At 61.9% G+C, this 55,642-nt stretch carries 56 protein-coding genes, 1 tRNA gene and 1 riboswitch (1 of these 58 cut by a window edge); of the genes, 39 read left to right on the forward strand and 18 right to left on the reverse strand.

The genetic code is table 11. The features are described 5' to 3' along the window. From ABSE61_RS13380 to ABSE61_RS13400, 5 genes are all read left to right on the forward strand, one after another. Positions 1 to 140: the end of an ABC transporter substrate-binding protein gene (locus tag ABSE61_RS13380; RefSeq protein WP_423871594.1), read on the forward strand. Its footprint begins 1,033 nt before the window's first position; 140 of the gene's 1,173 nt are visible here — the last part of the coding sequence; its start codon lies off the left edge, out of view; its stop codon occupies positions 138 to 140. Between the two features lie 124 nt (positions 141 to 264). Next, positions 265 to 1,182 (forward strand): branched-chain amino acid ABC transporter permease, encoded by a 918-nt coding sequence (locus ABSE61_RS13385; RefSeq protein WP_423871657.1) that lies wholly within the window; start codon positions 265 to 267, stop codon positions 1,180 to 1,182. Continuing rightward, positions 1,179 to 2,126: a branched-chain amino acid ABC transporter permease gene (locus ABSE61_RS13390; protein ID WP_423871595.1), complete on the forward strand. Its 948-nt coding sequence runs from the start codon at positions 1,179 to 1,181 to the stop codon at positions 2,124 to 2,126. The genes ABSE61_RS13385 and ABSE61_RS13390 overlap by 4 nt, the downstream gene beginning before the upstream one ends. After that, positions 2,119 to 2,886 (forward strand): ABC transporter ATP-binding protein, encoded by a 768-nt coding sequence (locus ABSE61_RS13395; RefSeq protein ID WP_423871596.1) that lies wholly within the window; start codon positions 2,119 to 2,121, stop codon positions 2,884 to 2,886. The genes ABSE61_RS13390 and ABSE61_RS13395 overlap by 8 nt, the downstream gene beginning before the upstream one ends. After that, positions 2,879 to 3,613, forward strand: a complete 735-nt coding sequence (locus tag ABSE61_RS13400) for an ABC transporter ATP-binding protein (RefSeq protein ID WP_423871597.1) — start codon at positions 2,879 to 2,881, stop codon at positions 3,611 to 3,613. The genes ABSE61_RS13395 and ABSE61_RS13400 overlap by 8 nt, the downstream gene beginning before the upstream one ends. A 22-nt stretch (positions 3,614 to 3,635) precedes the next feature. Here the strand turns inward: ABSE61_RS13400 and ABSE61_RS13405 are convergent, their stop codons facing one another. Further along, positions 3,636 to 5,072, reverse strand: a complete 1,437-nt coding sequence (locus tag ABSE61_RS13405; protein WP_423871598.1) for a glutamine synthetase family protein — start codon at positions 5,070 to 5,072, stop codon at positions 3,636 to 3,638. Between the two features lie 167 nt (positions 5,073 to 5,239). After that, on the reverse strand, positions 5,240 to 6,595 hold the full coding sequence (locus ABSE61_RS13410) for an aromatic ring-hydroxylating dioxygenase subunit alpha (RefSeq protein ID WP_423871599.1): 1,356 nt from the start codon (positions 6,593 to 6,595) through the stop codon (positions 5,240 to 5,242). 120 nt (positions 6,596 to 6,715) lie between these two features. Between ABSE61_RS13410 and ABSE61_RS13415 the strand changes: the two genes are divergently transcribed. Next, the gene (locus tag ABSE61_RS13415) at positions 6,716 to 7,501 is read left to right on the forward strand and encodes an IclR family transcriptional regulator domain-containing protein (RefSeq protein ID WP_423871600.1); all 786 of its coding nucleotides are present in this window, start codon (positions 6,716 to 6,718) and stop codon (positions 7,499 to 7,501) included. Between the two features lie 19 nt (positions 7,502 to 7,520). Here ABSE61_RS13415 and ABSE61_RS13420 read toward each other — a convergent pair whose 3' ends face one another. Continuing rightward, positions 7,521 to 8,435 (reverse strand): helix-turn-helix transcriptional regulator, encoded by a 915-nt coding sequence (locus ABSE61_RS13420; RefSeq protein WP_423871601.1) that lies wholly within the window; start codon positions 8,433 to 8,435, stop codon positions 7,521 to 7,523. 181 nt (positions 8,436 to 8,616) lie between these two features. Here ABSE61_RS13420 and ABSE61_RS13425 point away from each other — a divergent pair, with 181 nt between their 5' ends. The 6 genes from ABSE61_RS13425 (at position 8,617) to ABSE61_RS13450 (ending at position 16,658) form a co-directional block, all read left to right on the forward strand. Next, entirely contained in the window at positions 8,617 to 10,164 is a 1,548-nt protein-coding gene (locus ABSE61_RS13425) for a benzoate-CoA ligase family protein (protein ID WP_423871602.1), read from the forward strand. 268 nt (positions 10,165 to 10,432) lie between these two features. Next, positions 10,433 to 11,233, forward strand: a complete 801-nt coding sequence (locus ABSE61_RS13430; protein ID WP_423871603.1) for an alpha/beta fold hydrolase — start codon at positions 10,433 to 10,435, stop codon at positions 11,231 to 11,233. A gap of 166 nt (positions 11,234 to 11,399) precedes the next feature. Further along, the gene (locus tag ABSE61_RS13435) at positions 11,400 to 11,822 is read left to right on the forward strand and encodes a DUF309 domain-containing protein (RefSeq protein WP_423871604.1); all 423 of its coding nucleotides are present in this window, start codon (positions 11,400 to 11,402) and stop codon (positions 11,820 to 11,822) included. A gap of 103 nt (positions 11,823 to 11,925) precedes the next feature. Beyond that, positions 11,926 to 13,614, forward strand: coding sequence for a 2,3-epoxybenzoyl-CoA dihydrolase (gene boxC, locus ABSE61_RS13440; protein ID WP_423871605.1), 1,689 nt, complete (start codon positions 11,926 to 11,928; stop codon positions 13,612 to 13,614). Positions 13,615 to 13,763: 149 nt separating this feature from the next. Next, the gene (gene boxB / locus ABSE61_RS13445; protein ID WP_423871606.1) at positions 13,764 to 15,215 is read left to right on the forward strand and encodes a benzoyl-CoA 2,3-epoxidase subunit BoxB; all 1,452 of its coding nucleotides are present in this window, start codon (positions 13,764 to 13,766) and stop codon (positions 15,213 to 15,215) included. A 300-nt stretch (positions 15,216 to 15,515) separates the two neighbouring features. Further along, positions 15,516 to 16,658 carry an alkane 1-monooxygenase gene (locus ABSE61_RS13450; RefSeq protein ID WP_423871607.1) on the forward strand — a complete coding sequence of 381 codons (1,143 nt, stop codon included), beginning with the start codon at positions 15,516 to 15,518 and terminating at the stop codon, positions 16,656 to 16,658. A gap of 173 nt (positions 16,659 to 16,831) precedes the next feature. Here the strand turns inward: ABSE61_RS13450 and ABSE61_RS13455 are convergent, their stop codons facing one another. Together ABSE61_RS13455 and ABSE61_RS13460 are read right to left on the reverse strand one after the other, a co-directional pair. Next, positions 16,832 to 17,641, reverse strand: coding sequence for an SDR family oxidoreductase (locus tag ABSE61_RS13455; RefSeq protein ID WP_423871608.1), 810 nt, complete (start codon positions 17,639 to 17,641; stop codon positions 16,832 to 16,834). 243 nt (positions 17,642 to 17,884) lie between these two features. Then, the gene (locus ABSE61_RS13460; RefSeq protein ID WP_423871609.1) at positions 17,885 to 18,943 is read right to left on the reverse strand and encodes a polysaccharide deacetylase family protein; all 1,059 of its coding nucleotides are present in this window, start codon (positions 18,941 to 18,943) and stop codon (positions 17,885 to 17,887) included. 491 nt (positions 18,944 to 19,434) lie between these two features. Here ABSE61_RS13460 and ABSE61_RS13465 point away from each other — a divergent pair, with 491 nt between their 5' ends. The 10 genes from ABSE61_RS13465 (at position 19,435) to phoB (ending at position 29,580) form a co-directional block, all read left to right on the forward strand. Further along, a complete protein-coding gene (locus ABSE61_RS13465) occupies positions 19,435 to 20,838 on the forward strand; it encodes an OmpA family protein (RefSeq protein WP_423871610.1) in 1,404 nt (467 codons plus the stop codon). Next, entirely contained in the window at positions 20,835 to 21,131 is a 297-nt protein-coding gene (locus ABSE61_RS13470) for a hypothetical protein (RefSeq protein ID WP_423871611.1), read from the forward strand. Before ABSE61_RS13465 ends, ABSE61_RS13470 begins: the two co-directional genes overlap by 4 nt. 345 nt (positions 21,132 to 21,476) lie before the next feature. Then, a complete protein-coding gene (locus tag ABSE61_RS13475; RefSeq protein ID WP_423871612.1) occupies positions 21,477 to 22,532 on the forward strand; it encodes a lysylphosphatidylglycerol synthase domain-containing protein in 1,056 nt (351 codons plus the stop codon). Between the two features lie 54 nt (positions 22,533 to 22,586). Further along, positions 22,587 to 23,885, forward strand: a complete 1,299-nt coding sequence (locus ABSE61_RS13480; protein ID WP_423871613.1) for an ATP-binding protein — start codon at positions 22,587 to 22,589, stop codon at positions 23,883 to 23,885. 122 nt (positions 23,886 to 24,007) lie between these two features. Next, on the forward strand, positions 24,008 to 25,018 hold the full coding sequence (gene pstS, locus ABSE61_RS13485; RefSeq protein ID WP_423871614.1) for a phosphate ABC transporter substrate-binding protein PstS: 1,011 nt from the start codon (positions 24,008 to 24,010) through the stop codon (positions 25,016 to 25,018). Positions 25,019 to 25,338: 320 nt separating this feature from the next. Beyond that, on the forward strand, positions 25,339 to 26,328 hold the full coding sequence (gene pstC, locus ABSE61_RS13490; RefSeq protein WP_423871658.1) for a phosphate ABC transporter permease subunit PstC: 990 nt from the start codon (positions 25,339 to 25,341) through the stop codon (positions 26,326 to 26,328). A gap of 1 nt (position 26,329) precedes the next feature. After that, complete coding sequence (gene pstA / locus ABSE61_RS13495) at positions 26,330 to 27,175, forward strand: phosphate ABC transporter permease PstA (RefSeq protein ID WP_423871615.1); 846 nt, start codon at positions 26,330 to 26,332, stop codon at positions 27,173 to 27,175. Further along, the gene (pstB, locus tag ABSE61_RS13500; protein ID WP_423871616.1) at positions 27,172 to 28,008 is read left to right on the forward strand and encodes a phosphate ABC transporter ATP-binding protein PstB; all 837 of its coding nucleotides are present in this window, start codon (positions 27,172 to 27,174) and stop codon (positions 28,006 to 28,008) included. Before pstA ends, pstB begins: the two co-directional genes overlap by 4 nt. 89 nt (positions 28,009 to 28,097) lie before the next feature. Then, positions 28,098 to 28,814: a phosphate signaling complex protein PhoU gene (phoU, locus tag ABSE61_RS13505; protein WP_423871617.1), complete on the forward strand. Its 717-nt coding sequence runs from the start codon at positions 28,098 to 28,100 to the stop codon at positions 28,812 to 28,814. A 64-nt stretch (positions 28,815 to 28,878) separates the two neighbouring features. Continuing rightward, on the forward strand, positions 28,879 to 29,580 hold the full coding sequence (gene phoB / locus ABSE61_RS13510) for a phosphate regulon transcriptional regulator PhoB (RefSeq protein ID WP_423871618.1): 702 nt from the start codon (positions 28,879 to 28,881) through the stop codon (positions 29,578 to 29,580). A gap of 153 nt (positions 29,581 to 29,733) precedes the next feature. Here the strand turns inward: phoB and ABSE61_RS13515 are convergent, their stop codons facing one another. Beyond that, positions 29,734 to 30,243, reverse strand: coding sequence for a GcrA family cell cycle regulator (locus tag ABSE61_RS13515; RefSeq protein WP_423871619.1), 510 nt, complete (start codon positions 30,241 to 30,243; stop codon positions 29,734 to 29,736). 438 nt (positions 30,244 to 30,681) lie between these two features. Here ABSE61_RS13515 and ABSE61_RS13520 point away from each other — a divergent pair, with 438 nt between their 5' ends. The 7 genes from ABSE61_RS13520 (at position 30,682) to ABSE61_RS13550 (ending at position 36,726) form a co-directional block, all read left to right on the forward strand. Next, a complete protein-coding gene (locus tag ABSE61_RS13520) occupies positions 30,682 to 31,878 on the forward strand; it encodes an aspartate aminotransferase family protein (RefSeq protein ID WP_423871620.1) in 1,197 nt (398 codons plus the stop codon). Next, positions 31,875 to 32,813 (forward strand): ornithine carbamoyltransferase, encoded by a 939-nt coding sequence (gene argF / locus ABSE61_RS13525; protein WP_423871621.1) that lies wholly within the window; start codon positions 31,875 to 31,877, stop codon positions 32,811 to 32,813. The genes ABSE61_RS13520 and argF overlap by 4 nt, the downstream gene beginning before the upstream one ends. Positions 32,814 to 33,000: 187 nt before the next feature. Further along, positions 33,001 to 34,014 carry an Hsp33 family molecular chaperone gene (locus ABSE61_RS13530; protein ID WP_423871622.1) on the forward strand — a complete coding sequence of 338 codons (1,014 nt, stop codon included), beginning with the start codon at positions 33,001 to 33,003 and terminating at the stop codon, positions 34,012 to 34,014. Between the two features lie 77 nt (positions 34,015 to 34,091). After that, the gene (locus tag ABSE61_RS13535) at positions 34,092 to 34,304 is read left to right on the forward strand and encodes a hypervirulence associated TUDOR domain-containing protein (protein WP_423871623.1); all 213 of its coding nucleotides are present in this window, start codon (positions 34,092 to 34,094) and stop codon (positions 34,302 to 34,304) included. 35 nt (positions 34,305 to 34,339) lie between these two features. Beyond that, on the forward strand, positions 34,340 to 34,873 hold the full coding sequence (locus tag ABSE61_RS13540; protein ID WP_423871624.1) for a DUF488 domain-containing protein: 534 nt from the start codon (positions 34,340 to 34,342) through the stop codon (positions 34,871 to 34,873). Positions 34,874 to 35,023: 150 nt separating this feature from the next. Continuing rightward, a complete protein-coding gene (locus tag ABSE61_RS13545; protein WP_423871625.1) occupies positions 35,024 to 35,692 on the forward strand; it encodes a caspase family protein in 669 nt (222 codons plus the stop codon). Next, positions 35,689 to 36,726 carry a hypothetical protein gene (locus ABSE61_RS13550; RefSeq protein WP_423871626.1) on the forward strand — a complete coding sequence of 346 codons (1,038 nt, stop codon included), beginning with the start codon at positions 35,689 to 35,691 and terminating at the stop codon, positions 36,724 to 36,726. Before ABSE61_RS13545 ends, ABSE61_RS13550 begins: the two co-directional genes overlap by 4 nt. A gap of 184 nt (positions 36,727 to 36,910) precedes the next feature. On the opposite strand, the gene apaG is transcribed toward ABSE61_RS13550, so the two are convergent. Beyond that, on the reverse strand, positions 36,911 to 37,303 hold the full coding sequence (gene apaG, locus ABSE61_RS13555) for a Co2+/Mg2+ efflux protein ApaG (RefSeq protein WP_423871627.1): 393 nt from the start codon (positions 37,301 to 37,303) through the stop codon (positions 36,911 to 36,913). Positions 37,304 to 37,507: 204 nt separating this feature from the next. On the opposite strand from apaG, the gene ABSE61_RS13560 reads away from it, so the two are divergent. The 3 genes from ABSE61_RS13560 to ABSE61_RS13570 are packed head-to-tail and all read left to right on the forward strand — an operon-like array spanning position 37,508 to position 40,674. Next, positions 37,508 to 38,773, forward strand: a complete 1,266-nt coding sequence (locus tag ABSE61_RS13560; RefSeq protein ID WP_423871628.1) for an OpgC family protein — start codon at positions 37,508 to 37,510, stop codon at positions 38,771 to 38,773. Beyond that, a complete protein-coding gene (locus ABSE61_RS13565) occupies positions 38,770 to 39,552 on the forward strand; it encodes an SGNH/GDSL hydrolase family protein (RefSeq protein ID WP_423871659.1) in 783 nt (260 codons plus the stop codon). Before ABSE61_RS13560 ends, ABSE61_RS13565 begins: the two co-directional genes overlap by 4 nt. An 18-nt stretch (positions 39,553 to 39,570) precedes the next feature. Beyond that, positions 39,571 to 40,674 (forward strand): SGNH/GDSL hydrolase family protein, encoded by a 1,104-nt coding sequence (locus tag ABSE61_RS13570; protein WP_423871660.1) that lies wholly within the window; start codon positions 39,571 to 39,573, stop codon positions 40,672 to 40,674. Between the two features lie 172 nt (positions 40,675 to 40,846). On the opposite strand, the gene ABSE61_RS13575 is transcribed toward ABSE61_RS13570, so the two are convergent. After that, on the reverse strand, positions 40,847 to 42,067 hold the full coding sequence (locus tag ABSE61_RS13575; RefSeq protein WP_423871629.1) for an O-succinylhomoserine sulfhydrylase: 1,221 nt from the start codon (positions 42,065 to 42,067) through the stop codon (positions 40,847 to 40,849). Positions 42,068 to 42,135: 68 nt separating this feature from the next. Then, positions 42,136 to 42,215: riboswitch (SAM riboswitch) on the reverse strand. 90 nt (positions 42,216 to 42,305) lie between these two features. Here ABSE61_RS13575 and ABSE61_RS13580 point away from each other — a divergent pair. Then, positions 42,306 to 43,412, forward strand: a complete 1,107-nt coding sequence (locus ABSE61_RS13580) for a 2'-deoxycytidine 5'-triphosphate deaminase (RefSeq protein ID WP_423871630.1) — start codon at positions 42,306 to 42,308, stop codon at positions 43,410 to 43,412. 6 nt (positions 43,413 to 43,418) lie between these two features. Here ABSE61_RS13580 and ABSE61_RS13585 read toward each other — a convergent pair whose 3' ends face one another. The 6 genes from ABSE61_RS13585 to ABSE61_RS13610 form a co-directional block, all read right to left on the reverse strand. Further along, positions 43,419 to 44,759, reverse strand: a complete 1,341-nt coding sequence (locus ABSE61_RS13585) for a PQQ-dependent sugar dehydrogenase (RefSeq protein WP_423871631.1) — start codon at positions 44,757 to 44,759, stop codon at positions 43,419 to 43,421. 130 nt (positions 44,760 to 44,889) lie between these two features. Next, positions 44,890 to 45,309, reverse strand: coding sequence for an SRPBCC family protein (locus ABSE61_RS13590; protein WP_423871632.1), 420 nt, complete (start codon positions 45,307 to 45,309; stop codon positions 44,890 to 44,892). An 11-nt stretch (positions 45,310 to 45,320) separates the two neighbouring features. Then, complete coding sequence (locus ABSE61_RS13595) at positions 45,321 to 45,680, reverse strand: VOC family protein (protein ID WP_423871633.1); 360 nt, start codon at positions 45,678 to 45,680, stop codon at positions 45,321 to 45,323. A gap of 58 nt (positions 45,681 to 45,738) precedes the next feature. Continuing rightward, the gene (locus ABSE61_RS13600; RefSeq protein ID WP_423871634.1) at positions 45,739 to 46,581 is read right to left on the reverse strand and encodes a helix-turn-helix transcriptional regulator; all 843 of its coding nucleotides are present in this window, start codon (positions 46,579 to 46,581) and stop codon (positions 45,739 to 45,741) included. Positions 46,582 to 46,754: 173 nt separating this feature from the next. Then, positions 46,755 to 47,333 carry a methylated-DNA--[protein]-cysteine S-methyltransferase gene (locus tag ABSE61_RS13605; protein ID WP_423871635.1) on the reverse strand — a complete coding sequence of 193 codons (579 nt, stop codon included), beginning with the start codon at positions 47,331 to 47,333 and terminating at the stop codon, positions 46,755 to 46,757. 364 nt (positions 47,334 to 47,697) lie between these two features. Then, the gene (locus ABSE61_RS13610; protein ID WP_423871636.1) at positions 47,698 to 48,087 is read right to left on the reverse strand and encodes a nuclear transport factor 2 family protein; all 390 of its coding nucleotides are present in this window, start codon (positions 48,085 to 48,087) and stop codon (positions 47,698 to 47,700) included. Positions 48,088 to 48,217: 130 nt separating this feature from the next. On the opposite strand from ABSE61_RS13610, the gene ABSE61_RS13615 reads away from it, so the two are divergent. Further along, entirely contained in the window at positions 48,218 to 48,808 is a 591-nt protein-coding gene (locus tag ABSE61_RS13615; RefSeq protein WP_423871637.1) for an NADPH-dependent FMN reductase, read from the forward strand. A gap of 69 nt (positions 48,809 to 48,877) precedes the next feature. Further along, positions 48,878 to 48,951, forward strand: a tRNA-Gly gene (locus tag ABSE61_RS13620). A 19-nt stretch (positions 48,952 to 48,970) separates the two neighbouring features. Here the strand turns inward: ABSE61_RS13620 and ABSE61_RS13625 are convergent. Then, a complete protein-coding gene (locus ABSE61_RS13625; RefSeq protein ID WP_423871638.1) occupies positions 48,971 to 49,408 on the reverse strand; it encodes a nuclear transport factor 2 family protein in 438 nt (145 codons plus the stop codon). Next, positions 49,405 to 50,694, reverse strand: coding sequence for an MFS transporter (locus tag ABSE61_RS13630; protein ID WP_423871639.1), 1,290 nt, complete (start codon positions 50,692 to 50,694; stop codon positions 49,405 to 49,407). Before ABSE61_RS13630 ends, ABSE61_RS13625 begins: the two co-directional genes overlap by 4 nt. A gap of 173 nt (positions 50,695 to 50,867) precedes the next feature. Between ABSE61_RS13630 and ABSE61_RS13635 the strand changes: the two genes are divergently transcribed. Continuing rightward, positions 50,868 to 51,572 carry a DUF1223 domain-containing protein gene (locus tag ABSE61_RS13635; RefSeq protein WP_423871640.1) on the forward strand — a complete coding sequence of 235 codons (705 nt, stop codon included), beginning with the start codon at positions 50,868 to 50,870 and terminating at the stop codon, positions 51,570 to 51,572. Positions 51,573 to 51,633: 61 nt separating this feature from the next. Here ABSE61_RS13635 and ABSE61_RS13640 read toward each other — a convergent pair whose 3' ends face one another. Both ABSE61_RS13640 and ABSE61_RS13645 read right to left on the reverse strand, forming a co-directional pair. Further along, a complete protein-coding gene (locus ABSE61_RS13640) occupies positions 51,634 to 51,984 on the reverse strand; it encodes a RidA family protein (protein WP_423871641.1) in 351 nt (116 codons plus the stop codon). A 106-nt stretch (positions 51,985 to 52,090) separates the two neighbouring features. Beyond that, complete coding sequence (locus ABSE61_RS13645; RefSeq protein ID WP_423871642.1) at positions 52,091 to 53,749, reverse strand: FAD-binding dehydrogenase; 1,659 nt, start codon at positions 53,747 to 53,749, stop codon at positions 52,091 to 52,093. Between the two features lie 332 nt (positions 53,750 to 54,081). Between ABSE61_RS13645 and ABSE61_RS13650 the strand changes: the two genes are divergently transcribed. The 3 genes from ABSE61_RS13650 (at position 54,082) to ABSE61_RS13660 (ending at position 55,481) form a co-directional block, all read left to right on the forward strand. Beyond that, positions 54,082 to 54,549, forward strand: coding sequence for a hypothetical protein (locus tag ABSE61_RS13650; protein WP_423871643.1), 468 nt, complete (start codon positions 54,082 to 54,084; stop codon positions 54,547 to 54,549). Between the two features lie 147 nt (positions 54,550 to 54,696). After that, positions 54,697 to 54,879 (forward strand): hypothetical protein, encoded by a 183-nt coding sequence (locus tag ABSE61_RS13655; RefSeq protein ID WP_423871644.1) that lies wholly within the window; start codon positions 54,697 to 54,699, stop codon positions 54,877 to 54,879. Positions 54,880 to 54,890: 11 nt separating this feature from the next. After that, positions 54,891 to 55,481: an SCO family protein gene (locus ABSE61_RS13660; RefSeq protein WP_423871645.1), complete on the forward strand. Its 591-nt coding sequence runs from the start codon at positions 54,891 to 54,893 to the stop codon at positions 55,479 to 55,481. The last annotated feature ends 161 nt before the right edge of the window (positions 55,482 to 55,642 follow it).

Genomic DNA, 55,642 nt, shown 5'->3' on the forward strand with positions numbered 1-55,642 from the left:
GCAACAATCACATTCCGATCCAGGATTTCTATTTGCAGGATGTGGTGAAGGACGCTGACGGCACGTTGTCGCTCAAGACGGTCGCCACCGTCGTCAAGGACGATCAGGATCGCTATCACGATAGATGTCCGATGAAATGAGCACGGATTTTGCTTGGGGAATGCGGCAGCGCTAGAACGCTGCCGCATTTACTTCGACCTTCCCGTCCGGGAGGGGTGGGGATGAGGTCGACAAGACCGAAATTGGGGGTTGTCTCGGACAAACATGCTGCTGGTCGTCGAACAATTCCTGAACGGGCTGCAATTCGGCCTCCTGCTGTTCCTGCTGGCGGCAGGCCTGACGCTCGTGTTCGGGATCATGGACCTCGTCAACCTCGCCCACGGCTCGCTCTACATGATGGGCGCCTATTTCGCGGCGACCTTCGTGGCGTGGACCGGCAGTTTCGTTCTCGGCATCGTGCTGGCGCTCGGCGCCACGCTGCTGCTTGGCATCCTGCTGGAGGTGGTCGCGTTACGGCATCTATACGGCCGAGATCATCTCGATCATGTGCTGGCGACCTTCGGGCTGATCTTGTTTTTCAACGATCTGGTGCGGCTGGTCTGGGGGCCGGCCGGCCTGGCGCTACCGTTGCCGACCTGGCTCACCGTACCCGTGCAGATCGTGCCCGGTGTGTTCTATCCCGCCTACCGGCTCGCGATCATTGCGGTGGCGCTCGCCGTCGCGTTGATGCTCTATCTCGTGGTGATGCGAACCCGCATCGGCATGCTGATCCGCGCCGGCGCGTCCAATCGCGAAATGATCGGCGCGCTCGGTATCAACATCAAGCTGCTCTATACACTGGTGTTCGGACTCGGCGCCGCGCTAGCCGGCCTTGCCGGGCTGATGCAGGCGCCGATCCTGACCGTGCAGATCGGGATGGGCGAGAACATTCTCATCCTGGCCTTTGTAGTCATTGTCATCGGCGGCATCGGTTCGATCCGCGGCGCGTTCGTCGCGGCGATTCTGGTGGGGATGATCGACACGCTCGGCCGCGCCTTCCTGCCTGACCTGCTCCGGCGTATCCTCAGTTCAGCGGCGGCGTCGACCGCGGCGCCCGCGCTGTCGTCGATGCTGATTTATCTGCTGATGGCGATTGTGCTGGTGGCAAGGCCGGAGGGGCTGTTCCCGGCCAACCGTCGATGACCTCTGCGTTCAATCTCCGCAATGCGGTGGCGGCGATCGTCGTCGTTGGTCTTTTGTTGCTGCCGCTGTTCTCGCAAGCAACCGGCAACGTGTTCGTGCTGACGTTGTTCACCCGCATCGTGATCTTCGCGCTCGCCGCGGTCAGCCTCAACCTCATCATGGGCTACGGCGGGATGATGAGTTTCGGCCACGCCGCCTATCTCGGCATCGGCGGCTACGCGGTCGGCATTCTCGCCGCCGAAGGTTTTGGTTCCGGTTTTATCCAGTGGCCGGTCGCTTTGATGGCTTCCGCGCTGTTTGCGCTCGTGATCGGCGCGTTATCCTTGCGCACGCGTGGCGTCTATTTCATCATGATCACGCTCGCCTTCGCGCAGATGGCCTATTATGTCGCCTCCGGTCTGTCGCGCTATGGCGGCGACGACGGGCTGACGATCTATAAGCGCAGCACCTTTGGCGGCCTGATCAACCTCTCGAACCGCGTGCAGTTTTATTACCTCTGCGTGTTGTGCCTTTTCGGTGGCGTTTTTCTGGTCTGGCGCATCGTCAACTCGCGCTTCGGAATCGTGGTGCAAGGCCTGCGCTCCAACGAGCAGCGCATGCAGGCGATCGGTTTTCCGGCGACCAGATACCAACTGGTTTGCTTTGTGATTGCCGGCACGATGTGCGGCCTTGCGGGTGCGCTACTGGCGAACAACACCGATTTCATCAGCCCGGCCGTGATGTACTGGACCCGCTCCGGCGATCTCATGGTGATGGTCATCCTTGGCGGCATGGGGTCGCTGTTTGGCCCGGTGGTCGGCGCCGTCGTCTATCTCGTGCTGGAGGAGTTTCTCTCGCAGGTCACCGAATACTGGGCGATGATCATGGGGCCGCTGCTGCTGCTGATCGTGCTGTTCGGTCGCGGTGGCATCATGGGGCTGATCGGGAGGTTTTCCCGTGACTGAACCCTTGCTTCGCATCGAAAATCTGGTTCGTCGGTTTGGCGGCATCGTTGCCACCGACAATCTCTCGCTCGATATCGCGCGTGGCGAACTGCACGCGATCATCGGGCCGAACGGCGCCGGCAAGACCACGCTGATCAGTCAGTTGATCGGCCAGTTGCGCCCGACCGCCGGTACCATTCGCTTTGCCGGCCAGGACGTCACGCACCTGCCTGCCTGGAAGCGCAGCCGGCTTGGGCTCGCGCGATCGTTCCAGATCACCTCGCTGCTGCCGAACTTCACGGCGGCCGACAACGTCGCGTTGGCAGCACAAGCCCGCGACGGTCATTCATTTCGCTTCTTCGGCGATGCCCGCCGGGAAAAACCGCTCCGCGCAGCCGCGCATGCGGCGCTCGATCGCGTCGGGCTTCTTGGCCGCGCCGACGTCTTGGTTTCCAGTCTGAGTCATGGTGAACAGCGCGAGCTTGAGTTGGCCGTTGCGCTCGCGACCAAACCGCAATTGCTGTTGCTCGATGAGCCGATGGCGGGCCTCGGGATAACCGAATCGGCGCGCATGGTGAAATTGCTCGCCGAACTTCGGCAGGAGGTCACGATCGTCCTCGTCGAGCACGATATGAACGCGGTGTTTGCGCTCGCCGATCGCATCACGGTGCTGGTCTACGGGCGCGTGATCGCTTCCGACGTGCCGGCGGCGATCCGCACCAATGAAGAGGTCAAGCGCGCCTATCTCGGCGACCAGCATGTGGTGACTGCCCATGACTAAGGGAACGTCGGCTGATACCGCGCCGCTGCTCGAAGTCGAGGGGCTGGAAACCTGTTACGGTCTGAGCCAGGTGTTGTTCGGCCTGTCGCTGTCGATCCATAGCGGCGAGATGGTCGCTCTGATGGGCCGCAACGGCATGGGAAAGACCACGACCGTTCGCTCGATCCTGGGGTTGACGCCGCCGCGTGCCGGCGCGGTTCGTTTCGGCGGCCGCGAGGTCCGGGGGATGGCCGCGTTCCGCATCGCGCAACTTGGCATCGGCCTTGTCCCCGAAGGCCGCCAGATTTTTCCGAACCTTAACGTCCGCGAGAATTTGGTCGCGGCGTCCGCCAATCGTCTCGGCTCCGATGATCCCTGGACGCTGGACAAAATCCACGCCCTTTTCCCGCGGCTCGCGGAGCGCGGCACTAATATGGGAAATCAGCTTTCCGGTGGTGAGCAGCAGATGCTGGCGATCGGCCGCGCGTTGATGACGAACCCGCGGCTGTTGATTCTCGATGAGGCCACCGAAGGGCTGGCGCCGCTGATCCGCGAGGAAATCTGGAACTGCCTGTCGATGCTGAAAGCGCGCGGTCAGTCGGTGCTCGTGATCGACAAGAATGTCGAGAACCTCGCCCGCATCGCCGACCGTCATTACATCATCGAGCGTGGCCGCGCGGTGTGGAGCGGCACCTCTGCGCAACTGATCGCCGAGCCGGATCTGCAGCACCGGTATCTCGGTATTTGAGTGGCGCGCGGCCGTCGCGAAATCAAAACATCTCGAAATATTCGCGCTGCTCCCAGCCCGAGACCTCGGCCTGGAAACGTTCGAGCTCCGCGTTCTTGATGTGGTGATAATAATCGACAAAGCTGGAGCCGAGTTTTTCGCGAAAGAAGCTATCGGCCTTCAGCGCGTCGAGCGCCTCGCGCAGGGTTTTCGGCAAGGCAGTCGCTTGCGTCTCGTAGGGCGTATCGGCGGGTGGCGGCGGTTCGAGGGCACGATCGATGCCGTCAAGGCCTGCCAGAACTTGCGAGGCCATATAGAGATAGGGATTGGCGGCGGGTTCGCCGATGCGGTTTTCCAGCCGCGTCGCCGTATCGTTGGCGCCGCCGAGCATGCGCACCATGACGCCTCGGTTGTCGCGGCCCCAGATCGCGCGGTCCGGCGCCAGCGAATAGGCGCGGTAGCGCTTGTAGCCATTGATCGTCGGCGTCGCGAATACCGCAGAGGCGCGCGCGTGGTGCAGGAGGCCCGCAAGATAATGACGGCCGAGCGAGCTCAACGGCGCATCGCCTTCCTTTGACATGAAGACATTCTCGCCGTTGTCGCGCGAGACGATCGACTGATGCAAATGCCAGCCCGAAGCGAAAACGTTGGGCAGTTTCGGCCGGCACATGAACGTGGCGTGATAGCCGTGACGCTGGGCGATTTGCTTCACGGCGCTGCGAAACAGCACCATGTTGTCGGCGGGCTCAAGTCCTTTTCTTGGGGCAAAGGTGAATTCGCACTGGCTCGGGCCGAACTCCACCTCGACCGAGCGCAAGGGCAGACCGAGCGCAAGAATATCGCGCCGGATGATGTCGAGCACCGGCGCCATCTGGTCGTAACGCTGTTCGGTCAGATATTGATAGCCGTGCGAAAGCAGGCTGACCTCCGGTGGCTCTCCGGGCTGGCCGGCGTCTTCGGGCGCCATCTTCGGGTCTTCGAGCTTGAAGATGTGAAACTCGACCTCAAGGCCGGCGACAAAATCGAAGCCGCGTTGACCGAGTTGGTCCAGCACCTTGCGAAACAGATGCCGCGTGGCGAACGGCACCACGCGTCCGTCGGCAAAATACACGTCGCACAACAGCCAGCCGGTTGAAGGCGCCCAGGGCAGCACGCGAAAGCTTGTCGGATCGGCCACCATCAGCACATCGGCCGCACCTTCCATTTCCGGCATGCCGAAGCCGCCGCCGGAGGTGAACACCGGAAACACCGTGCGATGCGCGGTGTCCTTGGCGAACATGGTGGTGGTGATGGTGCAGCCGCTTTCGAGCGAGGCGAGCGCCTCGCTGGCGACCAGCGTCTTGCCGCGCAGGATACCGTGCTGATCGGGAAACGACAGGCGGATGGTTTCGAGTTTCTTTTCTTCGACGATGCGGCGAAGGCGGCTCGCCGCCTCTTTCTGCTCGCTGGTCCAAAGACCGTGACGCTCAACGAAACTCAATGCACAACCTCAATCGTCATTCCGGGGCGCATCGAAGATGCGAACTCTGACGGGCAATTGCACGTCAGAGAATCGATGGCACGGCTCGAATGCTGGGAGAAATGGACTCCGGGTCTGGTGCTTGCGCACCATCCCGGAATGACGATATGGCGAACCTTGGCCGCCACTCACACCACCCTCAAATGCGGCGGCTTGTCTGCGATCTCTTCCGGCACGGGTGCGGCCCAGGGCGCGCCGCGGCGGCGCTTGACGTCGACTTCCATCCAGAAGGTTTCCCAGCCGCGCGTCGGGCCGATGCCGTCCATCGTCGCCGGCCCCTGAATGCTCCGTGCATGGGTTGCATCGAGGAACATGAACGGCCTCTCGCCATTGGCCGCCTTTTCGATCTCTTGACGCAGCAGGCGGCGATACTGCACGATCGCCTTGTCGGCGGTGCCGAGATGCTCGCGGGTGCGATCCTGGATCGGACCCATCGATTCCACCGCCCACTGGTCGTGGACGTTGATGTCGCTGCCCATGCCGGTATAGGTCGCGGTCTCCTGTTCGTGCGGATCGAAGCCGTAGTCGTTCGATTTGTTCTTGCGGGATTTGTAGTCCGGCAGTTCGTAGAGTTCGAGGCGCTGCTCGCGCATTTTTTTCTTGTCGACCGGCGCGGAGTACGACGTGAAGATCGCATACCAGTAGCAATTCTCGTCATCGACCGGCACATGCCACTGCGTGATCGTCATCTCCGTGCTCATCGGAATGACGAAGGCATGCGGAAAAAGCTGATTGGTGACGCGCACATGCGTGCGCTCCTGGTCGATCTCGCGCAACGCAATCAGCCGCAGCCCAAATTCGGTTTGTTCGACGTTGATGATCGGGCGGTCGTACTCGCGCAGGATTTTCGTCATCGGCAGCTCGGTGCCGGCGGAGGCACCGCGGAACTGGCGGCCATAAGCTGCAGAGGTGTCTTCGTCCTCGAAGAAGCGATGCAGGAACGAGGCGTGCGAAGGATCGATGCCGACTTCAAGCGCCTGCAGCCAGTTGCAGTTGATGTGGCCCTTGAAGGCGAAGGTGTGGCTGTCGGGAGCGACGAAACAGTCGATCTCCGGAAAAGCGGGTGGTTCGCCCTCGCCCAGATAAGTCCAGAGAATGCCGCCCTTCTCCACGACCGGGTAAGCGCGTTGCCTGATGCCCTGGCAGAGTTTGGAATTTGCCGGCTCGGCCGGCGTCTCCAGGCATTGGCCTGATGCGTCGAACAGCCAGCCGTGAAAAGCGCAGCGCAAGCCGCCATGTTCCAACCGGCCGAAGGCGAGATCAGCGCCGCGATGCGCGCAATGGCGTTCGATCAGGCCGTAACGTCCCGCTTCGTCGCGAAACAGCACGAGGTTTTCGCCGAGCAGTTTTACCGGTCGCACCGGCCGCGGGCCTTCGAGTTCGTCGACGAGCGCCGCCGGTTGCCAGTACATCCGCATAAGCTTTCCGCAGGGCTCTTTCGGCCCAGTGCGGGTGATCAGGTCGTTCTGTTCTTGGCTCATCATGGCGCGTTACCTCATCCTAAAAAGGCTTGCGGTGGAAGGCGGTCGCAGCTAGATTTGTTCGTTTATTGAACAAATGTTCAATAATCGTAACACGACTCCAAATCCGGGCAAGCCTCTTTGATGGTCAAACCGAAGCGGGCCGACGGCGAGACGCGCGCCACCGACTTTGTCGAAAGCCTCGATCGGGGGTTAAGGCTGTTGCAGGCGTTTGGGGCGCGGCCGGCGCCGATGACGCTGAGTGAAATCGCCGGTCTGGCCGGCCTGCCGCGCGCCACCGCGCGGCGCATTCTTTTGACGCTTCAGCACGGCGGTTACGTTTCAAGCGACGGTAAACTGTTTGCGCCGACGCCGCATGTCCTGACGCTCGCAGGTAGCTACTTGCGCTCGAACCAGATCGCGGCGGTGCTGCAACCGGTGCTGGACGAGATCGCTACGTCAGCGCAGGAAATCAGCTCGCTCGCCGTGCTAGACGGCGACGACGTGGTGTTCATTGCACGCGGCAGCCCGACCCGGATTTTCTCGGGCGGCGTCGATATCGGTTATCGCCTTCCGAGTTTCTGCACGGCGGTCGGTCGCGCCATGCTCGGGCGGCTCACTGACGCCGAGTTGAAGACACGCTTCAGCGCGGTGAAGCGCGAGGCCCTGACGCCGCAAACGTTGACCGATCCAAAACGCCTGTGTGCCGCTATAGCAGCGGATCGTGGCCGCGGTTATTCACTGGTCGATCGCGAGGCCGAGCCGCATTTTCGTTCGATTGCCGTGCCCGTGAAACGCTACGACGGCATCATTGTCGCGGCGATCAATATCGGCGCCCATGTCGACCGCATTTCAACTGATGAAATGACCAAGCGGTTTTTGCCGCTGTTGCGGGCGGGTGCGGAAGGCGTGACGGCAACGTTGCTGTGAGAGGCTGGCCCGCGGCTGATCAGCGTGCCGCGCTACGCAATCCAAACGCCTTTGATTCGCTTTGCAGCACGGGCGCGACCGCCTCAGTCAGCCTCGCGGCCGCGGCATCGACGGAAAGACCCGCGGTATCGACCACGGCGGACGCGCGCGCATAGAGCGGCTCGCGGCTAACGAGAATGTTGCGCAATTCCGCCATCGCCGAGCGGTCGTCGGCCATCGGGCGCAGATCGCCCTGCTTGCGGACGCGCGCCATGTGTTCTTCCGGTTCGGCCTTGAGCCAGATCGTGTAGAACGACGACAGGATCAGATCGAAGGTCACGGGTTCGGAGACGATGCCGCCGCCGGTCGCCAGCACCGTCAGCTCTTGCCTCGCCAGCAATTGCGTCAGCGCCGCCTGCTCCAGGCGGCGAAAACCTTCCTGGCCGTAAAGCGCGATGATCTCGGCCACCGAGAGGCCGTTCTGCGCCTCGATCTCCTTGTTGAGCTCGACGAAATTCCAGCCGATCTTTTTGGCGAGCAGTTTGCCGAGCGTCGATTTGCCGGCACCACGCAGTCCGATCAGCGCAATGCCGGCAAAGGACTTTAGCCGCTGTGTCGACGCGTTCTGACCGGCCAGAATGTCCTTGGCCTGCGAAACTTGCGAGGGCGAGGCTTTGCGCAGGAGATCCCGGATCACGGCCCAGTCCGGCGACGGCTCGGCGGCCGGAATCAAATCCTCCAGATGCGCGCCCATCGCGTTCGATACCCGCCGTAGCAGCACGATCGATACGTTGCCGCGGCCGGCTTCCAATTGCGCGATGTAGCGCTCGGAAATGCCGGAGACCTTGGCCAGCACCTTTCGCGACATGCCGCGCAGCGCACGCATGGTGCGCACCCGCTGGCCAAGCTGTTCGAGAAAAGTGGTTTCGGGATCGCTGGTCTCGGTCTGGGTCATGATCCCCGATGCGAAGCGTGCGTGCTTCGGCGCGCCTGATGCGTCGAACTGATAGGAAACATAGTGCCGTAAAGGATTGACAGCAAGCACGTGCGGTGCATTTCTATGAATTATAATGCTTATACCCAAGCGAAGCCCGTCTCCGCTTGAGGGCGCGCGAGGGAGCTTCCAGGGGATCGGCATGAGCGAGACATCGGGCGCTTACAATGCGGTGACCTATCTGCTCGACCGCAATATCGACGAGGGCCGGGCCGACAAGCTGGCCTATACCGACACCGTTTCCGAGCTGACCTATCGCGATTTGCAGCGGCAGAGCTGCCGGGTCGCCAACCTGCTGCGCCGGCTTGGCGTCCGCCGCGAAGAGCGAGTCGCGATGATCATGCTCGACACGGTGGATTTTCCGGCGGTGTTTCTTGGCGCGATGCGCGCCGGCATCGTGCCGGTACCGCTCAATACACTTTTGACATCAGATCAATATGCCTATGTGCTCGCCGATTGCCGCGCGCGGGTGCTGTTCATTTCCGAAGCGCTGTTGCCTGTCGTCAAGGACATGCTCGGACGGATGGGCGATCTCGAACACGTCGTCGTCGCGGGCAAAAATTCATTCGGGCATAAGTTACTATCCGAAGAGCTCAAAGGCGAAAGCGATGCGTTTCCGACCGCAGCGACCCATCCCGACGAGCCCGCCTTCTGGCTCTATTCGTCGGGCTCAACCGGCATGCCCAAGGGGGTGCGGCATCTACATGCTAATCTCGCCGCAACGGCTGAGACCTATGCCAGGCAGGTATTGGGAATCCGCGAGGACGATGTGTGTCTGTCGGCGGCGAAATTGTTTTTCGCTTACGGTCTCGGCAACGCGCTGACCTTTCCGATGTCGGTCGGCGCCACCACCGTGCTCAATCCCGAGCGTCCAACACCGGCTGTGATGTTTGCGCTGATGAATAAATATCACCCCAGCATTTTTTACGGTGTGCCGACATTGTTTGCCGCGATGCTGAACGATGAATCTTTGAAAGCCCACGGCGGCGGCGAGCGCCTGCGCGTCTGTACGTCGGCGGGCGAAGCGTTGCCGGAGTCGGTCGGCAATGCCTGGAAGGCGCGCTTTGGCGTCGATATTCTCGACGGCGTCGGCTCGACCGAGCTGTTGCATATCTTCCTGTCGAATGCGCCCGGCGACATCAGATACGGCTCTTCCGGCCGCCCGGTGCCGGGCTACAAGGTGCGGCTCGTCAACGAAACTGGCAGCGACGTACCCGATGGCGAAGTCGGCGAACTCCTGGTGGATGCGCCCTCGGCGGGCGAAGGCTACTGGAATCAGCGCAGCAAAAGCCGGCGGACATTCGAGGGGCATTGGACCCGTACCGGCGACAAATACATTCGCGACGCCGACGGGCGCTACACCTTCTGCGGCCGCAGCGACGACATGTTCAAGGTTTCCGGCATCTGGGTATCGCCGTTCGAGGTCGAGAGTGCGCTGATCACCCATCCGGCGGTGCTTGAGGCCGCTGTGGTGCCCGAGGCCGACAGCGAAGGTCTGCTCAAGCCCAAGGCTTTTGTCGTGCTGCGCGCTGGCGCCGAGACGGATGGACTCGACGAGGCGTTGAAAGAGCACGTCAAGCGGAAGATCGGCGTCTGGAAATATCCGCGCTGGATCGAGGCCGTCGACGCCTTGCCGAAAACCGCGACCGGCAAGATCCAGCGGTTCAAGCTGCGAGACGATACAAAGTAGTTGTTCGTCATTCCGGGGCGATGCGACAGCATCGAACCCGGAATCTCAGGCAGAGTGAAATGGGCCTGTTGAGTAAGAGCCGAAAGGTTGCCGCGAGACGTGCTCTGCTCTCTCCCCCCTTGCGGGGGAGAGGTGGAGAGGGGGGTATTGCGAATGCAAGCGACTGCGGCTCACCCCCCTCCCTAACCCTCCCCCACAAGGGGGGAGGGAACGAACGGGCAAGGGGGGAGAGGGCGCACTGCGCCGTGCGGCGAAAGCGGTGGCAAGCATGACCACACTTCCACCCGCCGGCTTTCTCCACATCGGCGAAAGCGATCTCGAATACCGCATGATCGGACCTGCGCCATCGGAGGCGCCGACCATCGTGATGCTGCATGAAGGGCTCGGCTCGGCGGCATTGTGGGGCGATTTTCCGCAATCCTTGCAGGCGGCCACCGGCATTGGCGTATTCGTCTATTCGCGCGCCGGCTATGGCGCCTCGACGCCAGTCACGCTGCCGCGACCGCTTGACTATATGAGCCGCGAGGCGCTCGAGGTGTTGCCCGCGTTGCTTGACGCCATCGGGTTTCAGCGCGGCGTGTTGCTCGGCCATTCCGACGGCGCCTCGATCGCGGCGATCTATGCCGGGGCGGCCGGTGATCATCGCGTGCGTGGCGTCGTGCTGATCGCGCCGCATTTCGTCGTAGAAGACGTATCGGTCGCCTCGATCGCCGAGATCAAAGAGACCTACGAAACGACGGACCTGCGGGCCAAACTCGCGCGCTGGCATCAGAACGTCGACAACGCATTCTATGGTTGGAATGACGCCTGGCTTGATCCCGACTTTCCTCGATGGGACATCAGCGAATATCTCGCCTACATTCGTGTGCCCCTCGCAATTCTGCAAGGTGCGGACGATCAATATGGGACAATCCGTCAGATCGAGATTGCGAACGAGGAGTGTTATTGCCCAGTCGATGTGACGGTGATAGCGGGTGCGGGACATTCACCGCATCGCGAAGTGCCTGAACTGACGCTCGCAACGATTTCGGAGTTCGCCAAACGTATTTTGATTATGCATGAAGGCTAGCGGCTCCTTGGTTCTGACATTCGCAGAACCACTGCCCGCGTAATTTTTTAGAAGTTGTGTGTTGTTCAATGAGTATGACGTCGTCAACCGCGGCTGATTTGCCGCTGCCGGGCTGGGCCTATGTGCCCGGTGAAACCGCAGATACCGAGCCCGATCACTAGGCGCTGTGGCAGGCCAAGGCGCTGGTGCCCGCGCAATTCTTTGGCTTTCGGCGCGTCACCCTGCGCTCCGCTATGGCATCGCACTGAACGACGCCGGTTACTTCTGGGAAGCGCAGGAGGTGCTGGAAGCGGTCTGGGCTGCCGCGCCGCAAGGCGGACGCGAGCGCATTCTGTTACGGGCCTGTATCCAGATCGCCAACGCCAATCTGAAACTGCGGATGCGAAGGCCGAATGCGACCGCGCGGCTGTGGGGCGAGGTGCTGGGAGAGATCAAGGGCCTGCTGTCACGCCGGTCGGCCGCTCGCGGCGATGGTTTCGCCGAGCGATTCCCGGTGGCTCACCTCGCCATATTGCTGGAAGCCCGTCTGGCCCAGGCCACTCTGTCCAAGACCGACTGGATTGCGATCGGATCGATCGGCAAAATATGAAAGAAAATGCAGATTTAGTGGCCCATCTCCTCTAGACCTGCACCATGACATGCATTATTGTGCATATATCCGTTAACGAAGAGCCGCACTCAGGGATGGGCCCATGGCCGGTGACGAACGCGTTCTCGCGGGGGGAGCGAGTTTTATCGATTTCCAGACCGATCCATCGCGCTACCGCCATTGGAAGCTCGATGTCGACGGCGAGGTCGCGACGCTGACGATGGATGTCGATGAAAATGGTGGGCTGTTTGAAGGCTATCAGCTCAAGCTGAATTCCTACGACCTCGGTGTCGATATCGAACTCGCCGACGCCGTGCAGCGGCTGCGCTTCGAACATCCCGGTGTGAAGGTCGTGATCCTGCGTTCGGGCAAGAATCGTGTGTTTTGTGCCGGCGCCAATATCCGCATGCTGGCCGGCTCAACCCACGCCCACAAGGTCAACTTCTGCAAATTCACCAACGAGACGCGCAACGGCTTTGAGGATTCCTCGGAAAATTCCGGGCAGCGCTTCATCACCGTCGTCAACGGCACTGCGGCCGGTGGCGGCTATGAACTCGCGCTCGCTACCGACCACATCATCCTGGCCGATGACGGGTCTGCGGCCGTCTCGTTGCCCGAAGTGCCGCTGCTTGCGGTGTTGCCGGGCACCGGCGGCCTGACGCGCGTCGTCGACAAGCGTAAGGTGCGCCGCGACCATGCCGACTATTTCTGCACCATCGAGGAAGGCATCAAGGGCAAGCGCGCGGTCCAGTGGCGCCTGGTCGATGAGATCGTGCCGAACAGCAAGTTAGAGGCCAAAGTCGTCGAGCGTGCCAAAGAGTTTGCGGCCGCCTCGAAGCGCAACGGCAACAGCAAAGGCATTTCGCTGACGCCGCTGTCGCGCACGATTGACGGCACCACCATTCGCTACCGCCACGTCAGCGTCGATATCGACCGCACGGCGCGTATCGCCACCATTTCGATCGCAGCGCCGGAGGCGCCGCCGCCCGCGGACATTGACGGTCTGATCGCGCAAGGCGCGGACTTCTGGCCGCTCCAGGTCGCCCGCGAACTCGACGATGCGATCCTTCACTTGCGCATCAACGAGCTTCAGATCGCGATGCTGGTGTTCAAGTCCCATGGCGAAGCTGCCAACGTGCTCGCTTACGACGGTTTTCTGGAAGCCCACAAAGCGCACTGGCTCGTCAACGAGATCAGGCAATACTGGAAGCGCGTGCTCAAGCGCATCGACGTCACCTCGCGCACGCTGGTGGCGCTGGTCGAGCCGGGCTCGTGCTTTGCCGGCACGCTTGCCGAATTGGTGCTCGCTGCCGACCGCTCCTACATGCTGATCGGCACGCGCCAGGGCGACAATCGCGCCGCGCCGTCAGTCGAGCTTTCCGCGCTGAATTTCGGCGCCTATCCGATGAGCCATGGATTGACGCGGCTTGAATCACGCTTCCAGGCGCAACCTTCCGATCTCGATCGTGCGCGCGAGCGCATCGGCGACGCGCTCGATGCCGAGGAAGCCGAGGCGCTTGGGCTTGTGACCTTTGCGCTCGACGACATCGATTGGGATGATGAAGTTCGGGTATTCCTCGAGGAGCGCGCGAGCTTCTCGCCCGATGGTCTCACCGGCATGGAAGCGAACCTGCGCTTCGTCGGACCCGAAACCATGGAATCCAAGATTTTCTCCCGTCTCACCGCCTGGCAGAACTGGATCTTCCAGCGCCCCAACGCGGTCGGCGAGGAGGGCGCGCTGCGCCGCTACGGCACCGGCCAGAAGGCGCAGTTCGATACGACGCGGGTTTGATTTCCTGTCCCGGGCGCTGCGCGGCACGTTGGTGACGCGCCGCTGAACCGGGATCCACATGGACCGTCCGATTAGGTCCCGGCTCTGCGGCGCATCGCTTCGCGCCGTACCGCATCCGGGACACAAGCACAAGCCGAAGGAGTACGCCCATGAACGTCAACATCCTGAACGTCGATTATTCGACCAAGATTCCCAACAACGTGAATCTGAGTGAAGATCGCCAGGTGCTCAAGGCGCTGGAAGGCTGGCACCCCGGTTACATGGACTGGTGGGGCGACATGGGCCCCGAGGGTTTTCAGCAGTCGCTGGTTTATTTGCGCACGGCCTACTCCGTCGATCCGCGCGGCTGGGCCAAGTTCGATTACGTCAAGATGCCGGACTATCGCTGGGGCATCCTTCTTGCGCCACAAGAGGAAAACCGCGTCATCCCCTTCGGCGAGCACTTCGGCGAACCTGCATGGCAGGAAGTGCCGGGCGAATACCGCGCGATGCTGCGGCGGCTGATCGTGATTCAGGGCGACACTGAGCCTGCTTCCGTCGAGCAGCAGCGTCATCTCGGCAAGACCGCGCCCTCGCTTTACGACCTGCGCAACCTGTTCCAGGTCAACGTCGAGGAAGGCCGTCACCTCTGGGCGATGGTTTATCTGTTGCAGAAATATTTCGGCCGCGACGGTCGCGAGGAAGCCGACGAGTTGTTGCGCCGCCGCTCCGGTGACGCGGATTCACCGCGCATGTTGGGCGCCTTCAACGAAGCGACGCCGGACTGGCTGTCGTTCTTCATGTTCACTTACTTCACCGATCGCGACGGCAAGATGCAGTTGCACAGCCTCGCGCAATCCGGCTTCGATCCGTTGTCGCGCACCTGCCGCTTCATGCTGACGGAAGAGGCACACCACATGTTTGTCGGTGAAACCGGCATCAGCCGCGTGGTGCAGCGTACCTGCGAGGCGATGCGAGAGGCCGGCATCTCCGATCCCACCGACATCGCCAAGGTCCGCGCGTTAGGGGTGATCGATCTGCCGACCATCCAGAAGAAATTGCACCTGCATTACTCGCTGTCGCTTGATCTGTTCGGGTCGGAAGTTTCGACCAATGCGGCGAACGCCTTCAACGCCGGCATCAAGGGCCGTTTCCACGAGACCCAGATCCAGGACGACCATCGCCTGCGCGACGACACCTATCCGGTGCTGAAACTCGTGAATGGTGCGATCACGCGCGTCGACGAGCCGGCGCTCACCGCGCTCAATATGCGATTGCGCGACGACTACACGCAGGACTGCGTCAAGGGGCTCTTGCGCTGGAACAAGGTGATCTCGACCGCCGGTTACGATTTCAAGCTGACGCTGCCGAACGTCGCGTTCCACCGCGCGATCGGCGAATTCAAGGACATTCACGCTACGCCTGAAGGTCTCATGATCGACGACGCAACATGGAATGCGAAAAAGAGCGCGTGGCTGCCCTCGATCGAAGACGGCGACTTCATCGCTTCGTTGATGACGCCGGTGACGAACGCGGGCGAATTCGCACCCTGGATCTCGCCGCCGAAAATCGGCATCGACAACAAGCCCGGCGACTTCGAGTACGTGAAGATCGAGACGTGAGTTCTTTATCCCTCCCCCGCCAATCGCGGGGAGGGTTGATCTGAGCGTAGCGAAGGTCGGGGTGGGGATTTTTTTGGCGACTCCGCCCGCCATGTTGTTCGCTTCGCTCTCAACATGCCACCCTCCCACGCGTTCCGCGGCGGAGGGATAAGGTCAGGTATCTTAGCGCGATTGCGCGGCCGCCGCGATGTGCCGGCAAATGCGACAAATTTGGCCGTGAACCGGCGGTGCCAAAAGCTCACGGCATGCTATAATCAAAGAAAACAAGGCCGCCCCGAAAGGAGACGTTGGAGGAACGCGATGATTTTCACAGGCACCACGGCTGCTGGCGAAACGATCACCTACCGGGACGGTAAACGCTATTTGTGGATGCTCTCGTTCATCCCGCCGCTGGTCCCTCTGCTGTCCTACTGGCTCTATCTCAGGACGCATAATCCGGCGGTGACGCTGATCCCATTCCTCTTCATTTTCGGCCTGATCCCGCTGCTCGATGCCATCATTGGCGAAGACACGCACAATCCGCCTGCGGAAGTGGTCGCTGCCATGGAAGCCGATCCTTACTATCTGCGGCTCGCGCGCATCACCGTGGTGTTTCCGTGGGTGAATTACGTTGCCTTGATTGCCTTCTGTGGCACGCAGGATCTACCGTGGTGGTCCACCATCGCGTTGCTGCTCGGCGTCGGCACCATAGACGGTGGCGCACTGCTGGTCGGGCACGAACTCGGCCACAAGCCGGATCGGCTCAACAGCTTTTTCGGTATTCTCGCCAACAATGCGGTGGGTTGTGCCCACTTCCGTATCGAGCACAATCGCGGCCATCATACCTGGGTCGCGACGCCCGAGGACCCCGCCAGCGCGCGCTTTGGCGAATCGATCTATGCTTTCGCATTACGCGAACTGCCCGGTGCGCTCAAGCGCGGCTGGCGCAATGAGGCCGAACGGCTGACCAAGCGCGGCGAGCCGGTTTGGTCGGTCAATAACGAGATACTGCAGGGCTTTGCGCTCACGCTCGTTGTCGCTGCCGCGCTGATTGCCCTGTTCGGCTGGAAGGTCGCACCGATCATCGTCGCCCATCATTTCCTCGGCTGGTATGCGCTCACTCAAGCCAACTATGTCGAGCACTATGGGCTGTTGCGCGAGAAGCTGCCGAACGGCCGCTACCAGCCGGTAGAGCCCCGCCACTCATGGAACACCAACCATATCGTCTCGAACTTGATGACCCTGCACCTGCAACGTCATTCCGACCACCACGCCAACCCGATGCGCCCGTATCAGTCGTTGCGCGATTTCGACGATATCCCGCGCCTGCCGAACGGTTACACGGGCATGTTTGGGCTTGCGGCGATCCCGCCGCTGTGGTTTCGCGTGATGGATCCGAAAACTCTGGCTTGGGCCGGCGATGATATCAGTAAGCTGAATGTGGGCGATGTTGCTTCAGCCTGATGGCGGCTCAGCGACGACGAGCGAGTGATGCCTACGCCCCGCATCAACGATGCGCGTCGTTGTTCTTTCACCCATGGAGAGGACTGAAGACGTCCCTGAAAACCCGCGGTGTACTGGATGCCCCGGTCAAGCCGGGGGCATGACAGGCGAAGTTGGCGTGCGAGGGATCAAGGTCAACTATCCCACCCTCCGCCCTTGATGCCGGGATTGGCATAGACGATGCCGCCATCGACCGCGATGGTGGCGCCCACCACATAATCGCCGGCGCGCGAGGCGAGATAGATCGCCGCTCCCGCCATGTCCTCGTCGGTGCCGATGCGCCCCGCAGGCACGCGCGTCGCCACCTCGTCGGCATTGTCGCGCGCCGCCTTGTTCATGTCGGACCTGAACGGACCGGGCGCGATCGCCGACACCACGATGTGGTCGCTGATCAGCTTGGCGGCCATCCGGCGCGTCAGGTGAATGAGCCCGGATTTGCTGGCGGCATAGGAGTAGGTTTCCAGCGGATTGACGAAAATGCCGTCGATCGAGGCGATGTTGATCACTTTCGCTGGTTTCTCGGCGCTGGCGGCAGCGCGCAAAAGTGCGGCGAGCGCCTTCGTAAGAAAGAACGGCGTCTTGAGATTTAGGTTGATCACCTTGTCCCAGCCGCTTTCCGGGAAATCGTCGAAGTCCGCGCCCCAGGCAGCGCCCGCATTGTTGACGAGGATATCGAGCTTGCCCTCTCGTTTCGTAATCTCACCTGCCAGTGTCTCGATGCCGGCGTTGGTGGAGATATCGATCGGCAACGCAATGCACTCGCCGTCATAGGCGGCGCTGAGTTCGTTTGCGGTGGCCTCGCACGCCGCCGCCTTGCGGGCCGTGATGTAGACTTTGGCCGCGCCCTGGCTGAGAAAACCCGCCGCGATCATCTTGCCGATGCCGCGCGATCCGCCGGTTACGAGTGCAATTCGGCCGCGAAGCGAAAACAGATCGGTGAACATGCGCGTCCCTCCCTTTAGCTTTTGATCCATTGGCTTTTGACCGAAGTTCTGGGCGCGGGAGCAGGGTTAGTCAAGAAAGACACCATTGTCGTCCCTGCGAAAGCGGGGACCCATAACCACCGGCCGTAATTTTGGCTAAGCTGATTGCCCCAACCATCGCAAAATAGGCAGCGGTGGTTATGGGTCCCTGTGTGTTGAAGGTCTGTCATGATGGGGTGGACGGGACGACGGCGGGTTTTTGTCTTACGCCGCGTTGACGCGGCGAAAGCCGTTCCACATCGCAGTGGCAGCGCCCGAGGTCAGCACCGGCAGGAGTCGTTCGTCCTGATAATTGCCGTTGAGCGAAACCCGCGGCAGCGCGGTCGGATATTCCGCGTTTTCGGGAAACATCATGCCCGGCCGCGTCGTCACCGCGGTCTTGAAGCCGGCCGCCTTGGCGAACGCGAATTCGCGTGGGCCGGCAGCAAGCCTGTCGCCATAAGGATAGGCGAAGTGCAGCACGGGGCGATGGATGGCGCTTTCAATCCGCGCCCGGCTTGTCGTCATCTCCTGGCTCGCGATCTCGTCGGGCTGCTGGGCCAGATTGCAATGGGTCACCGTATGCGCGCCGATGCCAACCAGCGGATCGGCGGCAAACGGGTTCAGTTCGTCCCAGGACATGCAGAGATCGCGGCAGATCGCGGCCTGATCGATGCCGTGGCGCGCGCATAGCTTGCCGATCTCGCGGGCCAGATCGTCGCGGCCCGGCAACGCCCGCAGCCAGTCATGCAGACGCTCGAAGGCTGCATTTTTGGCTGAAAGCGTCGATGTGTCGATGGGACTGGTCTTGCCGTCGATATCGGCCTCGACGCTAGTAGCCTTGGCAATCACCCTCTCCAGCAAGACCCACCACAGATTCCCGGTGTTTTGCGCAAAGTCGCTGGCGACATAGACCGTAAACGGTGCGTCAAATTCGCGCATGATCGGAAGCGCAAAATCCCGGTTGTCGCGATAGCCGTCGTCGAACGTAAAGCAGGCGAAACGCCGCGAGAAGTCTCGCCCGGTCATCCGGCGGTGCAATTCGTCCATGGTGATGATGTCGATGCCGCGCGAGCGCAGATGGACAAGGACTGCGCGCAGGAAGTTTGGCGCGACTTCGAGATGGCTGTTTGGCTGAAAAAGAGCGTCGCGCGGCGGCCGCACGTGATGCAGCATGAAAATGCTGCCGATGCCGGCGAAGACCGGTCGAAACAGACGATGCGCACCGGTGACATAAAGCGCTTCCAGGCCGGCGCGAATGACCTTGCTGCGTAACTGCTTCATCGGAAATAGCTGGCCGGTTGAAAAGGGCGTTTCAAGCTAGCTGCACACTTCTGAAGAAACGATTAGCCTTGCCCGCCGCCTCTCGTGCCCACCCCGGCTATTTCGGGTTTGACAGCCCCGCAAGGGTTTGTTTTCTCTCTCTTTCCGGTGCCTGTGCTTGGCGGTCCGGGCGCGGCCTTTTGCGAGGCCTTGCGTCGGGGGCGAAAAGCGATAACGGATCAGAGTGTTACTGGTATGGCGGATTTGACATTCGATTCGATGTCGCGGCGAGTTCTTCGAGCGAATGTCAAATCCAAAGCCACACCAAATCTAAATTTGCTAGCGGTCCAGTTGATTCTGACGTTCGCAAAAGTGGCCGTTGAAAAGGAATGCGAACGTTAGAATCGGACCGCTAGTCCCCCCTTTTCCCGGAATTCGCCCGAGGGGAAGATGCCTATAGGATTTTTGCGAATTTCGGAAAAGACGAGGCGTCCTGCCTCGCGGGATGTCGGATGCGCGGATTAGTCAGGTGGAGTAGCAAGTGGTGGCCTGGAACGATTCCGCTGGCCGTCCTTTGGGCTTTGGCCGCCTGGATCAACACTTCGCAACTTGAAACCGAACTTGCAGGCCGTTCGAACGCCGCGCTCAAGGATATTCTGCTCGACAAGAGCAGGATCACGGTGAGCGGTCGCGATGTCACATTGGCCGCTGATGCCTTTTCGGAAGAAGGCCGGCGGAACGCGGTTGCCGCGATCGACGCCGTGCCGGGCGTGCGTCTGGTCAACGATGAAACCCGTCTCGTTTCCGAGGCCAAGCCGTTCGTCTGGTCGGCCGAGCGCGATGTGGTGCGGGTGACCTTAACCGGCAGTTCCCCGGTGCCTGCGAGCAAAGGCAAATTGCTGGAGGCCGCGCGCGCCGACCTGGGCGGGGTTGAGGTGGTCGACCAGACCAACCTGTCACGCGGCGCGCCGCCGCGTTTCGACGAGGCCGCGCTGTTGCTGCTGGATCAGGTCGCCAAACTGAAGGATGGCAAAGTCACGATTTCGGACACCAAGGTCAGCCTCTCCGGTATGGCACGCGAACTCGGCGGCCGGGAGGCGATCGCGGCGGCGCTGAAAAATCTGCCCGAAGGTTTTTCGGTTGCCTCGAACGAGGTCAAGGCGCCGCCCTATATTTTCCAGGCCAACAAGGATCCGGTCGCATCGACGCTGACACTGACGGGCTATGTGCCCGACAATAACGTACACGCAGCGATCGTGGCTGCGGCGGGGCGCAAATTCTTCAACGAAAAAGTCGTCGATAATCTCAAGGCCAGCCTTGGATCGCCGCCGGGTTTCGCCGCGGCCGTGGTGCCGGCGCTTGGCGCGCTGTCACGCCTGTCGACCGGGACGCTGGTGGTGTCGGATCGCGAAGTAAAGCTGTCGGGAGATGCGCTCTACGAGACTGCGCCGGGTCAGCTTCGCGGCAATCTGGTCAAGGATTTTCCGCAAGGCTGGCAGCTCAAGGCGGATATTTCGGTCAAGCCGGCGGCCGCGCCGGTGGATGCAACCGTCTGTCAGCAGTTGTTTTCGGAAGTGCTCGCCAAAGGGACGGTCCGTTTTGAATCCGGGCGTTCCAACCTCGACCTAGATTCGGCTGGCCTGCTCGATCATCTGATCGAGATCGCGCTGCGTTGTCCGACCACCAATATCGAGGTCGCCGGACATACCGACACCGATGGCGACAGTGCCACGAACCAGGCTCTGTCCGAAAAGCGCGCCCAGGCGGTGGTGGATTATCTGGTGAAGGCCGGCTTGCCCGCGGGCCGGTTTGCCGCGACCGGCTACGGCAGCGCCCAGCCGGTGGCCGCCAACGACACCGACGATGGCAAGGCGCGCAATCGTCGCATCGAATTCCTCGTGAAGGAGCAGCCATGATCTTTCTGGCGACATTTCACTGGAGTTGGCTCCTTCTCGCGCTGCTATTGGGTTTTGCCATGGGCTGGATCGCGGTGGTTCATCGTGGTCACGGTGTGTCGAAGGGGCTGACGCTTGGGCTAGCCGCTTTGGTCGCAGCCCTTCTGGCGGCGGCGCTGGCGCACGTCGTTCCGGGCCGGCCCGGCTATTGGCTGGACCTCGGCCTGATAATCTTCGCGCTCTATCTGATCGGCTGCGGAATAGGTTCGTGGCTGCGCGACCGGGTGCTTCCCGGCCCTGCCGGCGCAGGCTGAGGCGGATCGAGATGGACGGCACCCACGCCACGTTCGGATGTCCGGCCGCCACAACAGGGCCAATGGCCGACCGTTCGCAGCCACGGGCCGCCTTTCGCTCCGGCATACCGCCGCGTCTCATCGCCGCAGGAATCCGAGCGGCGTCTGGTTGCCAAAACGGATGCCTAGATCGCGGGCAATGGGTGCTTTCCTTGGGCCAGCGCGGAGCATCTAATATGTTGAACGGGAAAGCTTATTAGCATGAAGCGAATTCCACTTCGGCGCAAAACAAGCTAACAGAGGGATCGGGGCTACCGGAGCGGGCTTAGCATTTGCTCCGGACGTGTGTGCGAGACCGAGGTCTAGATGCTGGAACCAATACGCCGGGCGATTTCGTTTCTTCGCCACAGGCAAATCTTGCACAAGTTGGGTGTCGCGGTCAGCATCACCGTCATCGGCATCGCCTGCTATGTCCTTTATCATATGCTGCGCGACATCGACACCTTCGAGGTCATCGAGGCGATCAAGAGCACCGAGCCCCGATCGATAGCGCTGGCGGCGCTGTTTGTCGCCGCGGGTTATTTCACGCTCACCTTCTACGATCTGTTCGCCGTCCGCGCGATTGGCCACAGCGACATCCCGTACCGCGTCAATGCACTCGCGGCCTTCGCCAGCTATTCGATCGGGCACAATGTCGGCGCCAGCGTTTTTACCGGCGGTGCGGTGCGCTATCGCATCTATTCGGCCTGGGGGCTCAATGCGATCGATGTCGCCAAGATCTGCTTTATCGCCGGCCTGACGTTCTGGCTCGGCAACGCGGCGGTGCTGGGGATTGGCATCGCCTATCATCCGGAAGCCGCCTCTTCGGTCGATCAACTGCCGTCCTGGCTGAACCGTGTGATTGCCATCGCCATCATCATCGGCCTTGTCGCCTATGTGGTCTGGGTCTGGGTGCGGCCCCGCAATGTCGGACGCGGACCATGGACGGTGGTGTTGCCGGGCGGACCGCTGACGCTGTTGCAGATCGCGATCGGTATCGTCGATCTCGGCTTTTGCGCGCTGGCGATGTACACGCTGGTGCCGGACGAGCCCAATCTCGGCTTCGTCGTTGTCGCGGTGATCTTTGTTTCGGCGACGCTGCTCGGCTTTGCCAGCCATTCCCCCGGCGGCCTTGGCGTCTTCGACGCCGCCATGCTGGTCGGCCTGTGGCAGATGGACAAGGAAGATCTGCTCGCTGGGATGCTGTTGTTCCGGGTGCTCTATTATATCGCCCCGTTCGTCATATCTGTAATCTTATTGACGTTTCGGGAGGTTATCATCGGAACCCGGTCGAAACGGTTGCGGCAGGCCGCGGCCGCAATGGCCGTAGAACCGCCGCATGAAGCCGTGTACGTCAGGGAGCGCAAGGACTCCGGAGCCTGACGCGACGGCCTGCAGGGATGAGATTGCGAATTTCGGAATCGGAACTTTAGCCCCATGGCAATAGACGATTCTCCCTCGTTCTTTTTCTCGCCGTGGCCGGACAGGTTGAGGCATTCCGCCATCATCCTTCTGGCGGCGGCGCTGGCGCTGTCCGCGGTGGTCGTGCTCGGCGAATTGTCGGTGCTGCGGGCCGCGGCGATTTTCGCCTGCATCGCCGCGGCGGCGCTGGTGCCATGGCGTCTGCACGATGCTACCATGTCGCGTGAGGATGTCCGCGGCGTCAATCCGGTTGAATCCGCCGCGGTCGCCGCCGTCGTTTCCGGCATGCCGGATCCGGCCGTGCTGCTCGACCGCGCCGGTCGCGTCATTCACCTCAACGCAGCCGCAGCCCAGTTGGCGCCGGCCTTGCGTAAGAACGAACTCGCGCAATTCGCACTACGCTCGCCGGAAATCATCACCGCGCTGCGTGAAGCCATCGCGACCACGGAAACGCGCCGCGCCACCTATCTCGATCACGCGCCCGTCGATCGCTGGATGGAACTCGTCATCATACCGGTGCCGGTGCCGACGCTGTTCGGCGGCACCGACAAGTGCATGCTGATGACCTTCCATGACCAGACGCCGCTGCGCCGGGTCGAGGAGATGCGCGCCGATTTCGTCGCCAATGCCAGCCACGAATTGCGCACGCCGTTGGCGGCGCTGTCGGGCTTTATCGACACGCTGCAAGGGCCGGCCCGTGAGGATACCAAGGCGCGCGAGCGCTTTCTCGGCATCATGCACAGCCAGGCGACGCGAATGGCCCGGCTGATCGACGACCTGTTGTCGCTGTCGCGGGTCGAACTGTCTGCCCATGTCCGCCCGGATACGCTGGTCGATATCGTGCCCATCATCCGCCAGGTGGTCGACGGGCTGGAGCCGCTGGCGCGCGAACGCCAGGTCGATGTCAGCGTCGACCTGCCGGAGGCGCCGGCCTGGATTGCCGGCGATCGCGAGGAACTGTTGCGGCTGTTTGAGAACCTGGTCGAGAACGCGCTGAAATACGGCGCCGCGGGCGGCAAGGTGATCGTTTCTTTGATCGCGGCGATGTCCGGCGAAGGCCAGCCGGAGGTGCGGGTTCTGGTGCGCGATTTCGGCCCGGGTATTGCCCCGGAGCACCTGCCGCGGCTGACCGAGCGGTTCTACCGGGTAGATGTCGGCGACAGCCGCGCCCAGGGGGGAACCGGGCTCGGACTATCGTTGGTGAAACATATTGTTAACCGCCATCGCGGCCGGCTTTTGATCGAAAGTGTGCTCAAAAACGGCGCCACTTTTACCACCTGTTTTCCCCAGGCCCGAGGGCCGGCATCGACTTGAAGTCAAGCAACTTCAATGGCTTGGTCCTGTCATCCAGACGTCATCAAACCTTCGTAAAAGCGGCATTGACGGGTCCTAAACGGACCGCGTGAGCGCATTCGCTTACGAGATGGAGACCAGCAATGAATTTCATGAAAACAATCGTCGCTGTCGGCCTGGTCGCCGCATCGACGTCGGCCTTTGCCGCCGACATCACCGGAGCGGGTGCGACGTTCCCGTTCCCGATCTATTCCAAATGGGCCGACGCCTACAAGAAAGAGACCGGCAACGGACTGAACTATCAGTCGATCGGCTCCGGCGGCGGCATCAAGCAGATCGAAGCCAAAACCGTGACGTTCGGCGCGACCGACATGCCGCTGAAGGTCGATCAGCTCACCAAGGACGGCCTGGTTCAATGGCCGATGGTGATGGGCGCGATCGTTCCGGTCATCAACCTCGAAGGCGTCAAGCCGGGTGAGGTGGTGTTCGATGGTGAGACGCTCGCCGACATCTATCTCGGCAAGATCACCAAATGGGACGATCCGGCGATCAAGAAGCTCAATCCGAACGTGAAGCTGCCGACTGATGCGATTACCGTCGTCCGCCGTTCCGACGGATCGGGCACGACCTTCAACTTCACCGACTATCTCTCCAAGGCAAGTGCGGACTGGAAGAGCAAGGTTGGCTCCGGCACCGCGGTTGAATGGCCGGTTGGCGTCGGCGCCAAGGGCAACGAAGGCGTTTCCGGCAACATTGGCCAGACCAAGAACTCGATCGGCTATGTCGAATATGCCTACGCCAAGCAGAACAAGCTGACTTATACGGCGCTGGTCAACAAGGCCGGCAAGGCCGTGCAGCCGACGAGCGCCTCGTTCCAGGCGGCAGCCTCCAATGCCGATTGGGCCAATGCTCCCGGCTACTACGTGATCCTCACCGACCAGCCGGGTGAACAGTCATGGCCGATCACGGCTTCGACCTTCATCCTCATGCACAGGGAGCCGGCCGATAAGGCTGCCTCCGCGGAAGCCGTCAAGTTCTTCAAGTGGGCGTTCGCCAATGGCGGCAAGATGGCCGAAGAACTCGACTACATTCCGATGCCGGACGCCGTGGTCAAGATGATCGAGAAGACCTGGTCGGCAGACATCAAGAGCTGATTGCGTCTTGCTTAAACGTCTGACCCGCCCGGATGCGCCGTGTCCGGGCGGGTACGACCTTCGGCCGGTCGTTGGAGCTGTAGCGGAAGAATCTGGAGCGGAAGAATCTGGAGCCGAAGACTTGGAGCCGAAGACTTGGAGCCGAAGACTTGGAGCGAACGTCGCGGTAAAACGTCCTGGTCCGGGGATTTAGATTTGGCCTTCTGGACGTGTTTTCACGAAGAGTCAGCTTCAAGGCAAAGACCGCTGTCGGCAAGGCGGCTTCTGGCAAAGCGACGAGTAGAACTTTGAACCAGATTGAAGGAATTGGCGTGGCTGATATGGCGGTTCAAAGCGGAGCAGTCGACGTCGCTGGACCTTACGACCGCGCCAAGGCGCTGAGCGCATTCAAGGCCGGGGACGTCACCTTCTACTGGATCACCCGTATCTGCGCGATCTCGGTCCTGCTCATCCTTGGCGGCATCATTCTGTCGCTGATCGTGGGCGCATGGCCGGCGATGAAGGAATACGGCTTCGCTTTTCTCTGGACGCAGCGCTGGGCGCCGTCGGCCGATCCCCCCGTACTCGGTGCGCTCGGCCCGATGTACGGCACGCTGGTCACCTCTTTTATCGCGATGCTGATCGCGATCCCGGTGGGTCTCGGCATCGCGATTTTCCTCACCGAGCTTTGTCCGCAATGGCTGCGCCGGCCGATCGGAATTGCGATCGAATTGCTCGCCGGCATTCCATCCATCATCTACGGCATGTGGGGCTTCTTCGTGCTGGGGCCGTTCCTGGCCTACACGTTCCAGCCGTTCATGATCAGCCTGTTCGACGGCATTCCGGTGCTTGGTTCGATCTTCGCAGGCCCTCCCTCTTATTTGAGCCTGTTCAACGCCGCCCTCATTCTCGCGATCATGGTCTTGCCATTCATCACCGCGATTTCCGTCGACGTCTTCAAGACGGTGCCGCCGGTCCTGAAGGAAGCCGCCTACGGCGTCGGCTGCACGACCTGGGAAGTGGTCCGCAACGTCGTGATCCCCTATACCCGCGTCGGCGTGATCGGCGGTGTCATGCTGGCGCTTGGCCGCGCGCTCGGCGAAACCATGGCGGTCACTTTCATCATCGGAAACTCGTTCCGTATCTCGTCCTCGATCTTTGCGCCGGGCACCACGATCTCGGCTGCGATCGCCTCCGAGTTTGCCGAGAGCGACGGGCTGCATCAGTCCGCGCTCATCCTGCTCGGCCTGCTGTTGTTCGTGCTGACCTTCATCGTGCTGTCCGCGGCGCGGCTGATGCTGCTGCGCCTGGAAAAGAAGGCGGGCAACTGACATGAACCCGATCTACGCCCGTCGCCGCCGCAAGGACATCGTCATCCGTGCCCTCTGCATCGGCGCGGCGGTGTTCGGCGTCACCTGGCTGGCGCTGATCCTGTTCACGCTGTTCTTTAACGGCTTCCAGGGTCTCAATCTCGAGCTCTTCACCCAGAACACGCCGCCGCCTGGCGCCAACGAAGGCGGCCTTTTGAACGCGATCACCGGCTCGGTCATCATGACCGTAATCGGCGTCGGCATCGGCGCGCCGCTCGGCCTGTTCGCCGGCACCTACCTCGCAGAATACGGCAGGAACGACCGGCTCACCTCGGTGATCCGTTTCATCAACGACATTCTCCTCAGCGCGCCCTCGATCATCATCGGCCTGTTCATCTACGGCGTCATCGTGGTGCCGATGGGCAGTTTCTCGGCGCTGGCTGGATCGCTGGCGCTGGCGGTGATCGTGATTCCGGTCGTGCTGCGCACCACCGAAGACATGCTGCTGCTGGTTCCCAATCCGCTGCGTGAGGCGGCTTCCGCGCTCGGCTTGCCGCGCTCGCTCGTCATCAAGCGCATCGCCTACCGCGCGGCGCGATCCGGCCTGATCACAGGCGTGCTGCTGGCGACCGCCCGCGTCGCCGGCGAAACCGCGCCTCTGTTGTTCACCGCGCTCTCCAACCAGTTCTTCAGCCTCGACCTGACCAAGACGATGGCGAACCTGCCGGTGACGATCAACAATTTCGTGCAGAGCCCGTACGCCTACTGGAAGCAACTCGCCTGGAGCGGGGCCCTCCTCATCACGCTTACCGTACTCACTCTCAACATTGGCGCACGCATTCTCGGCGCCGAGAGGACGACCAAATGACCGATCTTTCTGCCACCGTCAGTGTTCCCGCCACACCAGCGCCGTCGATGGCCGCTCACGCATCAGGCCAGGCGGAGGCGCCGGCCAAGGTCACGGCACGCGCGTTGAATTTCTACTACGGCGAACACCACGCGCTGAAGAACATCAATATCACGCTCGGCACCAATCGCGTCACCGCCTTTATCGGCCCGTCGGGCTGCGGCAAGTCGACCTTGCTGCGGATTTTCAACCGGATGTACGACCTCTATCCCGGCCAGCGCGCGACCGGCCAGTTGATGCTCGACCAGACCAACATTCTCGATCCCAAGCTCGATCTCAATCTCTTGCGCGCTCGCGTCGGCATGGTGTTCCAGAAGCCGACGCCGTTCCCGATGACGATCTACGAAAACATCGCGTTCGGCATCCGCCTTTACGAGAAGATCTCCCGCTCGGAAATGGACGACCGGGTCGAGAAGGCGCTGCGCGGCGGCGCGCTCTGGAACGAGGTCAAGGACAAGCTCAATGCGTCGGGCTTAAGTCTGTCCGGTGGCCAGCAGCAGCGGCTCTGCATCGCGCGCACCGTAGCGGTGCGCCCCGAGGTGATCTTGTTCGACGAGCCGTGCTCGGCACTCGATCCGATCTCGACCGCCAAGATCGAGGAACTGATCCAGGAACTGGCCGAAAGTTACACGATTGCGATTGTTACCCACAACATGCAGCAGGCTGCCCGCGTCTCCGACAAAACAGCTTTCATGTATTTGGGCGAATTAATCGAGTTCGATGAAACCAACAAGATTTTCACCTCACCAAACGATCGGCGAACCCAGGACTACATCACCGGCCGCTTCGGCTGACACGTGTGATCCCGGCAACAGATCACGCTCAAATCAGGGAATAAGATCAGGCTCGGCTACGATCGGAGCAGGGTCTCAAGGAGAATAAGATGGCCTCAGAGCATACCGCCAAGGCGTTCGACAGCGATCTTCAGGAGTTAACCCGGCTGGTCGCCGAAATGGGCGGTCTTGCCGAGCGCATGATCGTCGATGCCGTCGATGCGCTGATCCGCCGCGACGTCACGCTCGGCCGGCGCGTGGTCGAGACCGACGTCGAGATCGACAATCTGCAGCGCCTGATCGAGGAGCGCGCGGTGCTGACCATCGCCCGGCGCCAGCCGATGGCGGTGGATTTGCGGGAGATCGTCGGCGCGATGCGGGTCGCGACCGATCTCGAACGGATCGGCGATTTGGCCAAGAACATGGGCAAGCGCGTCGCGGCGCTGGAGAGCGATTTCCAGCCGCTGAAGCTGATCCGCGGCCTCGAGCACATGACTGATCTCGTGCAGGCCCAGGTGAAGTCGGTGCTCGACGCCTACGCGGCGCACGATCTGCCGGCGGCGATGACCGTCTGGAAGAACGACGAGGAAGTTGACGCGATCTGCACCTCGCTGTTTCGCGAGCTGTTGACCTACATGATGGAAGACCCGCGCAACATCAGCTTCTGCATTCATCTGATGTTCTGCGCCAAGAACATCGAGCGGATCGGTGACCATGCCACCAACATCGCCGAAACAGTATTTTACATGATCGAAGGCCAGCAAATTCTCGACAAACGACCGAAAGGTGACATGACGACTTTTGCCACAACCGTGCCCGGAAACTGATGGTTCCGGGTCAATCGCATCACACACTTAAAACGCATTTCAAGGACGAAAGAAGGCTACGCACATGAGCGCACGCATTCTGGTGGTGGAAGACGAGGAAGCGCTGACGACGCTGTTGCGCTACAACCTCGACGCCGAAGGATATGACGTCGAAACGGTCGGACGCGGCGACGATGCCGACACCCGCCTGAAGGAACGGATACCCGATCTGATCGTGTTGGACTGGATGCTGCCGGGACTGTCCGGCATCGAACTGTGCCGCCGTCTGCGGGCGCGGCCGGAAACCAAGCAGCTCCCGATCATCATGCTCACCGCGCGCGGCGAGGAAAGCGAGCGGGTGAGGGGGCTTGCGACGGGTGCGGACGATTACATCGTCAAACCGTTCTCGGTGCCGGAATTACTGGCGCGGGTCCGCGGCTTGTTGCGCCGTGCAAGCCCCGAGCGGCTCGCCACCGTGCTCACCTATGGCGACATCGAACTCGATCGCGAGAAGCGCCGCGTCGCCCGCTCCGGCCGCCCGGTGGATCTTGGACCGACCGAGTACCGCTTGCTTGAATTTTTCCTGGAGCATCCCGGCCGCGTGTTCAGCCGCGAGCAATTGCTCGACAGCGTCTGGGGCCGCGACATCTATATCGATGAGCGTACGGTGGACGTGCATATCGGACGGTTGCGTAAATTGCTCAATCCTGGTCGTGAGCAGGATCCGATCCGCACCGTGCGCGGCGCGGGCTACGCACTCGACGATCGCTTCGCGAAGGTCGAGTAGCGTCGGATGGATAGTGGTCGTCCCTGCGAACGCAGGGACCCATATTCACCGGTTTCAGGTTTTTGAAAAAGCTGGAGCGCCAGCCAGACATAGCCACACGCACCTGTGGCTATGGGTCCCCGCGTTCGCGGGGACGACATTTGTCGCTGTCTCTTAGCGCGTCGTCTTCGGCGCTTGACGGCGCCGGTCGCCGGTCGGCTGATAGGCGATCCGCGAGTGATGCGCGCAATAGGGCAGGCTGTTCAGCGCCTTGCCGCCGCAGAAGAAGAATTCCGGGCTCGAGGGATCGCCGACCGGCCAATGACAGGTGGCCTCGTTCAATTCCAACAGCGACAGCCGCTGGCTCATCGGCACCACATTGTCATAGGCAATCGGATCGGGATCCAGTTCGACCTCGAAAGCATGCGCCAGCGCGGTATTGCCGCGCGAGACCGGGCGCGACACCCGCATCATGTGCTGGGCGGGGCGCGCCTTGCGCGGACGCGGCGCGGCCGACGAGGGACTCTTCGCGCGGCCGGACAGGCCGAGCCGGTGCACTTTGCCGATTACCGCATTCCGCGTCACGTTGCCGAGCTCAGCGGCGATCTGGCTCGCCGAAAGGCCTGCTTCCCAGAGTTTCTTCAGTTGCTCGACGCGATCTTCAGACCAGGTCAATACCGTCATCGCACTCTTTCCTTCGCGTCGCGCCGGCCTGTTGCGGGCAGCGCTGCGATGCAAATCGTCTCAAAAATCCCTTCCGGCAGAATCCCTTAGCCTTCGCCGGGCGCAAAAAGCGCGCCTGGACGTTTACGCAAAACACTGGCGTCTTGAGGGTCAGTACTACCGCACGAGATGTCGTATCCGACGAGGCAGAAGCTACAATATGGCGTGACTCCCGCGCAAGAGTCGACGCGACCGCGTCCACATGTTCCGTCGTTTTGGGCCTTGCGTTGAGGTGTTTCTGTGACACCGGAGATTTACGGACCGGCCCGTTGACACCAATTGCCGCGCGCATACAATGGCTTCCACGTGCCGCCTCGAAAAGGTGGCACGTTTTGTTTTATAGTCCGATTTGCATCGCCAGTGCGCGCAACGCGGCCGCTCTAACGCTCAGTGATCATCATGACGTCGCATCTGCTTCCGGTATTCGCCAGGGTCGATCTCGGCTTTACGCATGGCGAGGGCTGCTGGCTGATCTCAACCAACGGCGAACGCTATCTCGATTTCACCTCGGGCGTCGCGGTCAACGCGCTTGGCCACGCGCATCCGCATCTGGTGAAAGCGCTTCAGGAGCAGGCGACCAGGCTCTGGCACATGTCGAACCTGTTCAAGAGCCCCGATGGCGAGCGGCTGGCGGCGCGCCTCTGCGAGCACAGCTTTGCCGACTTCGTTTTCTTCTGTAATTCCGGTGCCGAAGCGATGGAAGGCGTCATCAAGCTCGTGCGCCACTACCACTTCTCCAAGGGGCATCCCGAACGCTATCGCATCATCACATTCGAAGGCGCCTTCCATGGCCGCACGCTGGCGACATTGGCGGCGACCGGCACGGCGAAATACCTCGAAGGCTTCGGCCCTCCGATGGACGGTTTCGACCAGGTTCCGCATGGCGATCTCGAAGCCGTCAAGAAGGCGATTGGCCCGCACACCGCCGGTATCCTGATCGAGCTGGTGCAGGGCGAGGGCGGCGTGCGCTCGGCGCCGTCTGGCTTCATCAAGGCGCTGCGCGCATTGTGCGACGAGCACGGGCTCTTGCTCGCCTTCGACGAGGTGCAGACCGGCATGGGCCGTACCGGCGATCTCTTCGCCTATCAGCGCGAAGGCGTTGAGCCTGATTTGATGTCACTGGCAAAAGCTCTCGGCGGCGGTTTTCCGATCGGCGCGGTGCTGGCCACTTCGGAAGCCGCCTCCGGCATGGCGCCGGGCTCGCACGGCTCGACCTTTGGCGGCAATCCCCTGGCGGTTGCTGCCGCCAATGCCGTGCTCGACGTCATTCTCGAACCTGGCTTCTTCGACCATGTGCGGAAAATGTCGCTGCTGTTGAAACAGAAGCTCGCTTCCGTGGTCGATCGCTATCCGACCGTGCTTTCCGAAGTGCGCGGTGAAGGGCTTCTGATCGGCGTCAAGGCGGTGGTGCCGTCAGGCGATCTCGTGACCGCGCTGCGCGAACAAAAGCTGCTCACGGTTGGCGCCGGCGACAATGTCGTGCGGTTCCTGGCGCCGTTGATTGTTTCAGAGGCCGAGATCGATCAATCGGTGCAGTCGTTGGAGCGCGCCTGCACGGCGCTTGCGGCTCGCCGGGAGAAGGCGGCCGCGCAATGAGCAAGGCGCTACGCCATTTTCTCGACCTCAACGAGCTTCCGCTTGCGGAGTTGCGCGAAGTGCTCGACGCCAGCCTTGCCATGAAGGCCAGGCTGAAGGCGCAGCAGAGCGGCGGCAGAGAGGCCGACAAGCCGCTGAAGAACAAGACGCTGGCGATGATCTTCGAAAAGCCATCGACGCGCACGCGGGTGTCGTTCGACGTCGGCATGCGCCAGCTTGGCGGCGAAGCGATCATGCTGACGGGCGCGGAAATGCAGCTCGGCCGCGGCGAGACCATCGCCGATACCGCGCGCGTGCTGTCGCGCTACGTCGACATCATCATGATCCGGATTCTTAACCATGATGCGCTGCTGGAGCTTGCCGCACACGCCACCGTGCCCGTCATCAACGGGCTGACGCGTCGCTCTCATCCCTGCCAGGTGATGGCGGATGTGATGACGTTCGAGGAACATCGCGGCCCGATCCAGGGCCGCACCGTGGCCTGGACCGGCGACGACAACAACGTGCTTGCCTCCTGGGCGCATGCGGCGGAGCGATTCAAGTTCAGGCTGAACGTGGCGACGCCGCCGGAGCTTGCGCCCAACAAGACCATGCGCGACTGGATCAAGGCGACGCAGGCGCCGATCATGCTCGGCAACGATCCCGAGGCCGCCGTGCGCGGCGCCGATTGCGTGGTCACCGACACCTGGTTCTCGATGGGCGACAAGGACGGCGAACACCGTCACAACCTGCTGAAACCCTATCAGGTCAATGCGCGGCTGATGTCGCTCGCCAAGCCCGATGCGTTGTTCATGCATTGCCTGCCCGCCCATCGCGGCGACGAGGTCACCGATGAGGTCATCGACGGCCCGCAATCGGTGGTGTTCGACGAGGCCGAAAATCGCCTGCATGTGCAGAAGGGTATTTTGGCCTGGTGCCTTCAGGCGGTGGGGTAGGACGAGTTCCTGTCGTCCCTGCGAAAGCAGGGACCCCTACCCGCGTGATCGCTGGATATGGCATAGCGTTGGAGCCCGTTGTCGTAACGAACACCTGTGGTTATGTCCCCGCGTACGCGGGGACGACTCGCGGCGATACGCACAAAAGCCTCTTTCTTTCTGCACCATTCGACCCCAGATAAGCGCCATGACCTCCAATTCCCCCGACATCAAACTGAAAGAAACGCCGGTTCGCGCGCCCTCGCATGTGCCGGTTGACGACGCGGTGCTGCCCTTCGAGGTGGCTTCACTCGATCTGCGCGGCAGGCTGACCCGGCTCGGCCCCGGGCTCGACGATCTTCTCGCCAAGCATGACTATCCGCCGCCGGTGGCCAAGTTGCTCGGCGAAGCGATCGTGCTGACGACGCTGCTCGGCTCGTCCCTGAAATTCAACGGCCGCTTCATCCTGCAGACGCAGACCGACGGTCCGGTCTCGTTTCTCATCGTGGATTTCCAGGCGCCCGATCGCCTGCGCGCCTATGCGCGGTTCGATGCCAAAGAGATCAAAGAGGGCCAGGATTCAGGCCGCCTGCTCGGCAAAGGTCATCTGGCAATGACCATCGATCAGGGGTCGGATATGAGCCGCTATCAGGGTCTGGTCGCGCTCGATGGCGGCAGCCTGGAAGATGCCGCGCATGAGTACTTCCTGCGCTCGGAGCAAATTCCGACACGGGTGCGGCTTGCGGTCGGCGAGGAATGGCGGGGCGGCGAGGGTGGCGCACGGCGGCGCTGGCGTGGCGGCGGCATGCTGCTGCAATTCCTGCCCAAGGCTCCCGAGCGCGCGCGGCAGGCTGACCTCGATCCCGGCGATGCACCGGAGGGCGCAGAGACGCACACCGTTGCCGAGGACGACGCCTGGGTCGAAGGCCAGTCGCTGATCTCGACCGTCGAGGATGTCGAACTGATCGATCCTGATCTTTCCGGCGAGCGGCTGCTTTATCGGCTGTTCCACGAACGCGGCGTGCGGGTGTTCGCCCCGCTGGCCTTGCAGGCAAAGTGCTCGTGCTCGCGCGAGGCGGTATCTGGGATGCTCAAGAGTTTCGAGCCGCAAGACCGCGCCGAGATGGTCAAGGACGGCAAGGTGGTCGTGACCTGCGAGTTCTGTTCGTCGGTCTATGAATTCACGCCGCAGGAAGCGGGCGTGGAAGAGGGAGCCGGTTAGCGTGCATACTCGTAAACCCGGACCGATTTTAGCCCAACGGCAGACATTCGCCGATCAGCAGCGGACGAGGACGAGCCATGGCCAAGACGTTCAAGGTTGGCGATCACGTGAGCTGGAATTCGGAAGCCGGCCGTGTACGCGGAAAAATCGTCAAAGTGCACAAGCGTGCCGTCAATTATAAGGGCCACATTCATCGCGCTACGCCGGATGAGCCGCAATACGAGATCAAGAGCGACAAGACCGACCACGTAGCACTGCACAAGGCCGAGGTGTTGAGGCGCCTCGGCTGACGGTCCGGCGCGAATGCGAAAGTACAGCGGCCAGGATGAGGCTTCCGTTTTTCACCATCGGTCATTCCTCGCGCCCGATGGGCGAATTTATCGACTTGCTCACTGCGTCGGAGATCGGCGTCGTCGTCGACGTCCGCACTATTCCACGCTCGCGGGCAAATCCGCAATACAATCGCGAAGCGCTTCCTGAGTCATTGTCGGGATTTCAGATCGCATATGAGCATGTCGCCGACCTCGGCGGCCTCCGCGCACGCGCAAAGGATATTGCGCCAGAGGTCAATGCCTTCTGGCAAAATCAGAGTTTTCACAACTACGCCGACTATGCGATGAGCGGCGGTTTTCGCTCTGGTCTCACGCGGCTTCGCGATCTGGGCCGCCTGCGGCGCTGCGCCGTGATGTGCGCGGAGGCAGTGTGGCGGCGGTGTCATCGTCGGATAATCGCGGATTATCTTGTCGTCGGTGGCGATCAGGTGTTTCATATTCTTGCACCGGGCAAGGTCGCAATAGCGAGCTTGACGACAGCGGCTCGGCCGGCGCCGGAAGATACGGTAACCTATCCGGCGCAGTGAACCTGCTGGCTCGAACTTGCGACTAACGGGCTGAATGGGTGTCCTGCCCGGCGAGGGCTTTTCGCTGATTTCGGTTGAAGGGCCCGAAAATCTCTCCCCGGCAGGAATGAGCTAACGGGAGCGGTCGATGTTACGGCCCCTGTTTTTTTATTGTTCGGTTTTTTATTCGTCATTTCTGCGGAGCCCGCGCGCGCGGAAAAGCGCGTCGCGCTGGTGATCGGTATCTCCAATTACCAGCGGGTTCCGCCGCTCGGCAATCCGTCCCACGATGCCGCAGCGATGGGCGCACCTTTCCGGAAAGCGGGATTCGATGTCGTTGACGACAAGCGGGACCTCGGGATTGTCGATCTGCGCCGGGCGGTCCGCGAGTTTTCGGAAAAAGCCCAGGATGCCGATATCGCGGTGGTCTACTACGCGGGCCACGGCATTGAAGTCGACGGCTTGAACTATCTCGTCCCCGCCGACGCCAAGCTGGCGCGCGATTTCGACGTCGACGATGAAGCGGTATCGCTCGATCGCGTGCTCAGGGCGCTCGATCCCGTCAAGCGCCTCAGGCTGGTTATTCTGGATGCCTGCCGTGACAATCCGCTCGCCGGCACCATCAAGAAAAGCGTCGCCACGCGTTCGATCGGACGCGGATCGGCCAAGGTCGAGCCGACGACGCCGAACACGCTGGTCGCATTCGCCACCAAAGCCGGCGCCGTCGCGGACGATGGCAGCGGAGAGAACAGTCAATACACGTCGGCGCTGGTCAAATACATCGCCGAACCCGGGGTGGATGTGCGGGTGGCCTTTGGCCGGGTTCCGACGAGGTGTTGAAAAAGACCAGCAATCGTCAGGAGCCGTTCGTTTACGGCTCGCTCGGCGGCGACAACCTCGCATTGGTTCCGCAGCCGACAAAGCCGCCGGATGCCGAAGCCGACGCACGGATCGATTACGAATGCGCTGCGCAAATCGGAACGCGGGACGTGTGGGATTCCTTCATCGAGAAACACCCCGCCGGCTTCTATGCGAACCTCGCGCGCGCGCAGGTGAAGAGGCTGGTTGCCGCGGAGCGATCCCAGACCGTGGCCGACAATGCGCGGCGTGATGCCGAGGAGCAGGCGGCGCGGGAGGCCGAGAAACTGCAGAGGCGCCCCGACGCGTCGGCGAAGACCCAGTCGAAAGAGCTGGAAGACGCCAAAAAGCAGGCCGAGTTGGCACAAGCGCGCGCGGAAGCTGCCCGGCAGGAGGTCGAGCAAGCCAAACGGCAGGCGGTCGAAGAGGCCAGGCGCCAAGTTCAGCAAGCCGTCAAACAAGCCAAAGGCTCGGCAAATGAAAATACCGAGAAGGTCGCTGCGTTGACATCCGGCCAGCCGGAGCTACCCGCGTCCGCTCCGAAAATCGGCCAGGCCGACATCGCGCGATTGTTGCAGGCCCATCTGAAACGGGTCGGCTGCAATTCGGGGAAGATCGACGGTGATTGGGATGAAGGCTCCCAGCGGTCTCTTGAACTCTTCAACAAGAACGCCAAAACCAAATTCGATACCAAAGTTGCCAGTCTTGAGGCGCTGGATGCCGTCCGCAACGAGGCCGATCGCGTGTGTCCGTTGATCTGCTCGAAGGGCGAACGCGCGGCCGGCGATCACTGCGTTCAGATCGGTTGCGCCAGCGGCTACGTTCTGGACTCCAGCGGTTCATGCGAGAGGCGGCGTCATGAGCCGGCTCCACGGCAGCGGTCGATGGCGATGAGGCCGCGTGCCTACGGTCCTGGTGCCTTTGCTCCTGCGTTAACGTCCGCCGCGCCGTTGGGAGGGAGCTGCGCGCTCGATTCCTCCGGCCATCGGCAGGGGAGCAGGTTTTGCAGAGATTGATGGCTGGCGATGCCAATTTCTGGATTTCAGAAACATGGAAGCGTGTGTGGGGGATCGAGGAGCCGCGGTCCCGGTCATCACCCGCGAAGGCGGGTGATCCAGTATTCTAGAGACCGGAGATGTTTAACCGATAGGCCTCGGCGTACTGGATACTCCGCTTTCGCGGCGTATGGCGGCTTCTCCGTCAGTTCAACACCCGCTTCGCCTCGGGGCTGTCGAGCGAAAAGGTCGGCACGTCGATCTCGAATTTCTCGCCGCTCTCGCTCACCATCTGATAGCGGCCGGTCATGAAGCCCGACGCGGTCGGCAGCGGAACGCCAGAGGTGTATTCGAAGCGCTCGCCCGGGGCGAGCACCGGCTGCTCGCCGATCACCCCTTCGCCGCGGACTTCCTGCTGGCGGCCGGTCGCATCGGTAATGATCCAGTGCCGCGTGCGCAGCTGTACGGTCTCGGGGCCGGAATTGGTGATGACAATGGTGTAGGACCAGAAATATTGCCGATTTTCCACGGAAGAACGCTCCGGGAGGAAGTTCGGCTCCACGGTCACTTCGATATCGTGGGTCACGGCGCGGTACATGCGGGCTCGATCGTATTGGCTGGTTGCGTCGTATTCTATCCGATCGTTTCCGCAGAACCAATTGTAACAGGACCGCCGCGCAGCCTTTTCCATCGCCGTTTCACCACAGTTAGGGGCTAACCGCGCCGTACCCTGTTTGGCCGGCCTGTGCTATCTTGCTGCAATGCTGGCCGAACGCATACGTTTGCCCGGGATGTAGGTGAAATGACCTCGGTTGCCGATCAAATTTCCGGACCGCCACTCGCGGCCGAAGCGGGAGTCGTGGCGCGCGATGGCTTGCTTGCGCAAGCAGGCGCGCCGGCGATTGCGCGCCCCGTGGCCGCCGAGCGCGAATTGCGGCTCGATCTGTTTCGCGGGCTTGCGCTGTGGCTGATCTTCATCGACCACCTGCCGCAGAATCTTCTGACCTGGCTCACCATCCGCAATTACGGATTTTCCGACGCCACGGAAATCTTCATCTTCATTTCCGGCTACACCGCCTCTTTTGTCTACGGCCGGGCGATGCGCGATGCCGGATTTATCGTGGCGACCGCGCGCATTCTGCGGCGGGTCTGGCAGATCTATGTCGCGCACGTCTTTCTTTTCACGATCTTCCTCGCCGAAATCTCCTACGTCGCCACTTCTTTCGAGAACCCGCTCTACACTGAAGAGATGGGGATCCTGGATTTTCTCAAAGAGCCTGATGTCACCATCGTCCAGGCGCTGCTGTTGAGATTCCGGCCCGTCAACATGGATGTGCTGCCGCTCTACATCGTGCTGATGCTGTTCCTGCCCTTGATCCTGTGGCTGATGCGGCGCAGCGCCGACCTGACATTGGGGCTGTCCGTCCTGCTGTATGCTGCGACCTGGGAATTCGATCTCTATCTGTCGGCCTATCCGAACGGCTTCTGGGCCTTCAACCCGTTCGCCTGGCAATTGCTGTTCGTGTTCGGCGCATGGTGCGCGCAAGGTGGCGCGCAGCGGATGTCGCGTATCCTGGCTTCGCCCATCACGCTGTGGATCTGCTTTGCCTACCTCCTGTTCTCCTTCCTGGTCACGCTCACCTGGTATGTGCCGCAGCTCAGCCATTTCATGCCGCGGCGACTCGAGCAATGGATGTATCCCATCAGCAAGACCGACCTTGACGTGCTGCGCTTCGCGCACTTCCTGGCGCTTGCGGCCATCACGGTGCGCTTCCTGCCCAAGGATTGGCCAGGCCTGAAATCACCGTGGCTGCGACCGTTAATCCTGTGCGGCCAGCACTCGCTTGAGATATTCTGCCTCGGTGTGTTTTTGGCCTTCGCCGGCCATTTCGTGCTGGCGGAGCTCTCGGGCGGGACGGGGTTGCACTTTATTATCAGTATTTCCGGAATCCTGATCATGTCGGCCGCGGCGTGGCTGTTTTCGTGGTACAAGCACTCTGCCGACAAGAGTGGATCCAAAGCCAAGGCCACCGGCGGCAACGCCGATTTGGCGGGAGGGGGGGCATGAAGTTCGTCTCAGGGGCAATCCTGAGTGTGAGCCTGCTGGCCGGTTTTCTGGCCGCTGCTTCCGTGCGCGCCGAAGATCCGCCTGCATCTGCGCCCGCCGCGTGCGAGGTTCCCGACTACCTTCTCTCCGGCGACAACGCGCTGCCAAAGGTCGCGGAAGCCATCAAGGCTAAAGGTCCGCTGAATATTCTGGTCGTGGGCAGCCGGTCATCGACCATTAGCTTGGCTGCGAATGCTTCGGAGGCCGCCGCCTATCCCGGCCAGATGCAGGCCGCCTTGAAGGCGAAGTTGCCGTCGAATGAGGTTAACGTATCCGTAGAAATACAGGCAAAAAAGACCGCGGAGGAGGTCGCGAGCGGCCTGGCGAAGCTGGTGGAAAGCAAGAAGCCTACTTTGGTGATATGGCAGACCGGGACCGTCGATGCTATGCGCTCGGTCGATCCTGACGATTTCCGCGCCGCCGTCGACGAAGGCGTTGTGGCCTTGCGGGATGCCGGAACCGACGTGATTTTGCTCAACCCGCAATATAGTCCGCGCACGGAGTCGATGATTTCCGCTTCACCCTACCTAGATAATATGCGTGTGGTAGCGCAGGACCATGAGGTTCCATTGTTCGATCGTTTCGCGCTGATGAAAACCTGGTCTGAGTCCGGAGAGTTTGACCTGTTCACGGCGGTTCATGGCGCGGACCTTGCAAAGCGGGTTCACAATTGCCTTGGGCGCGCGCTGTCGGAATTCATTATGGCCGCAGCTCATCCGAAGCCGGCTCAAGAGAATTGAGGAAGTCTGTCCTTGACGATGGTTTGGAGTGATCGCCGCCCTTTTTGCCAATCGACGCCGCTGGCTTTAGCCGCAGCGCTGATGCTGCTGGTATCGACCGTCACGGTGCCTGTTCGCGCCGATGCGACCCAACAGGCGACGCTATCCGATAACGCCAAATCCGATGGCATAAAGCCAGTCACGCCTGTGGTCGAAAAATCCGAGCAGGGCGCAGCTGCGGCCGACAGCGCCAACCAGGCGCCGCCAGCAAATCAAGCGCCGCCGGTAAACCGGACCCCAGACGCTCAAGCCCAGCCGGCCAATCAAACCCAACCCGTCGACCAGGCACAACCGAAAAGCCTGACCGACAAGGCAATCGAGAAAGTCAAACAGGTCGCGAGATCCGCCAGCGACATATTCAGCCGTGTGCCGTGCCTGTCGCCCAAGGGGGCTCCGAGGTCGGTGGGTTCGTTGCCGCGTGTCGCGCACAAGCTCGCCGCCGGCGAGCCGGTGGTGATCGTGGCTTTCGGTTCGTCCTCGACCCAAGGCTACGGCGCCTCCTCACCGGAGTTCACCTATCCCAATCGCCTCGCGGCGCAATTGAAGCGGAAATATCCGACTGCTGACATCACGGTTCTCAACCGCGGCAAGGGCGGCGAAGATGCGCCGGAAATGATGAAGCGGCTGCAGACCGAAGTGATCGACGCGAAGCCCGATCTCGTGATCTGGCAGGTCGGAACCAACGCCATATTGCGTAACCTCGATCCCGATGCTACGGCGCAGATGGTGCAGGACGGCGTCGGCCGCATTCAGGCCATGGGCGCCGATATCGTGCTGGTCGATCCGCAATATTCTCCGCAAGTGACCGAGCATCAAGAGGGTGCCAGCAAGATGGTCAGGCTGCTCAGCCGGGTTGGCCAGCTTCGCCATATCGGCGTGTTCCCGCGCTTCGAGGTGATGCGCCAGTGGCACGAGAATCAGGCGCTGCCGATCGACAGTTTCGTGATCGCCGACGGCCTGCACATGAACGACTGGGGCTATGCCTGCTTCGCCCAATTGCTCGGCGACGACATCATCCGCTCGGTCGGCCAGATCAAGCTCGGCATCAACGTCCCGAGCGCGCAGGCTAACCGGCCGATGTGAATTTTGAATCTCGCCATCGTCCCGGACAAGCGAGCATCGCGAGCGCGATCCGGGATCCATAACCATCGATATTTGCAACTAAGCGGGCTGTGGCCACAGCGACTCTAACAACGTCCACCTGTGGTTATGGGTCCCCGCTTTCGCGGGGACGACAGCGGGGAATGTGGCTGGTTCACGCCTTCTCCAGCGCCACCTGCAAGTCCTCGATCAGGTCGTCGGCATGTTCGAGGCCGGCCGAGAAGCGGATGAAGCCGTCGCTGATCCCGAGTTCGGCGCGCGCCTCCGGCGAAAGCCGTTGATGCGTGGTGGTCGCCGGGTGCGTGACGAGGCTCTTGGCGTCGCCGAGATTGTTGGAGATGCGCGCGAGCTTCAATCCGTTGAGTGTGCGGAATGCGCCTGCCTTGCCGCCCTTGACCTCGAAGCCGACCAGCGTCGATCCGGCGCGCATCTGCTTCTTGACGAGCGCAGCTTGCGGGTGGTCGTCGCGGCCGGGATAGATCAGCCGCGCGATTTTCGGATGCCGCGCCAGCGCGTCCGCGACCTTTGCCGCCGTGTCGGTCTGGGCGCGAACCCGGACCGCCAGCGTCTCCAGTCCCTTGAGCAGCACCCAGGCATTGAACGGCGACAGCGACGGGCCGGTCTGGCGCATGAAGTTGTGCAGATGCTCGGCGACAAAAGCCTCAGTTGAGAGGATCATGCCGCCCAGACAACGGCCCTGACCATCGATATGTTTGGTCGCGGAGTAGACCACGACATCGGCGCCGAGCAACAGCGGGCTTTGCCAGATCGGGGTGGCGAACACGTTGTCGACGATCAGACGCGCGCCGCCGGCGTGCGCGATTTCGGCGATCGCGGAGATATCGAGCACGTCGAGGGTCGGGTTGGTCGGACTTTCGAGGAAGCAGGTCCTGGTGTTCGGCCGCATCGCGCGCTTCCACTGGTCGAGATCGAGGCCATCGACCAGCGTGGAGGCAATGCCGTAGCGCGGCAGCAGATCTTCCACCACATAGCGGCAGGAGCCGAACATCGCCTTCGCTGCCACGACGTGATCGCCGGCCTTCAGCGGTGCGAGAATGGCGGTGGTCACTGCCGCCATGCCGGTTGCGGTGGAGCGCCCGGCTTCGGCGCCCTCGAGCTCGATCATGCGCCGCTCGAACATCGCAATCGTTGGATTGGAATAGCGCGAATAGATGTAGCCGGGGTCTTCGCCCTTGAAGCGCGCCTCGCACAACTCGGCGGAGTCGTAGACGTAACCCTGGGTAAGGAACAGCGCCTCGGACGTTTCGCCGAATTCCGAGCGGATGGTTCCGGCGTGAACCAGGCGGGTCTCGGGGCGGTAATGCGCGGTGGAAGCTGGCGTAGCAGACGCAGACTTGGATGCAGACTCGGACATGTGACCTCCTGACCGTCCCTCGAAAACGGTCATAAAAAAACCGGCCTGGAAAAATCCAAAAGGCCGGGATCACACTGTCCCCGGCCTGTTTAGCGACTTATTTAACGTGGCTGCAAGCCGGCCGGCTCAAATCACCACGGGATAAGTCATGCTGATATTCCCTCGCACCCTTTCCGTCAAGGCGGCCATCGGATAACCGGTAAAAGCCCTTAATTTTCGGCATTAAGGATCGTATCCCGTGAGTTTTACGCTTCCGCCCGGCGCCAACGGCATCCTGCCCGACCGCATGATCGCGGCGATGGCGGATGCGGGCCTGATCCTGCCGGCCTATCCGTTTGTCGAAAGCCAGATCCAGCCGGCGAGCCTCGATTTGCGTCTTGGCGACATCGCCTACCGGGTGCGGGCGAGCTTTCTGCCGGGCCCCGGCGCCACCGTGGCCGAGCGCATCGACGAGCTGAAACTGCACGAGATTTCGCTTGCCGATGGCGCGGTGCTGGAAACCAACTGCGTCTATATCGTGCCGCTGCTGGAATCGCTGGCGTTGCCGCCGGAGATCGTTGCCGCCGCCAACCCGAAGAGTTCGACCGGGCGGCTCGACGTTTTCACCCGCGTCATCGCCGACGGCACACGCCGCTTCGACATGATCGGCGCTGGTTATCACGGCCCGCTTTATGCCGAGATCAGCCCGAAAACCTTTCCGGTACTGTTGCGCGAGGGATCGCGGCTCTCACAGGTGCGGTTCCGCACCGGCGAGGCGACCCTCAACGCCGGAGAACTCGGCGCATTGCATACGCTGGAAAAGCTGGTCGACGTCGATGACGCCGATCTCGCCAACGGTGTTGCACTCAGCGTCGATCTCTCGGGCGAGAAGGCCAGCGGCTTCGTCGGCTACCGCGCCAAGCGCCACACCGGGGTGGTCGATATTGATCGCCGCAGCGGTTATGCCGTCAACGAGTTCTGGGAAGCCATCGCGGCGCGTCCGGATGGCAGCCTCATTCTCGATCCCGGTGAGTTCTACATCCTGGCCTCCAAGGAAGCCGTTCAGGTGCCGCCGGACTATGCCGCCGAGATGGTGCCCTTCGATCCGCTGGTCGGCGAATTTCGCGTGCACTATGCGGGCTTCTTCGATCCCGGCTTCGGCTATGCCGGCGCCGGCGGCAAAGGTTCGCGTGCGGTACTGGAAGTGCGCTCGCGCGAAGTGCCGTTCATTCTCGAGCACGGCCAGATCGTCGGCCGCCTTGTCTACGAAAAAATGCTGGGACGGCCAAATGCGATGTACGGTCAGCGCATCGGCTCGAACTATCAGGCGCAGGGCTTGAAGCTATCCAAGCATTTCAAGGTCTGAGCTTCGTCACCGCTTGGCCGGCGTGACGCGCCAGACCGCGTTGCCGACATCGTCCGCGACCAGCAGCGCGCCATGGGTGTCGATGGCGACGCCGACGGGGCGGCCCTGCGCCTCGCCGTCGCCGTTGACAAAGCCGGTCAGGATATCGCGCGGCTGGCCGGAGGGCATGCCATTGGTGAAGGGGACGAAGATCACCTTGTAGCCGGCACGCGGATTGCGATTCCAGGAGCCGTGCTGACCGACGAAAGCGCCGTTCGCCATATCAGGCGGAAACAGCTTAGCCGTATTGAAGGCAAGTCCGAGCGAAGCGGTATGGGCGCCGAGCGCGTAATCGGGCGCAATCGCCTTTGCAACGAGATCAGCACGCTGCGGCTGGACGCGGGCATCGACATGCTGGCCGTAATAGCTGTACGGCCAGCCATAGAACGCACCGTCCTTCACCGACGTCATGTAATCGGGCACGAGATCGTTGCCGAGTTCGTCGCGTTCGTTGACGATGACCCAGAGCGCGCCGCTTTGTGGCTGCCATGCCGGTCCATTCGGATTGCGCAGGCCTGACGCAAAGACGCGCCATTTTCCGCTGGCGCGATCGACTTCGAGCACGGTGGCGCGGTTGGTTTCGACCTCCATCCCGTTGTCGCCGATGTTGCTGTTGGAGCCGACGGTCGCATAAAGCTTGGTTCCGTCGCGGGACGCGACGAGGTCCTTGGTCCAGTGATGGTTGAGGGTACCTCCCGGCAGGTCCGCGAGCTTGGTTCCCGCCGCGGTGATTTTGGTGTCGCCGGTGCGGTAGGGAAATTTCACGATCGCATCGGAATTCGCGACATAGAAATCGTTGCCGACGAGCGCCATCCCGAACGGCGAATTCAATCCCTCGAGGAAAGTGGATTTCGTTTCCGCAATGCCGTCACCGTCAGCGTCCCGCAACAGCGTGATGCGGTTGGCGCTCGTCGTACCCGCGCCGGCGCGGCCCATGACCAATTTCGTGATCCAGCCCTTGATGCCTCTATTCTCGTCGGGGCGTTCCGGCGCGTTGGTCTCAGTCACCAGCACATCGCCATTCGGCAGGACATAAACCGTTCGAGGATGATCTAGTCCGTTGGCAAACGCATTGACCACCATTCCATCGGCTGCAACCGGCTTGCCGCCGGCGGGCCAGCCAATGGCCTTGGCGACGTTGACGGTCGGTATCAGCGATTTTTCGGGCTCGACCAGCGTCGGCTTGGAGCCGAAGGTTTGCCCGACCGCGGCGGTTTCCTGATCGTTGCAGCCGGCCAGCGTCAAAGCGAGGCTCACGGCAAAGGCCGCAAGCAAACGATTCCTGAAATGCGAAAGAGCGTTGCGCATACTGTCCTCGCCTGTGGCGTCACATGAGCCGCGGCAGGATATTTAGCACGGAACGCGCGGCGCTGCGGTGCAAACCGACCGATCGTGAAGACTTGAACGGTGCCGGCGGCAGCGCTTCCCGTGAGGAAAATCACACGGAAGCGCGGTCCGGGCTCGCCGTTGCGAGCGTCTTCTGCATCGCGACGGCCGCGATGTCCATCTGCTCGGAGATGTAGGGCGCGATCTCGTTCGGCAGCACGTCGACGATCCAGATGATCCGGCTTCGGCCATCGTCATCGCCTAGCACTTGCACGGACCCGTTATAGTGACTGACGCGTTCGCGGCCGGTGATGGCGTAGGCCAGGCGGCGCCGCGCGTCGTCGCAATCCACGAACTCCTCTCGCACCACATTGCCGTTGTGGAAGGTCACGATGCGGGCGTTGCCGTCGAGGCGGCAGTCGGTGACAAAGCCCGGATTCAGCCGCTGGTGCACGGCGCCGAAATCGCGCACCGCATCCCAGACCGTATCGGGATGCGCGTCGATCGGAATGTCCTTGTAGATCGAGGCCATGGATCGCTTCCTTATGTGCAAACCGCCTCGACATTATTGCCGTCGGGATCGATCAGGAACGCGGCGAAATAAGTCGGGCTATAATCCTTGCGCGGGCCCGGCGCGCCATTGTCGCGGCCACCGACTTTGACGCCCTCGCTGTGGAATTTTCCGATTGCGGCATGATCGGGGGCGCGGAAGGCGATATGGGCGCCGGTGCCGGCATCGCCTTGGTGCAGATGCAGCCACAGCGCCGGCTCGCCCTTGGGCCCAAACCCCGCGCCGCTCGCGTCTTTCGTGCACAAGACGTAGCCGAGCGGGGCCAGTGCGGCGACATAGAAGCGAATGCTGGCGTCGAGGTTGGCTACCCTGATCCCGATATGATCGTACATGATCGTCTCCATTCATGGTTTGCGGGCGCAAGCCCGCAAGTGATGAAGACGACCCTAGTCAGTGCAGCGCGTCGCTCGCTTGGAAAATCTTGCGCATTCCCCGCGCAGCGTCGCGGAAGGCGCTTGGGGAGAGGCCGGCGGCGCGGTGAAAGGTGCGCACAAAATTGGAGAGGTCAGCGAATCCGACATCGTAGGCGACCTCGGTAATGGCGATGTCCTCGTCGGCCAACAGCCGCGCCGCATGGCGCAATCGCGAGCGCACCAGATATTGGTGTGGCGTGACGCCGAGCACATTCGCAAACAGCCGCAGAAAGTGGAACGGGCTGATGCCGGCCTGGTTTGCCGTGGCATCGAGGTTGATCTGGCGATGCGAATTTGCCTCGATCCAGTGCGCGGCTTCCACCGCCCGGCGGCGATGGCGTGCCTTGACCGCGACCGGCTTGTGCGTTCGTCCCGAGGCCGTCTCGACAAAGCGGCTGGCAAAGAGATGCCCGATTTCGTCGAGGCCGATATCGCTGCGGCCGACGGCTGCGGCCTGGGCCAATTCGCCGAGCACCATCAATTCGGGCAATGGCGGTGCGGCGCCGACCCGCCACGCCTCACGCCGGTCGCCGATCGTTTCGACCAGTTCCGGCTCCAGGAAGAACGACAGGCACTCGTCGCCACAGACGTGGTGGTCGTGGCTGCAGACATATTCGTCGCCGGGAAAGCCGACCAGCACGGACCCTGTCACCAACTCGAACGTCCGGCCGCGGCTTTGGCAGCCGAAGCTGCCCTTTCGCACATAGGAAACGGAGTGGCAGCCGAACTGCTCCGTGAACGGCTTCTCGCCGGGGCTCGCGGTGCAACGGAAATCCGACACCGAGATCGAGCGGTGCTTCAGCAGGGGCGTCCTGATCATTTAGTGGTCCGATTCTAACATTTGCATCCCCGTCCGGCACGCACTTTTGCAAATGTTAGAATCAAAGGACCACTAGCGAATACAGGTTTCTAGTGGAGCCTTGGATTTGACATTCGCTTTACGAGCTCGCGGTCAATACGGTAGCGAATGTCAAATCCGCTCCACTAGTAAAATTAGCCGGGCAGGCGTGGCGGGGCAATCGGAAGCAGCACGTCCATCAGCGTCTTGCTGCTGGAACTCACCGCTCCCTCGATCGACAGCAGCCTTCGTTTGGAAATCAACCCGCCATGGGGCGACATCTGGTCGGCAGAGCCGCCCGTCTCCAGCGCGCGATGACAGGGAACGATGACGACAAAGGGGTTGTGGAGGAGGGCGTGGGCGACCGAGCGCACCGCGCTCGGAGTTCCGAGCTTGGCGGCGACCTCGTTGTAGGTACGGGTCTCGCCGTGGGGAATCCGCCGGATGAGCTGATAGACGCGCTGATCGAAAACGGGAATGCCGCCCATATCGAGCATGACGTCGGCGAAGTCGGCCATGCCTCCGCGCAACAGCGCGACAACGCCTTCGATCGCGGCTTCCGCATTAGGCGTCGGCCGCGTTTCGCGGGCTTCAGGATAAAGGTGGAAAAGCCGCCGGCGGGTGTCGATCTCGCGGGCCTCGGGAAGCTGCACCCCGACAATGCCCGCTTCGCCCCATGCGATGGCGCAACGGCCGATTGCCGTGTCGAAAATGGTGTAGGCCCGCCCCAGCATGCTCAAGTCCCCAACAACATCATACCACCGTCACAAACGGCTGCACATGAAAAATGCAGTTTCGGTTAAAAACGCCGGGGATAGCGTGACGTGGCCGCCGGCTCGAAGCGCGCATTCATCGCTCTGCCGCGGAAGACGGCTTCCTCACGATCAAGGGGACGCGGCGAAGCAAAGAATCCACAAGTTTCGCTTGCGCGTGACTGCGGTACACACGGCTATCACCTTCTTTTCAATTCTTGCGTGACCGATGCTTTGCTAGACGTCTCGCACCGGACTCCCCCGTCCGGGACAACCCGGCAAGGCCGTCGAGCATATCGCTCGGCGGCCTTGCTGTTTGCGCCGGGCTGCCTGACGATCTTGCCAATTACGAAGAAGCGCCCGCTCGCTCAACGAGATGCGCACGCGAGGGTGAAGGGTCAAACCGATCGGCGAAATATTGCGTTTCGTGAACCACCTGTCCTTCGTGGAATTCCATGATGCTCACCGTGTAAGACGGTACGCCATCATAGGTAAGGATGAATTCGGTGACCCAGAGATCGCCGCTGCCGATCATGCGCTGGACCGTAAAACGTTTTTTGTTGGGCTGGACGGTCCGGCTCTCCTGAATGTTGTGCCGGCCGCGGATCCGCTCGCCCGATTGCGGATAGTCGAGCACCGCATCTTCGCGGTAGATTTCATGTTCGACATTGAAATCGTTGGCGTCCGAAGCGTCCCAATGGCGCTCCAGCGCAAGGCGCACGGTTCGATCGTCCATCTCACCCTCCTTCTCTCGCTTGCTTAACGAAACCATACCGGACATTTCGTCCTCAATCGGGGTCGCGACGCCGAGCGCATGCCTTGATATAATCGGCTTCGGCCGCGAGGGGAGCCGCTGAGGGACCGTCATGAGCAATCGAATCCTCATTTTTTATGGCTCCTATCGCTCCGACCGGATGGGCATCCGGCTTGCCAAATTCGTGGTGGAGCGGTTTCGCCGCCGCGGCGACGATGTCGAACTGATCGACGCCAAGGCGATCAACCTTCCGATGCTCGACAGAATGTACAAGGAGTATCCGCACGGCAAAGCTCCCGAGCCGCTTGAGCGCCTGGCCGGCAAGATTCGCGACGCCGACGGCTTCGTATTCGTCACCGGCGAATATAATTGGGGCGTGCAGCCCGGACTGAAAAACCTGACGGATCATTTTCTCGAGGAATGGTTCTGGCGCCCGGCCGCGATCGCAAGCTATTCGGCGGGACGCTTGTCCGGCGCGCGTGCCTCGACGGCCTGGCACGGTACGCTTTCCGAAATGGGGATGGTGGTGATTTCAAGCACGATCGCCGTCGGTCCCATCGGTCATACGCTTGACGTCGATGCTGCGCCCACCGGCGAAGCTGGCAAGGCTCTCGAAGGGGCATTTCCGCGCTTTGCCGATGATCTGACGTGGTGGATCGAGGCGGCAAAGCTGCAACGGCAACGCAAAGCCCCGCCGTATTGATCAAGCTTGCCGCATGGGTGCGGGGCGGCATATAAAGCGCGTTCCGGAACCAGTCACCCGAAAGGGTTCGCGGGCGTAGTTCAATGGTAGAACGGCAGCTTCCCAAGCTGCATACGAGGGTTCGATTCCCTTCGCCCGCTCCAAACTGTCCTCAGCGCAGTTTCAACCCGGCTTCACATTCAATCCGCTCTCGCCGGCGATGTCGTGCGACAGCCGGCGCGATTTGAATTTCCAGCCTTCTTTAGTTCTCACCACCGTGTCGTCATAGGTGCCGGCCACCGCGATGGCGGGGCCGGTTTCGCTGTCGCGCACCACCAGAAAGTTCGAGACCACTTTGGCGCTGTCGCCGGCGAGCTCGATGACGATGTTGGCCGTGAAGTGTTTGCGGCGTCTGCCGGGTGCGGGTTCGGGCACGAGACCACGCAGCAGGCGCTCGATGCCTTCCGGTCCCGTCGCCTGGCTGTTGCGCGAGATCCATTCGCCGTCCGCCGTGAACAAGGCGGCGAACTCGCCGAGGCGAAAGCCGTCAAGCAGGAAGCAATAGCGCGCGAGCAGCTCGCGGATCGCGTCTTTGTCGGCGAGGGTATTCAGGTCATTCATGGCGCGGCCTTGTAAGCGAGTTCGGTGCTGTTTGTCTCCGTCTCCGGTGCGATCGGGTCGCGCGTGAAAATGAGACAGACGCTGGCGCCGATGAGAAGCAAAATACCCGCCACCAGGAACGCGTAGTCGTAATTGCCCGTGCCGGAGACGACGTAGCCGGTGACGATTGGGGCAGCGACGCCGACCAGATTGCCGCCAGTGACCAGAATGCCGTTGGCGCGGCCGATATTGGCGGGGTTGCGCAGGAGATCATTGAGCAATGCGATATTGAGCCCGACCGCGCTGCCGATACAGGTCAGCGAGATCGAGAACACCGTCAGTATCAGCGCGGTGTCGGTGATCCACGGCGTCAGCAAAATACCCGATGAGCACAGCATCATGGTGGCGACCAGCGTGCGCCGCCGTCCGCTTTCGACCGGCGCGCCGCGCAGCAGGCGGTCGCTCAGCCAGCCGATCAGGATGGTGCCGGGCACCGCGACCGCGTAGGGCACCGCGGTGTAGAAGCCGCTCTTGAGGATGGTCAGCCCGCGCGTCGCCTGCAAATAGGTCGGCAGCCAGGTCAGGAACAGATACACCGTGTAGACCGCACAGCCCTGCGCGACGAAGGTGCCCCAGATCGAGCGGCATTTCAGCAGCGCGGAAACCGGTGCCGCCGTGCCGGGGATGGTGTCGCCGCCGCGCTCGCTAAGAATCTTGCGCCGTTCGTCCTCGCCGATGAAGGTCGCGGTTTCCGGCTGCCGGAAGTAGACCAGCCACGCGATCAGCCAGACAAAGCCGAGCGTTCCCGCCACGAAGAAGCCCATCCGCCAGCCATAGGTCGAGACGATGAAGCCCATCAGGATCGAGCCGAGCGCGGGGCCGGCATAGCCGCCGCAGTTGAACACGGTGGTGGCAAGACCGCGCTCGCCGGCCGGCATCCATTCGCGGATGGTGCGGGCGCCGGCCGGGTAGGTCGAAGCTTCGCCAAAACCCATCAACAGGCGGTTGAAGAAGGCGACGCTGAAACTCGTGCTCATGCCGGTGAGTAATGTTGCGATCGACCAGATCGCCATGCCGCTGGCGGTCGAGACGCGCGTGCCGGCGCGGTCGACATAGATGCCCCAGGGAAGCACGAAGACCAGGTAGCTCCACAGGAAGGCCGAGAACAGATAGCCGAGTTCGATGGTCGAGATACCGAAATCCCTGACGATCTGCGGCGCCGATACCGACAGCACCACCCGGTCGATGTAATTGATGGTGCAGGCCGTAAAGATCAGCACGTAAATGAGTATTCGCCCCCGGCCCATCGCGTTCCCCCCGTTATTCTCAGGCTCTTGTTAGTTGCGGACCTTAGCCGGACGGCGGGCCTTGTTCCAGAGCTTGGGCGTCCGCCGGCTTATTTCGTAACCGTGAAAGCCGCCGCGCGTAACAATGTGCGTCGTCCTAGCGAAATGGGAGCAGTCGTCAAAGGAGGATCACCATGTTGTCGCGCCTCGTTTTATCGCTCGGATTACTCGCCGGCCTGTCGCCGGTGGCGGCGAATGCCGCTGAGCGGCCCGTTGTCGTCGAACTCTTCACCTCGCAGGGTTGCTCGTCCTGTCCGCCGGCCAATGCCTATTTGAACGAGCTGTCGCGGGGCCGCCGCGACGTGCTGGCGCTCGCCTTCCATGTCACCTATTGGGATCGCCTCGGCTGGAGGGACCCATTCTCGATCGAAGCCGCGACCGACCGGCAGGGCGTGTACGGCCGCCGCTTTGGCGACGGGTCCTATACGCCGGAGATCGTCGTGGACGGCGCAGCCAGCATGGTCGGTTCCGACCGCGGCGCGGTGGGACCTGCGATCGAGAACGCCAAGCGCGCTGGATCGACCGCTGCTGCGGTCAATGTGACGAAAAACGGCGAGCAGGTGTCGATCGAGGTTGGCGCCGGTTCAGGCAAGGGGAGAATCTTGCTGATCGGCTTCGATCACGAGCACACCACCGCTATTCCCCGCGGTGAAAATGGCGGCCGTACGCTGACCGAAGCCAATGTGGTCCGTTCGATCCGCATCGTCGGTCAATGGTCGGGCGCAGCGTTGCGCCTCAACGAGCGCTTTCCGGAAGGACAGGACGTCGCGGTCGTGCTTGAGGCGCCCGATGGCCGGATCATCGGCGCCGGCCGTTTGGCGGCTGATCGTTCGACCTGATGAATCAAAAGGGCGGGATGACCTCACATCCCGCCCTTTTCGTATCGCAAAGTGTTCGCAACTACTTCGCCGCGATGACCATGATCTCGACACCGTATTTCGGCGCAGCGAGCTTGACCTCGACGGTCGCGCGCGCCGGCGTGTTGCCCGGCGAGACCCAGGCATCCCACGCCGCGTTCATCTCGGGAAACGTCTTCATGTCGGTGATATAGATCGTGGTGGTCAGGAGCTTCGATTTGTCGGTCCCGGCTTTCTTCAGGTGGCCGTCGATGATCGAAAGGATTTCCTGCGTCTGCTTGGTCACGCTTTCGCCGGCGGTCGTGTTGGCCACGATGCCCGCGAGATAGACGGTGTCGCCGTGCACGACGACCTGGCTCATGCGCGGTCCGGCTTCGATACGTTGAATGGTCATGTTGAACTCCCGTGGATGACGCTGCGACTTAGCCCGGCTGCGCGCTGATCGCTACTGCCTTATTACAGCGGAGGCCTGCGAAGAGGTCACAGAACAGTCTTCGTTTTCACAGAACAGCTTTGGCCGCCGCGCGGCCCGCGTTGCGGCCCGAGAACAGGCAGCCGCCCAGAAAAGTCCCCTCCAGCGCGCGGTAGCCGTGCATGCCGCCGCCGCCGAAACCGGCGGCTTCACCGGCCGCATAAAGCCCCGGCATGATATCGCCATTCTGGCCGAACACACGCGAATCGAGATCTGTCTCGAAACCGCCCAGCGTCTTGCGAGTCAGAATGTTGAGCTTCACCGCGATCAGCGGGCCGTGCGCGGGATCGAGAATCCGGTGCGGCTTCGCTGTGCGGATCAGGCGGTCGCCGATGTAACGCCGCGCATTGTGGATGTTGATGATTTGGGTGTCCTTGGCATAGGCGTTTTTGATCTCGCGGTCGCGCGCCTCGATCTGGGCCTTGATCGCATCGAGCTTCAGAAGATCGTTGCCGGCGAGCGCATTCATGGCATCAACAAGATCGGTGAGGTTGTCGCGCACGATAAAGTCGGCACCATGGGTCTTGAAGGCTTCGACCGGCGCGGGCGCGCCCTTGTTGGTGGCGCGGCGCGCGGTCATCAGCCAGCTCTTGCCGGTGAGGTCGGGATTTTGCTCGGAGCCCGAGAGCGCGAATTCCTTCTTGATGATGCTCTGGGTCAGCACGAACCACGAATAATCGTGGCCGGTCGATATGATGTATTCCAACTGACCAAGCGTATCGGAGCTGGGAAACAGCGGCGAGGGCAGGCGCTTGCCTGATGCGTCGAACCACATCGACGACGGTCCGGGCAGGATGCGGATGCCATGGCGCGGCCAGATCGGCGACCAGTTACGGATGCCCTCGACGTAATGCCACATCCGGTCGCGGTTGATCAGCCGCGCGCCGGCTTTCTCGGTAATGCCGATCATGCGGCCATCGACATGTTCGGGCACGCCGGAGATCATGTTGGTGGGCGCTGGGCCCAGGCGCGCCGGCCAGTTTTGCCGCACCAGATCGTGGTTGCCGCCGATGCCGCCGGAGGCGACGATGACGGCCTGCGCGCGCAGCGTGAACTCGCCGACGACCTTGCGCGAACTGCTCTGGCCTCGTTCGACCGGATCAGCGTCGAGGATCGCGCCGGAAATTCCGTCGACAGCGCCGTTGTGGGTGATGAAGGCATCGACGCGGTGGCGGAATTTGAACGTCAGCAATCCTGATTTTTCCGCACTCCGGGCAAACCGCTCGAACGGCTCGACGATGCCGGGGCCGGTGCCCCAGGTCACATGGAACCTGGGCACCGAATTGCCGTGGCCCATGGCGTCATAGCCGCCGCGTTCGGCCCAGCCGACCACCGGAAAAATTCGGTGTCCCATCGCCCGCAGCCAGCTGCGTTTCTCACCGGCGGCGAAAGCCAGATAGGCCTCCGCCCATCGCCGCGGCCAGAGATCGTCCTCGCGGTCGAAGCCGGCCGTGCCCATCCAGTCCTGATGCGCCAGGTCGTAATTGTCCTTGATGCCAAGCCGGCGCTGCTCGGGAGAATCGATGAGAAACAGCCCGCCAAACGACCAGAATGCCTGGCCGCCAAGGTTTTGTTCACCTTCCTGATCGACCACGACGACGCGCTTGCCGGCCGCCGCGATCTCGGTCGCGGCGACAAGGCCGGCGAGCCCCGCGCCGACCACGATGACGTCAGCTTCGCCTGCCATCGCGCTTCCCCCGATTTTTGCAGAATTTGTAGAATCAGTGAAGCCCGCAACGGCCGGGATGGTCAACAGCAAGGCAGATAGCCAACAAAATGGGCCGCCGGCCGACCCGCGTCATCAGAAGGCCTTGTTCCAGTTCGGGACTTGGCTTCGGACTTGGCTTTGGGACGTGACTTCGGCTCGGCCGGTGCAGCGTGCAGGCAACACTCGATGTGAATTTAATTTGAACTGTGCGGGGTATCTGGACAAAATACCCAACTGGCAACACGCTCTCGTGACGCATCACACAACGCCGTCGGGCTCCTGGTCCGGCTGGTATGAACCGGGGCTGGACAATGAAGTTCATGATGGGGCTGCTCGCTGCGGTTGTCTTGCTGGCGAGCATGGGGTCAAGCCATGCGGTGGTGCGTATCGGCGAGGACCGCGGCGGCCGGATCGGCACCTACGTGGACAAGTATCAGGAAGTGAGAACCTCCGGCGAGATGGTGATCATCGATGGCCTCTGCGCCTCGGCCTGCACCATCGTGCTCGGTGCCATCCCGCACGACAAGATCTGCGTGACCTCCCACGCGGCGCTCGGCTTCCACGCGGCTTGGGATATGGACGACGACGGGCACGCCATCACCAATCCCGAGGCCACCCACATGCTGTACTCGATGTATCCCTCAGCGGTGAAAAAGTGGATCAACCAGCGCGGCGGACTGACGGCGCGCATGATCTATCTGCGGGGCAAGGAACTGACGAGCCTGTACCATTCGTGCTTCCTCGACGCCCGGGCATCGGCGCCAGCGCCGACGCATTAACCGCCCCTTCCAGATCAGCATGACGTGATGACTGCCCTGGTTCCGGTGCTTGCCGGGGCCGGTGGCAGGCTTTATCTGACCCTTAGGAGCTTGGACGGCCGTATCTGGCCTTCGTTCGGGCTTTTTGAGCGGATAGATTGATCACAAATGGCAGACCTCCTTTCCACGCCGCAGACTGTTCCGCCCCCGAGCCGGGTGGCGCGTGCGGTGGTGGTCGGCGGAGCGGTGTTCGGCGTCCTGCTTGTGCTCGCGGCCGCGGTCCTGTGGTCGCATTACGGAAGCGCGGTCTTTTTCGAGATGATCGCTTCCGGCTTCGCCGCTTGTTTCTGAGGATTTTGGTGATGGAACGGACCACCCGCCCGCTGGTCGTCATTGGCGCGTTTTCGGCCAGTTTGGTCGTCGGCCTCGTCCTGATGTTGTGGGTCATGGGCGGGCTGCGCCACGTGACAGCCCCGGCCGCGATCGGCGGCCCGTTCCAACTGACCGACCAGACCGGTCAAACCGTGACCGATAAATCCATGCAGGGGCGACCTTCGCTGATCTTCTTCGGTTTCACCCACTGTCCCGACGTCTGTCCGACAACGCTGTTTGAGATATCCGAGGTGCTGAAGGCGATGGGCGAGGACGCCGATCGCGTCAACGCCTATTACATCTCGGTCGATCCCGAACGGGACACCCAGGCTGCGATGAAGGAGTATTTGTCGAGCTTCGATCCGCGCCTGAAAGGCCTCACCGGCAACGCGGAAGAGATCGCGAAGGTGCTTTCGGAATATCGGGTCTATGCCAAGAAAGTTCCGTTGAAAGACGGCGACTACACCATGGACCATACCGCGCTGGTCTATTTGATGGACCGCGACGGCAAATTCGTTTCCCCGTTCAACATCAACCGCAAGCCTGAAGACGCCGCTTCCGACCTCAAGCCGTATCTCTGATCCGCCCGGGCGGCCCGAACGCTGGAACAGGACCACCGGATGGGTCTATAAGGCGTCCGATTTCCGATAAATCGGCGAGCGATGCAGGTTAACCACACGAGTTGGAACGGACCAGGGCCATACGGCTTGGCACGGGCGATCCCGAAAGCCGTTCGGCTGGC

This window comes from Bradyrhizobium sp. (genome assembly GCF_049519115.1).
Taxonomy (GTDB): domain Bacteria; phylum Pseudomonadota; class Alphaproteobacteria; order Rhizobiales; family Xanthobacteraceae; genus Bradyrhizobium.

Coding starts and splice junctions, on each gene's coding strand:
- ABSE61_RS13385 (WP_423871657.1), top strand. CDS start 265: ATGCTGCTGGTCGTCGAACAATTCCTGAACGGGCTGCAATTCGGCCTC.
- ABSE61_RS13565 (WP_423871659.1), top strand. CDS start 38,770: ATGAAGTTCGTCTCAGGGGCAATCCTGAGTGTGAGCCTGCTGGCCGGT.
- phoU (WP_423871617.1), top strand. CDS start 28,098: ATGGCCTCAGAGCATACCGCCAAGGCGTTCGACAGCGATCTTCAGGAG.
- ABSE61_RS13450 (WP_423871607.1), top strand. CDS start 15,516: ATGATTTTCACAGGCACCACGGCTGCTGGCGAAACGATCACCTACCGG.
- ABSE61_RS13425 (WP_423871602.1), top strand. CDS start 8,617: ATGAGCGAGACATCGGGCGCTTACAATGCGGTGACCTATCTGCTCGAC.
- ABSE61_RS13420 (WP_423871601.1), bottom strand. CDS start 8,435: ATGACCCAGACCGAGACCAGCGATCCCGAAACCACTTTTCTCGAACAG.
- boxB (WP_423871606.1), top strand. CDS start 13,764: ATGAACGTCAACATCCTGAACGTCGATTATTCGACCAAGATTCCCAAC.
- pstB (WP_423871616.1), top strand. CDS start 27,172: ATGACCGATCTTTCTGCCACCGTCAGTGTTCCCGCCACACCAGCGCCG.
- ABSE61_RS13480 (WP_423871613.1), top strand. CDS start 22,587: ATGGCAATAGACGATTCTCCCTCGTTCTTTTTCTCGCCGTGGCCGGAC.
- ABSE61_RS13390 (WP_423871595.1), top strand. CDS start 1,179: ATGACCTCTGCGTTCAATCTCCGCAATGCGGTGGCGGCGATCGTCGTC.
- ABSE61_RS13460 (WP_423871609.1), bottom strand. CDS start 18,943: ATGAAGCAGTTACGCAGCAAGGTCATTCGCGCCGGCCTGGAAGCGCTT.
- ABSE61_RS13660 (WP_423871645.1), top strand. CDS start 54,891: ATGGAACGGACCACCCGCCCGCTGGTCGTCATTGGCGCGTTTTCGGCC.
- ABSE61_RS13415 (WP_423871600.1), top strand. CDS start 6,716: ATGGTCAAACCGAAGCGGGCCGACGGCGAGACGCGCGCCACCGACTTT.
- ABSE61_RS13595 (WP_423871633.1), bottom strand. CDS start 45,680: ATGTACGATCATATCGGGATCAGGGTAGCCAACCTCGACGCCAGCATT.
- ABSE61_RS13515 (WP_423871619.1), bottom strand. CDS start 30,243: ATGACGGTATTGACCTGGTCTGAAGATCGCGTCGAGCAACTGAAGAAA.
- phoB (WP_423871618.1), top strand. CDS start 28,879: ATGAGCGCACGCATTCTGGTGGTGGAAGACGAGGAAGCGCTGACGACG.
- ABSE61_RS13650 (WP_423871643.1), top strand. CDS start 54,082: ATGAAGTTCATGATGGGGCTGCTCGCTGCGGTTGTCTTGCTGGCGAGC.
- ABSE61_RS13535 (WP_423871623.1), top strand. CDS start 34,092: ATGGCCAAGACGTTCAAGGTTGGCGATCACGTGAGCTGGAATTCGGAA.
- ABSE61_RS13615 (WP_423871637.1), top strand. CDS start 48,218: ATGAGCAATCGAATCCTCATTTTTTATGGCTCCTATCGCTCCGACCGG.
- apaG (WP_423871627.1), bottom strand. CDS start 37,303: ATGTACCGCGCCGTGACCCACGATATCGAAGTGACCGTGGAGCCGAAC.
- ABSE61_RS13575 (WP_423871629.1), bottom strand. CDS start 42,067: ATGTCCGAGTCTGCATCCAAGTCTGCGTCTGCTACGCCAGCTTCCACC.
- ABSE61_RS13645 (WP_423871642.1), bottom strand. CDS start 53,749: ATGGCAGGCGAAGCTGACGTCATCGTGGTCGGCGCGGGGCTCGCCGGC.
- ABSE61_RS13475 (WP_423871612.1), top strand. CDS start 21,477: ATGCTGGAACCAATACGCCGGGCGATTTCGTTTCTTCGCCACAGGCAA.
- ABSE61_RS13585 (WP_423871631.1), bottom strand. CDS start 44,759: ATGCGCAACGCTCTTTCGCATTTCAGGAATCGTTTGCTTGCGGCCTTT.
- ABSE61_RS13605 (WP_423871635.1), bottom strand. CDS start 47,333: ATGCTGGGGCGGGCCTACACCATTTTCGACACGGCAATCGGCCGTTGC.
- ABSE61_RS13430 (WP_423871603.1), top strand. CDS start 10,433: ATGACCACACTTCCACCCGCCGGCTTTCTCCACATCGGCGAAAGCGAT.
- ABSE61_RS13465 (WP_423871610.1), top strand. CDS start 19,435: ATGCGCGGATTAGTCAGGTGGAGTAGCAAGTGGTGGCCTGGAACGATT.
- argF (WP_423871621.1), top strand. CDS start 31,875: ATGAGCAAGGCGCTACGCCATTTTCTCGACCTCAACGAGCTTCCGCTT.
- ABSE61_RS13590 (WP_423871632.1), bottom strand. CDS start 45,309: ATGGCCTCGATCTACAAGGACATTCCGATCGACGCGCATCCCGATACG.
- ABSE61_RS13400 (WP_423871597.1), top strand. CDS start 2,879: ATGACTAAGGGAACGTCGGCTGATACCGCGCCGCTGCTCGAAGTCGAG.
- ABSE61_RS13540 (WP_423871624.1), top strand. CDS start 34,340: ATGAGGCTTCCGTTTTTCACCATCGGTCATTCCTCGCGCCCGATGGGC.
- ABSE61_RS13560 (WP_423871628.1), top strand. CDS start 37,508: ATGACCTCGGTTGCCGATCAAATTTCCGGACCGCCACTCGCGGCCGAA.
- pstS (WP_423871614.1), top strand. CDS start 24,008: ATGAATTTCATGAAAACAATCGTCGCTGTCGGCCTGGTCGCCGCATCG.
- ABSE61_RS13625 (WP_423871638.1), bottom strand. CDS start 49,408: ATGAATGACCTGAATACCCTCGCCGACAAAGACGCGATCCGCGAGCTG.
- pstC (WP_423871658.1), top strand. CDS start 25,339: ATGGCGGTTCAAAGCGGAGCAGTCGACGTCGCTGGACCTTACGACCGC.
- ABSE61_RS13610 (WP_423871636.1), bottom strand. CDS start 48,087: ATGGACGATCGAACCGTGCGCCTTGCGCTGGAGCGCCATTGGGACGCT.
- ABSE61_RS13530 (WP_423871622.1), top strand. CDS start 33,001: ATGACCTCCAATTCCCCCGACATCAAACTGAAAGAAACGCCGGTTCGC.
- ABSE61_RS13470 (WP_423871611.1), top strand. CDS start 20,835: ATGATCTTTCTGGCGACATTTCACTGGAGTTGGCTCCTTCTCGCGCTG.
- ABSE61_RS13520 (WP_423871620.1), top strand. CDS start 30,682: ATGACGTCGCATCTGCTTCCGGTATTCGCCAGGGTCGATCTCGGCTTT.
- ABSE61_RS13455 (WP_423871608.1), bottom strand. CDS start 17,641: ATGTTCACCGATCTGTTTTCGCTTCGCGGCCGAATTGCACTCGTAACC.
- ABSE61_RS13635 (WP_423871640.1), top strand. CDS start 50,868: ATGTTGTCGCGCCTCGTTTTATCGCTCGGATTACTCGCCGGCCTGTCG.
- ABSE61_RS13655 (WP_423871644.1), top strand. CDS start 54,697: ATGGCAGACCTCCTTTCCACGCCGCAGACTGTTCCGCCCCCGAGCCGG.
- ABSE61_RS13600 (WP_423871634.1), bottom strand. CDS start 46,581: ATGATCAGGACGCCCCTGCTGAAGCACCGCTCGATCTCGGTGTCGGAT.
- ABSE61_RS13570 (WP_423871660.1), top strand. CDS start 39,571: ATGGTTTGGAGTGATCGCCGCCCTTTTTGCCAATCGACGCCGCTGGCT.
- ABSE61_RS13410 (WP_423871599.1), bottom strand. CDS start 6,595: ATGATGAGCCAAGAACAGAACGACCTGATCACCCGCACTGGGCCGAAA.
- pstA (WP_423871615.1), top strand. CDS start 26,330: ATGAACCCGATCTACGCCCGTCGCCGCCGCAAGGACATCGTCATCCGT.
- boxC (WP_423871605.1), top strand. CDS start 11,926: ATGGCCGGTGACGAACGCGTTCTCGCGGGGGGAGCGAGTTTTATCGAT.
- ABSE61_RS13640 (WP_423871641.1), bottom strand. CDS start 51,984: ATGACCATTCAACGTATCGAAGCCGGACCGCGCATGAGCCAGGTCGTC.
- ABSE61_RS13630 (WP_423871639.1), bottom strand. CDS start 50,694: ATGGGCCGGGGGCGAATACTCATTTACGTGCTGATCTTTACGGCCTGC.